General features: G+C 65.5%; 48 protein-coding genes and 1 other RNA gene (1 of these 49 running past the window's edge). 18 read left to right on the forward strand and 31 right to left on the reverse strand.

Annotation, left to right across the window (positions count from 1 at the left end):
- From ACIQ51_RS05045 to aspS, 4 genes are all read right to left on the reverse strand, one after another.
- The coding region (locus tag ACIQ51_RS05045; protein WP_396203923.1) for a hypothetical protein at positions 1–367 on the reverse strand (367 nt) is incomplete at its 3' end.
- Positions 364–771 carry an rRNA maturation RNase YbeY gene (ybeY, locus tag ACIQ51_RS05050; RefSeq protein ID WP_396203924.1) on the reverse strand — a complete coding sequence of 136 codons (408 nt, stop codon included), beginning with the start codon at positions 769–771 and terminating at the stop codon, positions 364–366. The genes ACIQ51_RS05045 and ybeY, both read right to left, overlap by 4 nt.
- A gap of 68 nt (positions 772–839) precedes the next feature.
- Positions 840–1817, reverse strand: coding sequence for a PhoH family protein (locus ACIQ51_RS05055; protein WP_396203925.1), 978 nt, complete (start codon positions 1815–1817; stop codon positions 840–842).
- A complete protein-coding gene (gene aspS / locus ACIQ51_RS05060; RefSeq protein WP_396203926.1) occupies positions 1814–3634 on the reverse strand; it encodes an aspartate--tRNA ligase in 1821 nt (606 codons plus the stop codon). The genes ACIQ51_RS05055 and aspS overlap by 4 nt, the downstream gene beginning before the upstream one ends.
- Positions 3635–3810: 176 nt before the next feature.
- Here aspS and ACIQ51_RS05065 point away from each other — a divergent pair, with 176 nt between their 5' ends.
- On the forward strand, positions 3811–4707 hold the full coding sequence (locus ACIQ51_RS05065) for a hypothetical protein (RefSeq protein ID WP_396203927.1): 897 nt from the start codon (positions 3811–3813) through the stop codon (positions 4705–4707).
- Positions 4704–5810: a 23S rRNA (adenine(2503)-C(2))-methyltransferase RlmN gene (gene rlmN / locus ACIQ51_RS05070; RefSeq protein ID WP_396203928.1), complete on the forward strand. Its 1107-nt coding sequence runs from the start codon at positions 4704–4706 to the stop codon at positions 5808–5810. The genes ACIQ51_RS05065 and rlmN overlap by 4 nt, the downstream gene beginning before the upstream one ends.
- On the opposite strand, the gene ACIQ51_RS05075 is transcribed toward rlmN, so the two are convergent.
- The 8 genes from ACIQ51_RS05075 to ACIQ51_RS05110 are packed head-to-tail and all read right to left on the reverse strand — an operon-like array spanning position 5739 to position 13481.
- Positions 5739–6230: a LytR C-terminal domain-containing protein gene (locus ACIQ51_RS05075; RefSeq protein WP_396203929.1), complete on the reverse strand. Its 492-nt coding sequence runs from the start codon at positions 6228–6230 to the stop codon at positions 5739–5741. The two genes, rlmN and ACIQ51_RS05075, sit on opposite strands and share 72 nt — an antisense overlap.
- A gap of 25 nt (positions 6231–6255) precedes the next feature.
- On the reverse strand, positions 6256–6795 hold the full coding sequence (locus ACIQ51_RS05080) for a hypothetical protein (RefSeq protein WP_396203930.1): 540 nt from the start codon (positions 6793–6795) through the stop codon (positions 6256–6258).
- A 17-nt stretch (positions 6796–6812) separates the two neighbouring features.
- Positions 6813–7586: a tryptophan synthase subunit alpha gene (gene trpA, locus ACIQ51_RS05085; protein ID WP_396203971.1), complete on the reverse strand. Its 774-nt coding sequence runs from the start codon at positions 7584–7586 to the stop codon at positions 6813–6815.
- 28 nt (positions 7587–7614) lie between these two features.
- Positions 7615–9087 (reverse strand): HD-GYP domain-containing protein, encoded by a 1473-nt coding sequence (locus ACIQ51_RS05090; protein ID WP_396203931.1) that lies wholly within the window; start codon positions 9085–9087, stop codon positions 7615–7617.
- Positions 9084–10778 carry a HEAT repeat domain-containing protein gene (locus tag ACIQ51_RS05095; RefSeq protein ID WP_396203932.1) on the reverse strand — a complete coding sequence of 565 codons (1695 nt, stop codon included), beginning with the start codon at positions 10776–10778 and terminating at the stop codon, positions 9084–9086. The genes ACIQ51_RS05090 and ACIQ51_RS05095 overlap by 4 nt, the downstream gene beginning before the upstream one ends.
- A complete protein-coding gene (gene trpB, locus ACIQ51_RS05100) occupies positions 10775–11977 on the reverse strand; it encodes a tryptophan synthase subunit beta (protein ID WP_396203933.1) in 1203 nt (400 codons plus the stop codon). The genes ACIQ51_RS05095 and trpB overlap by 4 nt, the downstream gene beginning before the upstream one ends.
- On the reverse strand, positions 11974–12645 hold the full coding sequence (locus ACIQ51_RS05105; RefSeq protein ID WP_396203934.1) for an N-(5'-phosphoribosyl)anthranilate isomerase: 672 nt from the start codon (positions 12643–12645) through the stop codon (positions 11974–11976). The genes trpB and ACIQ51_RS05105 overlap by 4 nt, the downstream gene beginning before the upstream one ends.
- A gap of 11 nt (positions 12646–12656) precedes the next feature.
- Entirely contained in the window at positions 12657–13481 is an 825-nt protein-coding gene (locus ACIQ51_RS05110) for an indole-3-glycerol phosphate synthase TrpC (protein WP_396203972.1), read from the reverse strand.
- Positions 13482–13623: 142 nt separating this feature from the next.
- Here ACIQ51_RS05110 and lexA point away from each other — a divergent pair, with 142 nt between their 5' ends.
- Positions 13624–14232, forward strand: a complete 609-nt coding sequence (lexA, locus tag ACIQ51_RS05115) for a transcriptional repressor LexA (protein WP_396203935.1) — start codon at positions 13624–13626, stop codon at positions 14230–14232.
- 51 nt (positions 14233–14283) lie between these two features.
- Here lexA and trpD read toward each other — a convergent pair whose 3' ends face one another.
- Positions 14284–15339 carry an anthranilate phosphoribosyltransferase gene (gene trpD, locus ACIQ51_RS05120; RefSeq protein WP_396203936.1) on the reverse strand — a complete coding sequence of 352 codons (1056 nt, stop codon included), beginning with the start codon at positions 15337–15339 and terminating at the stop codon, positions 14284–14286.
- Positions 15340–15814: 475 nt separating this feature from the next.
- Between trpD and truA the strand changes: the two genes are divergently transcribed.
- The 11 genes from truA to ppdK all read left to right on the forward strand — a co-directional run bounded on the left by truA (position 15815) and on the right by ppdK (position 28927).
- Entirely contained in the window at positions 15815–16597 is a 783-nt protein-coding gene (gene truA / locus ACIQ51_RS05125; protein WP_396203937.1) for a tRNA pseudouridine(38-40) synthase TruA, read from the forward strand.
- Positions 16598–16769: 172 nt separating this feature from the next.
- On the forward strand, positions 16770–18053 hold the full coding sequence (locus tag ACIQ51_RS05130; protein ID WP_396203938.1) for a trypsin-like peptidase domain-containing protein: 1284 nt from the start codon (positions 16770–16772) through the stop codon (positions 18051–18053).
- An 18-nt stretch (positions 18054–18071) separates the two neighbouring features.
- Positions 18072–19511, forward strand: a complete 1440-nt coding sequence (gene purB, locus ACIQ51_RS05135; RefSeq protein ID WP_396203939.1) for an adenylosuccinate lyase — start codon at positions 18072–18074, stop codon at positions 19509–19511.
- The gene (locus ACIQ51_RS05140) at positions 19508–20452 is read left to right on the forward strand and encodes a phosphoribosylaminoimidazolesuccinocarboxamide synthase (protein ID WP_396203940.1); all 945 of its coding nucleotides are present in this window, start codon (positions 19508–19510) and stop codon (positions 20450–20452) included. The genes purB and ACIQ51_RS05140 overlap by 4 nt, the downstream gene beginning before the upstream one ends.
- On the forward strand, positions 20449–20616 hold the full coding sequence (locus ACIQ51_RS05145; protein ID WP_396203941.1) for a hypothetical protein: 168 nt from the start codon (positions 20449–20451) through the stop codon (positions 20614–20616). Before ACIQ51_RS05140 ends, ACIQ51_RS05145 begins: the two co-directional genes overlap by 4 nt.
- 29 nt (positions 20617–20645) lie before the next feature.
- Positions 20646–21503, forward strand: a complete 858-nt coding sequence (pssA, locus tag ACIQ51_RS05150) for a CDP-diacylglycerol--serine O-phosphatidyltransferase (RefSeq protein WP_396203942.1) — start codon at positions 20646–20648, stop codon at positions 21501–21503.
- Positions 21500–21757: a phosphoribosylformylglycinamidine synthase subunit PurS gene (gene purS / locus ACIQ51_RS05155; RefSeq protein ID WP_396203943.1), complete on the forward strand. Its 258-nt coding sequence runs from the start codon at positions 21500–21502 to the stop codon at positions 21755–21757. Before pssA ends, purS begins: the two co-directional genes overlap by 4 nt.
- On the forward strand, positions 21754–22458 hold the full coding sequence (purQ, locus tag ACIQ51_RS05160) for a phosphoribosylformylglycinamidine synthase subunit PurQ (RefSeq protein ID WP_396203944.1): 705 nt from the start codon (positions 21754–21756) through the stop codon (positions 22456–22458). Before purS ends, purQ begins: the two co-directional genes overlap by 4 nt.
- Positions 22455–24788 carry a phosphoribosylformylglycinamidine synthase subunit PurL gene (gene purL, locus ACIQ51_RS05165; RefSeq protein WP_396203945.1) on the forward strand — a complete coding sequence of 778 codons (2334 nt, stop codon included), beginning with the start codon at positions 22455–22457 and terminating at the stop codon, positions 24786–24788. Before purQ ends, purL begins: the two co-directional genes overlap by 4 nt.
- A 14-nt stretch (positions 24789–24802) precedes the next feature.
- Positions 24803–26206, forward strand: a complete 1404-nt coding sequence (gene purF, locus ACIQ51_RS05170) for an amidophosphoribosyltransferase (protein WP_396203946.1) — start codon at positions 24803–24805, stop codon at positions 26204–26206.
- Positions 26207–26248: 42 nt separating this feature from the next.
- Positions 26249–28927, forward strand: coding sequence for a pyruvate, phosphate dikinase (ppdK, locus tag ACIQ51_RS05175; protein ID WP_396203947.1), 2679 nt, complete (start codon positions 26249–26251; stop codon positions 28925–28927).
- Between the two features lie 107 nt (positions 28928–29034).
- Here ppdK and ssrA read toward each other — a convergent pair.
- Positions 29035–29392, reverse strand: a transfer-messenger RNA (tmRNA) gene (gene ssrA, locus ACIQ51_RS05180).
- Positions 29393–29453: 61 nt separating this feature from the next.
- Positions 29454–30515, reverse strand: a complete 1062-nt coding sequence (gene dusB / locus ACIQ51_RS05185; RefSeq protein WP_396203948.1) for a tRNA dihydrouridine synthase DusB — start codon at positions 30513–30515, stop codon at positions 29454–29456.
- A gap of 81 nt (positions 30516–30596) precedes the next feature.
- On the opposite strand from dusB, the gene ACIQ51_RS05190 reads away from it, so the two are divergent.
- On the forward strand, positions 30597–31049 hold the full coding sequence (locus ACIQ51_RS05190) for a PTS sugar transporter subunit IIA (protein WP_396203949.1): 453 nt from the start codon (positions 30597–30599) through the stop codon (positions 31047–31049).
- Between the two features lie 116 nt (positions 31050–31165).
- On the opposite strand, the gene ACIQ51_RS05195 is transcribed toward ACIQ51_RS05190, so the two are convergent.
- From ACIQ51_RS05195 to ACIQ51_RS05260, 14 genes are all read right to left on the reverse strand, one after another.
- A complete protein-coding gene (locus ACIQ51_RS05195) occupies positions 31166–32518 on the reverse strand; it encodes an MATE family efflux transporter (protein WP_396203950.1) in 1353 nt (450 codons plus the stop codon).
- 27 nt (positions 32519–32545) lie between these two features.
- A complete protein-coding gene (guaA, locus tag ACIQ51_RS05200; RefSeq protein WP_396203951.1) occupies positions 32546–34096 on the reverse strand; it encodes a glutamine-hydrolyzing GMP synthase in 1551 nt (516 codons plus the stop codon).
- On the reverse strand, positions 34096–34608 hold the full coding sequence (locus ACIQ51_RS05205) for a metallophosphoesterase (RefSeq protein ID WP_396203952.1): 513 nt from the start codon (positions 34606–34608) through the stop codon (positions 34096–34098). Before ACIQ51_RS05205 ends, guaA begins: the two co-directional genes overlap by 1 nt.
- Positions 34608–35879: a diaminopimelate decarboxylase gene (lysA, locus tag ACIQ51_RS05210; RefSeq protein WP_396203953.1), complete on the reverse strand. Its 1272-nt coding sequence runs from the start codon at positions 35877–35879 to the stop codon at positions 34608–34610. Before lysA ends, ACIQ51_RS05205 begins: the two co-directional genes overlap by 1 nt.
- A 20-nt stretch (positions 35880–35899) precedes the next feature.
- On the reverse strand, positions 35900–37369 hold the full coding sequence (proS, locus tag ACIQ51_RS05215; protein WP_396203954.1) for a proline--tRNA ligase: 1470 nt from the start codon (positions 37367–37369) through the stop codon (positions 35900–35902).
- Complete coding sequence (hisS, locus tag ACIQ51_RS05220) at positions 37366–38670, reverse strand: histidine--tRNA ligase (RefSeq protein ID WP_396203955.1); 1305 nt, start codon at positions 38668–38670, stop codon at positions 37366–37368. Before hisS ends, proS begins: the two co-directional genes overlap by 4 nt.
- 9 nt (positions 38671–38679) lie before the next feature.
- Positions 38680–39927 carry a bifunctional folylpolyglutamate synthase/dihydrofolate synthase gene (locus tag ACIQ51_RS05225; protein ID WP_396203957.1) on the reverse strand — a complete coding sequence of 416 codons (1248 nt, stop codon included), beginning with the start codon at positions 39925–39927 and terminating at the stop codon, positions 38680–38682.
- Positions 39928–40037: 110 nt separating this feature from the next.
- Positions 40038–40907 carry an acetyl-CoA carboxylase, carboxyltransferase subunit beta gene (gene accD, locus ACIQ51_RS05230; protein WP_396203958.1) on the reverse strand — a complete coding sequence of 290 codons (870 nt, stop codon included), beginning with the start codon at positions 40905–40907 and terminating at the stop codon, positions 40038–40040.
- 120 nt (positions 40908–41027) lie between these two features.
- On the reverse strand, positions 41028–42293 hold the full coding sequence (gene rodA, locus ACIQ51_RS05235; RefSeq protein WP_396203959.1) for a rod shape-determining protein RodA: 1266 nt from the start codon (positions 42291–42293) through the stop codon (positions 41028–41030).
- 3 nt (positions 42294–42296) lie between these two features.
- Complete coding sequence (gene mrdA / locus ACIQ51_RS05240) at positions 42297–44057, reverse strand: penicillin-binding protein 2 (protein WP_396203960.1); 1761 nt, start codon at positions 44055–44057, stop codon at positions 42297–42299.
- Between the two features lie 28 nt (positions 44058–44085).
- On the reverse strand, positions 44086–44595 hold the full coding sequence (gene mreD, locus ACIQ51_RS05245) for a rod shape-determining protein MreD (RefSeq protein ID WP_396203961.1): 510 nt from the start codon (positions 44593–44595) through the stop codon (positions 44086–44088).
- Positions 44595–45716 (reverse strand): rod shape-determining protein MreC, encoded by a 1122-nt coding sequence (mreC, locus tag ACIQ51_RS05250; RefSeq protein WP_396203962.1) that lies wholly within the window; start codon positions 45714–45716, stop codon positions 44595–44597. Before mreC ends, mreD begins: the two co-directional genes overlap by 1 nt.
- 33 nt (positions 45717–45749) lie before the next feature.
- Positions 45750–46787: a rod shape-determining protein gene (locus ACIQ51_RS05255; protein ID WP_396203963.1), complete on the reverse strand. Its 1038-nt coding sequence runs from the start codon at positions 46785–46787 to the stop codon at positions 45750–45752.
- A 382-nt stretch (positions 46788–47169) separates the two neighbouring features.
- Positions 47170–47727, reverse strand: a complete 558-nt coding sequence (locus tag ACIQ51_RS05260) for a DUF4402 domain-containing protein (RefSeq protein ID WP_396203964.1) — start codon at positions 47725–47727, stop codon at positions 47170–47172.
- Positions 47728–48180: 453 nt separating this feature from the next.
- On the opposite strand from ACIQ51_RS05260, the gene ACIQ51_RS05265 reads away from it, so the two are divergent.
- From ACIQ51_RS05265 to ACIQ51_RS05275, 3 genes are all read left to right on the forward strand, one after another.
- The gene (locus tag ACIQ51_RS05265) at positions 48181–51582 is read left to right on the forward strand and encodes a hypothetical protein (RefSeq protein WP_396203965.1); all 3402 of its coding nucleotides are present in this window, start codon (positions 48181–48183) and stop codon (positions 51580–51582) included.
- 65 nt (positions 51583–51647) lie between these two features.
- Positions 51648–52544, forward strand: coding sequence for a hypothetical protein (locus ACIQ51_RS05270; RefSeq protein ID WP_396203966.1), 897 nt, complete (start codon positions 51648–51650; stop codon positions 52542–52544).
- A gap of 82 nt (positions 52545–52626) precedes the next feature.
- On the forward strand, positions 52627–56262 hold the full coding sequence (locus ACIQ51_RS05275) for a PKD domain-containing protein (protein WP_396203967.1): 3636 nt from the start codon (positions 52627–52629) through the stop codon (positions 56260–56262).
- Between the two features lie 163 nt (positions 56263–56425).
- On the opposite strand, the gene ald is transcribed toward ACIQ51_RS05275, so the two are convergent.
- Both ald and ACIQ51_RS05285 read right to left on the reverse strand, forming a co-directional pair.
- Positions 56426–57541 (reverse strand): alanine dehydrogenase, encoded by a 1116-nt coding sequence (gene ald / locus ACIQ51_RS05280; protein ID WP_396203973.1) that lies wholly within the window; start codon positions 57539–57541, stop codon positions 56426–56428.
- Positions 57542–57566: 25 nt separating this feature from the next.
- Positions 57567–57671: the end of a M16 family metallopeptidase gene (locus tag ACIQ51_RS05285; RefSeq protein WP_396203969.1), read on the reverse strand. Its footprint extends 1260 nt past the window's final position; only the last 105 of its 1365 coding nucleotides appear in the window; its start codon lies off the right edge, out of view; it ends in the stop codon at positions 57567–57569.

Here is a 57671-nt window from a genome sequence, read left to right on the forward strand (position 1 = left end):
CCGCAGCATGCTCCGCCAGGGTATCGCCGACTACTCGCGCCGCACTCTCGGCGACAAGGACGGTTGCGAGGCCGAGCAGGACCAGCAGCCCCACCATGGGGAGGGTGGCACGACTGGCGAGGTTCAGCGCGACCGCGAGCCCACACCCAGCCGCGAGGTGTCCGGCCACGCGCGCGAAGGCAAGCGCGCGATGGGTCCGTTCCCGTGCTGGAACGGCACGTGGCACAATGGGGGCCGGCACTCCAAATGCACCTCGATCCGGTGCGGCGGCAACGGGTGCTTCGGATAGCAGCGCGCCATCGGCGACAGCGGCCAGAGCCGCCACGGTCGCGCCGGCGACCGCGAGCCCCCAGGCGACTGCGCTCATGCGCGAGGGGTGGAAGTCGGCCAGAAGCGCTTGAGCAGCTGCTCCTGGCGTCGCCACATGGGCGACGTCGTGCGTGCATCATCTTCCGGATGCTCCCAGCCACACGCATGGAGCGTTCCATGCACGACGAGGCGCGCGATCTCTTCGCGCACGCCCACACCATGCGCGACGGCCTGCCGGCGCGCCACGTCCGGGCAGATGTAGACGTCGCCAATGATTCCGCCCGCCGGATCTGCACCGAGCGCGAAGGTAATCACATCCGTGGGGCCGCGGTGTCCCAAATGCTGTCGGTTGAGCGAGGCCATCACGCGCGGGGACACAAACGTGATGGAGAGCATGGCCCGCGGTACCCGGAGGGCACGCAACACTTGACGCGAGAGATCGGCAAGACGCGAGGAGGCCACCGGAACTCGCACGCCATCACACTCGACGGCAACCGCGCGCGGTTCCGGCCTGGGCAATCGGGGGAGGCTCATCCGCCACCTGCGGCGTCTTCGTTGTACGCGCGAATGATGTCGCGTACCAGTCGATGACGCACGACGTCGGCTTCGCTGAAGTAATGGAAGGCAATCCCCTCGATGCCGTGCAAAATGCGCTCGATCTGCATGAGTCCCGAATCTTCACGGCGCGGCAGGTCTACCTGCGTCTTGTCGCCGGTGATCACGATCTTGGAGTTCACGCCAAGGCGCGTAAGGAACATCTTCATCTGCGCGCCCGTGGCGTTCTGCGCCTCGTCCAGGATCACAAATGAATCGCCAAGGGTACGTCCGCGCATGAACGCAAGCGGCGCGACTTCAATGGTGCGCGTCTCGATGAGTTTCTGAATGCGCTCGAAGGGAATGAGATCGTCGAGGGCATCATACAGCGGGCGCAGATACGGATCGACCTTCGCCTGCATGTCACCCGGCAAGAACCCAAGGCTTTCGCCCGCCTCGACGGCGGGCCGAGCCAGAACGATGCGACGTACGCGCTTCCGCATGAGCGCATCGACCGCAGCCGCCACGGCCAGATATGTCTTGCCCGTACCTGCCGGACCAATGCCCACCACGATGTCGTGCTCGGCAATCTTCTTGAGGTATTCGCCTTGTCCCGGTGTTTTTGCCTGCACGCCGCGCCGCGCGCCGGGGAGCACGAGCGAACCGCTGGTGGCTCCCGGGGTATCGGACGGTCGTTCCGTCAGCGAGAGGCGAAGGACATCATCAGCCGATACCGTCTTCCCATCGCGGACCATGGTCACGACCGCCTGCGCCACGCTCTCAGCGCGGCTCACCGCGTCGGCGTCACCAGAGAGCGAGAGATGATCGCCACGTAACGCGACGCGCGCACCGGTAGCGCGCTCAATTTCCCTGAGGTTGCCATCATTGACGCCCGCCAGCATCTGCTGATCGGCCCCCTCGACCGTTACCCGTGCAATCACGCCGTCGCCACGCACGGTGCGGGGATCACTCACGAGGTGGCTCCATCCGCGACCGTGCCACGGACTGCGATGTGCAACTCCTCGAGGTCGTCGGCCGGGACCGCCACGGGCGCCCCCTCGTAGAGCGAGCGCGCCGCGGTCGTCTTGGGAAACGCGATGACATCCCGGAGCGACGGGGCGCCGGAGAGCAGCATGGCGATCCGGTCGAATCCGAACGCAATCCCACCGTGCGGCGGAGCGCCGGCCCGAAGCCCCTCCAGCAGGAAGCCAAAGCGGCGCTCCTGCTCCGCCTCATCGCCAATGCCCAAGAGCGAAAACATCCGCGACTGCATGGCCGGGTCACTCGTGCGGATGCTGCCGCCACCGAGTTCGGTGCCGTTAAGCACGGCATCGTATGCGAGGGCACGCCAGCGGGCGGGGTCGTTGGGAAACGCCGCCATGTCGTCCGGATGCGGTGCGGTAAACGGATGGTGGACGGCGGCGAGCGTACCTGTAACGGGATCCTGCTCGAACATGGGGAAATCCACGACCCACAAAAAGCGCTGGATCCGGTCATCCACGAGATCGAGGCGGCGCGCGCACTCCTGACGCACGCGATCGAGCGCGGGACTGCTGATGCGATCAGGGCCTGCAACCATCAAGGCAAGATCGCCGTCGTTCAACGCCATGGCCGCCGTGGCCTCGGCGCTGAGGAACTTGGCCACGGGGCCATCGTACACACCGTCGGCTCGGCGCAGACGTAGCAGTCCATTCGCACCGGCGCTCTTGGCCACCGCCTCGAGTTCATCGACGTGCTTGCGGCTCCACGCGGCGCCCCCGGGGACCACAAGGCCGCGCACGCGACCACCACCCGCCAGAGCATTGCTCGTCACCGCGAAATCCAGCCCAGCGAATACGCCACTGAAGTCACGCAGCTTGAGGTCGTACCGAAGATCGGGGCGATCGCAGCCGTAGAACTCCATGGCATCCGCGTAGCTCATCCGCTCGAAGTGCGCCGGCACATCCGGGCGTCCCGCTTCACGCCACATGGTGCCGATCAGCCCCTCCGCGAGGACCAGAATATCCTCCCGCTCAATGAACGAGGCCTCGATGTCGATCTGCGTGAACTCCGGCTGCCGATCCGCGCGAAGATCCTCGTCGCGGAAGCAGCGGGCGATCTGGAAATAGCGGTCAAAGCCGCAGCACATGAACAGCTGCTTGTAAATCTGCGGCGACTGCGGAAGCGCGTAGAACTCCCCCGGATGCACCCGGCTGGGCACGAGATAATCCCGTGCCCCCTCGGGAGTGGGCTTGGTGAGGATGGGCGTCTCGAGCTCGAGATACCCATGGTCGCTGAGGAACCGCCGTGACACCTGCAGGAGCCGATGGCGCAGCACCAGGTTGTCCTGGAGTTCGGGGCGCCGAAGATCGAGGTACCGGTGACGCAACCGGAGTTCCTCGGCCGGCATCTTGTCGCCACGTCCGCGAGCCACCGGCAACGCCGGCGTGACTGCCGGCCCGACGACCGTGAGCGCGGTCACCCGCACTTCCACCTCACCCGTGCCCATATCTGGGTTCACGCGGTCGGTCTCGCGCGCCACGACCTCACCTTCGCACAACACGACCGACTCCACCCCGACCGCCGCCGCCAGAGCCTGCACGTCGGGGGAACTCCACGCCGGCCCGAACGCGAGTTGCACCAATCCAGCGCGGTCTCGCAGATCGATGAAGACCAGTCCCCCGAGATCGCGGCTGCGGTGCACCCACCCGCCGAGGCGGACGACGCGCCCCACGTCACTGCGTCGCAGCAGGCCGCAGGTATCAGTGCGCAGGGTGGTGGACAGCACGGACTTGTCAGGGGAAGACGACATCAGGGCCAAAACTCCAGAAAGAAACGAGGCACGGCGGCGCATCCGTCGGTCGAACGGCGCCATGGCGGATCAGACAGCGCAAACGTTGAAAAGTAAATGCCTTACGAGTTCCGGGGTAGCGATTTCTCCCCTCGGTTTCGCTTGACCTCACGTCACGGCGACGTTTAGTCTCCCATATGCGCCGCATGCTCATTTGCGGGCTTGCCGCGTTGGGCTGGGCCTCCGAGCTCGGGGCGCAGCCGGTGCCCGCCCGCGATCTTCTGGAATTCCCGTTGGGGGCCATCTTTGAGCCCCCCGCGCTGGCGGGCGAGCCCGGTGCCGGTCTATGGAACCCCGCGACGCTCGCGCTCCCCACAGGCGAACGATACCGAATCGGTGTCGCCTCGCTCGCCGCGGGAACCTCGCAGGGGGCCGATGGCCAGTTGCTCTCTGGTGCGATGCGCCGCGCCAGTGGGACCACGGTCGGCCTGTCGGTGGCGAGAGCCGCCGTCGGTGGGCTCGTCCGCACGGATTCGGACCCGCAATCGGTGGGGACGATCCCGTACCACACCATGCTCGTCAGCCTCGGGGTCGCCCGCGAAGTCGTGCCGCATGTGACGGCGGGTACCGCGGTACGTTGGCGCTCCGGCCGGGCCGACCAGCGCACGGGCGATGCACTCGCCGCGGACTTCGGCGCGGTGCTGCATGACCTGCCCTGGCGGAATGCCCGGGTTGCCCTGTCGAGCTTTCTGTGGCGGCCAGGCCGCGAAATCGAGGATCGGCCAGCGGTCCTCGTCGCCGCCGACCTTCGGGTCGCCGGTAGCGATCGGACCCGTGAGGTGCGCGTCGGGTACACCGAGAGTGCCGTCAACCGCGGGGCCCGGGATCGTGGGCTCTTTGCGTCGGGACGCCTCGACCGCCTCGAGGCTCGTGCGGCGTTCGTTCGCGGCGCCGCCGGAAGCGGCACCGTGTCCCGGTTCCGTTCGGGGCTCGCGCTGCACTATGCACGCTACGTCGTCGGCATCGCCCGTGAGGAAGGCATCTCAGGACTCGGCCCCGTGTACCAGTTCACGCTCAGCTCGCTCATCAAGTGATCGCTTCCAACGCCACGACCCCAACGACGCTTCCCGATCTGCTCGACTACGAGCCCGACGCGGCGATTGCGGTGCTCCGTCAGTGGATGGCCGAGCGGGGCGAGCCGGCGTACCGTGCGACGCAGCTGTTCGCCCGATTGTGGCAGCGACCGGTGCGCAGCTTCGACGAGATCACCGAATTGCCCAAGGCACTCCGTGAGGCGCTGATGCAGTCTTTTCGCATTTCGTCTCTCGAGGTCGCCACCCGACAGCAGTCGTCCGACGGCACGCAGAAATTTCTCTTTCGTCTGCACGACGGCCAGTTCATTGAGACCGTCGCCATTCCCGACGGCGATCGGATGACGTTCTGCATTTCATCACAGGCCGGCTGTGCGCTCAAGTGCGCCTTCTGCGCCACGGGGGTGATGGGGTTCCAACGCAACCTGCAGCCGTCTGAGATCGCGGGACAGGTGCGTGAATTGCGCCTGCTCGATCCGCCGATCATCCCCACGAACATCGTGTTCATGGGGATGGGTGAGCCGCTGATGAACTGGAAGGCTGTCGGTCCGACGCTGACGTTGCTCAATGATCCGCGCGCATTGGGGATCGGTGCCCGACACATCACGATTTCCACGGTGGGTGTGCTGCCCGGAATCGTTGCGCTCAGCGAGCGGCCGGAGCAATTCCGGCTCGCCATCTCGATCCATGCGCCGACCGACACACTCCGCAAGACGCTGATGCCGGTGAACACCAAGTATCCACTCACGGATGTCATCGAGGCAGCGAAGGCATTCGATCGCCGCGTGACGTTCGAGTACGTGATGCTGGGTGGCGTAAACGACCAGCCGGAGCACGCCGCGCAGCTGGCCCAGTTGGCGCGCGATTGCCGCGCGTTTGTGAATCTCATTCCGCTCCATCCCGGTGGCGCCATGGGGTTCTCACCCACCCCGGGACCCGTGATCACCGCCTTTGCCAAGGCGCTGCGCGCACGTGGCGTGGAAACGGCCGTGCGGCGCAGTCGCGGACTGGATATCGCCGCGGCCTGCGGCCAGCTACGGACCGAGCGTCTCGGTCGGAACGCGCCAGTCGCGGCCGATGAACACGGTGAGGTCCACATAGCGTGAGCTGTCGGCGTCGGCACCGACAGTGCCGACGCCAAGTGCGCGCTGCAGGCGCTCGCCCCAGTCGCGATGCCCGGTGTGCACCACGATTCGGGTCGACGCTCCGCCGGCGCTGCTGGAGCTGAAGTCCACGACGTCGTATCCGAACTCACGCAGGTAGAGCGTGGCGCGCCGCGCGAGGCCGTTGACACCGGACGCGTTCACCACGCGTACCCGTACGCGCTGGTTCTGGGGTGGGCGTGCCGTCGTATCGGTGGTGGCCACCGCGCTGCGACCGGTGGGCGCATCGGTACCTCCACCACGGGTCCACCATGCCACCACCGAACCGCCGACCACGAGCAGGACCAGCGAGAGCGCAGCGATGGTGCGCCCGCTGCCACTCTTCCCGTCCTCGCTCGGCGGCGTGGGAAATCCTGTGTTCATCGCAGGTGAGAGTTGGTGATCCGCATCAGCGTACCGTGTTCCAGAGGCCTACCGTTTCATCCGCGAGGCCCTTGCCTTCACGGATGGCCCATTCGAGTCGCATGCGTACGACCTGACGAAAGACGGCATCGAACGCTTCGGGTACTCGATCGGCGAGAAAGGCGCGATCCGCCTGCATGAAGGTACGGCCGGGCTCGAGGAAATCCGCCATGTAGAGCGCGCGTCCGGTGCGGGTCCATGCCGCGTGACCCACCGTATGCCAGCGGACGGCGTCGAGCACGTCCTGGCGCTGCTCACCGTGCGCAGCTAAACGCGCGGCCGCCGCGGGGCCGTGCAACAGTCCGGCAGGCCGCTGCAGGTCGCCGGTCCATTGGCGCAGGTCCTCCTCGTCCGCATCCCGCAATGCGTCGTGCCACCACCCGGCATCTACCCAAGCTCGCCGCTCATCGTCAGGGAGAGCCATGGCGTTGGCCCACCCCAACAGAAGGCCGACCACCCGCTCGATGTGCGCGCGCCGCTTGTCCGACGCGATCGCCCAGGTGGGCAAGCCAGATCCCTGCGACATGGCGCGGCAGAGGCCGTTTAGCGGTCGTCGAGCGCCGCGCGGAGCGAAGCCGTGAAAGCAACCGCTTCCGCGATCGAACGACCAGCCGCACGCACGAGGGCACTACCAACGACCACGCCATCCCCGAGCGCTGCGGCCGCCTTCGCCTGCTCCGGCGTCGAGATTCCAAAGCCGATACACAGCGGCAACGCGGTGGACGCCCGGAGCCGCTCCACGGTTTCAGGCAGGTCGGCCGACAGAGTGGCGCGCTCCCCCGTGACGCCAAGACGGCTGATGAGATAAACGAAGCCGCCACCGTGCCGCCCGATCTCCGCCATGCGAGCGGCCGGCGTGGTGGGCGCCACCAAACGCACAAAATCAAGACCACTCGCGCCAAACCACTGCTCACGGGCGGGGTCGGCACCCACCGGCAAATCGGTGATGATCATGCCATCCACACCGGCGGCGCGTGCACGAGCCAAGACCTCGGTGCCGCCAGCGATCACCGGATTGAGATAGCTGAACAGGACAATTGGTACCTCTACCGCGGCCTCCTGCACGATCGCCAGGGTGCGGTCGAGATTCACCCCATGGCCGAGCGCGATCTGCGAACTCTGCTGGATGACCGGTCCGTCTGCCATCGGATCTGAGAAGGGCACGCCCACCTCGATCACGTCGGCGCCTGCGGCCGCAATGCCACGAATCAGAGCCACGCAGGCCACGGGATCAGGGTGACCCGCCGTGACGTAGCAGACCAGCGCCTTGCGGCCCTCATTCTTCAGGACAGCGAAACGCGCCGCCAACCGCGACATTGACGGTTGCGACGGCAGCGCGAGCGGGTCAGGCGAAGTAGTCACCGATATTGATGCCATAGCGTTGCGGGTCCTCGGTACGGATAATCGTCCGTGCAAACTGATTGGTCGGCGTGCGCACCGTAAGGTCCACCAACGTCGGATCGTTGGTGAGGTTACCACGATCGTCCATGACAATGCGGACCAACGGGCGCGAGAGCGCCGTGGCCTCGGGATTGGCCGCGATCACGATCGCCAGCTCGAACGTATCCAGCACGACGAGGGTGGAGACGGGATAGATGCCGGTCAGGTTGATGAAGGCCTTGACCACAACGGGATCAAGCCCAAGGCTTGGATTGTCCCGCATGCCGAGAAGCACGTCGGCCGGCGTCCAAGGCGCATCCTGATAGACGCGCGTGGTGGTGGCCGCGTCGAATCCGTCGGTTACGGCGATGATCTTGCTGTACAGCGAGAGGGTGCGCGGACGTGCGGGTTTGGGGTAGCCCGACAAGTCCGTGCGCATGTGATGCTCGTACGCAGCGGTCATCGAGCGCCACGGGCGGACGCCTCCGGTAGGCAAGGCAAACAGGGCGAGCACTCCCTGCCACGTGTGCGTTTGGAGCGAAAGACGATCGGCAGGATCGAGCGGCCCACGCTTGTTGAGCAGTTCGAGCGGCACCCGCGATTTGCCGATGTCGTGCAGCAGTGCCGCCAGGCCCAGATCGAGGAGCTGAATCTTGGTGAGGCCCAGTCTGCGCCCCAGTGCGACCGACAGGATGCAGACGTTCACGCTGTGTACGAAGGTATAGTCGTCGAACTCCCGGAGGGTGGTGAGACCGATCATCGACGCTGAGTCGGTGAGAATGGCGTCCACAATCCCCTGCACTGCGCGCTTTACGCGCTTGAGCCCAGGGCTTCGGCCAATGCGAGCGGAGGTGATCACCTCGCGGGTGACGTCCAGTGAACGCATGTACGTCTGACGCGCCCTTTCTCTCGCGTCGAGGTCCTCACCAGCCCCCTGGCTCTCATCCGACGCGGCGTAGAGCTCGAACTGCGGCACGTTGGCCGCGTCGAGGCGCGACACGAGCTGTGCCAGCCGCTCCTCCGCCGGGTATTCCAAGGGCGGCGACTGCAGGAACGACAGCAATACGACCCATGCCCGCGGCGGCGGCACCTCCAACACCTCCAATCCCCCGATACCGGCCTCACGGTACATCCCGAGCAGTGACGCCACCGCGGCATAATTGTCGAAAGCGAGGCGCAGGCGCGTGTCGTTCACAAACAGAAAATCGCCCACACGTCGCAGCGCACAGCTCCCGTCCACTTCACGCACCCGTTCCGCACTACTCCCGAGCTCAGCGATCGCTTTTTGCACCGCCGTATTCTCCACCGGGTAAAGGCGGATGGCACGGAGTGCCCCGTTCATCGCCACCACGAACGCCCTGGCGACCTTCTGCGCGCCCGGATCGTTGATGGCCCCCTCGGCGCGCGTGGTCCCGCCCGATCCCGACGGTGTGGTCACGTCCCGCCCCGCATTGCCCGCGCGACGGCGCTACGCACCACCACGTCCTTGGTATCCGCGGCTTTCTGGAGTGCCGCGGCCGCCGCCCGCGTCGCGACCAAACCAAGTGCACGCGCCGCGCTCGCACGCAGATCGGGTGGTGCTTTGGCTCCAAGCAACCCGCGGGAATTGAGGATGGTGTCGAGTTCGGTCACGCCGGCGTCGCCGCACAACCCGCCGAACGCCTCAAAGAGCGCCATTTTCTCACCAAGGTCGGCCACGCGCAGCTCCTTCCGACGGATCGCATCCAGCAGGCGAGGCAGCGCAGCGGAGTGTTGGCGCGACCGTATGGCACGGTAGGTGGCCACTCGCACGTCGCGGTCGATATCGTCGATGCCCCGCTCGAGGGCCTGCAGTGCCGACGGTGAGCCGATTTCGGCAAGCGCGGTCACGGCCTCGACACGGAGCTTCGCGTCCGTGCCGCGCAGAATGCGCGCCAGCCCCGGAACAGCCGCGGGGGTCGCCAGCTGCGCGGCGAGACGCAGGGCCCCTCGCACCACGGCCGGCTGCGGCTGCTCCAGGAGTTTCGCCAGTTCCCCGGTATTCGCGCCGGCGAGGCGCCAGGCAGCCCGTTCGATTGCCGCACGCGCCGGGGACGCCGAGGCGGCACCAAGCCACGCGACTAAGGGCCCGAGCGCGGTGGAGCGGAGCTCGCGGAAGAGCCCTTCCAGCAGCGTGGCCACGGGTGCACGCGCGCCCTCCTCGAGGGCATGCAGCAGCTCCGACACCGCCTGCGGTTCGCTAAGGCGCGCAGGCAGCTCACGGAGCCCCTGCGCAGCCCGCGGGTCGATACCCGGAAGCCGAGCAGTCGCCGCCGCCTCCCGTAGCGCATACGCCACGAGGTCGAATTCACCAAGGGTGAGGAACTCGAGGACCAGTTGATCGAGGATGCTGAGGGCCTCGAGCTGCACGTCCAGGATCGGCTGCAGTTCGATCATGTCGAACAGACTCGCAAGCACCAGCCGGCGTTGGTCCTCGGTGTACTCCCGCTTGAGTTCATCCCGGAGGTACAACGCTTCGCGCGGTTCCAGGAAGTACAACGTGGACTCGAAGTCGTCCAATCGAACCAAGCCCGGTGGGCGCTCTCCGGGGGGCTGCGCGTCGGCAGTCGGCACGGCCAGTGGGAGTTCGCCCGGGGTCGGCGCTGCCACAGCCGGGCGGTCCCCGGACGCGAGGACAAATACGCCGCCACCGGTACTCTCCACGAAGCGATACGCGACATGGGCGAGATCGGCAACCCAAAGCAGCGTCACGAGATCGTCATCCTCGTTGGATGCCACCCGCGCTTTGTGCACCAGGCCCAGCATGGCGGGTAGGTCCTCTCCCTCGAAGCCGGGGTGGAAGGAGAGCGAGCGCAGCCCGTCGCGGAAGAGGAGCCAGGGGAGAGACTCGGCGCCACGCTCCGTGTCGTGATACACGACCTGGCCATCGACCGTAAACGACGCCTCGTGAATCTCGAGCTCGAGCGTACCCATCAGCGGCCAGAGCCGCGCGAAGGCCAGTCGCGCCTGCTCGATGCCCTGCGCGCGCGTGGGACTGTTCGGGAGATACAACTGGACAGCACGAAGGGCCTTCGCAAATGCGCGCAGCGCATCTTCGATGGCGGCAATCGCTTGTGGCGATGTGTTGGCTTCGTGTGCCGTTACGGTCATACCTCAGGTAAGGCGTGCTGACTGATCGTGCCGACGTCCTTGTCGCCGCGGCCACTTACACACAGCAGGACGGGCTCGTTCTCGGACCACCGACCGGCCTCGCGCTCGATCCACGCCACGGCGTGCGCCGTCTCAAGCGCGGGGATGATTCCCTCCAATCGACTGAGCAGGGCTACCCCACGTAACGCTTCGGTGTCAGTGACCGCCACATACTCGGCGCGGCCACTGTCGTGGAGCCAGGCATGTTCGGGACCCACGCCCGGGTAGTCGAGACCAGCCGAGATGGAGTGCGCGGGATGCACCTGCCCGCTCGCATCCTGCAGCAGGTAGCTGAGGGAGCCGTGCAGGACGCCCGGGGAGCCTCTGGTGATGGAGGCGCTGTGCCGATCGGTCTCGAGTCCGTCGCCGGCCGCTTCCACTCCGACCAGCTCGACGGCGGCATCCTTTACGAATCCGGCAAAGATGCCCATGGCGTTGGATCCTCCCCCCACGCAGGCCACGACCGTCTTCGGCAGGATGCCGGTCTTGGCGAGCATCTGGGCACGCGCCTCGTTGCCGATCACTGACTGAAACTCACGAACCATGCGCGGATACGGCGCAGGGCCCACGACGGAGCCGATGATGTAGTGGCTGTCGTTGACGTTGGTGACCCAGTCGCGGATCGCCTCCGTTGTGGCGTCCTTCAGCGTACGCGTGCCGGCGGTGACGGGAACGACGGTGGCGCCCATGAGGCGCATCCGGAACACGTTGAGCGCCTGCCGTTGCATGTCCTCTTCGCCCATGTACACCACGCACTCGAGGCCGAAGCGGGCGCAGATGGTGGCCGTCGCGACTCCGTGCTGCCCGGCGCCGGTTTCGGCGATGATGCGCTGCTTGCCCATGCGAAGCGCCAGAAGGGCCTGCCCCACCGTGTTATTGATCTTGTGCGCGCCGGTGTGGTTGAGATCCTCGCGCTTCATCCACACAGGGGCACCGATGCGCGCGCTCATGCGCGGCGCAAACGTGAGCGCCGTGGGGCGCCCCACGTACTCCCGAAGCAAACCGTCGAGCTCCTGCTGAAACGCTGCATCGCGCCGCGCCTGCTCGAACGCGGCCTCGAGCGCATCGAGCGCCGGAATGAGCGTCTCAGGCACGTAGCGACCACCGAACGGGCCAAATCGGTCCGTCGCCGGCGTTTCCGTGGTATCGACCAATGTCATGGCTCCGACTCCGCGGCATCATGAGCCGCTGTAACGAACTGTCGCACGAGCGCCGGATCCTTCACACCGGGCGCGCATTCCACTCCGGAAGATACGTCCACGACATCCGGCGAAAGCAACCGCGTGGCACGGGCCACGTTGGACGGACGCAAGCCACCCGCGAGAACCAACCGCATGCCAGGAACGGCGTGACGTAGTGCGATCACATCCCGTGATAGTCCGGACCAATCGAGTGATACGCCGGTGCCACCGAGTTGGCCCACCACGTGGGCATCGAACACGAGCGTCCCAGCGGCAACGGCGAGGGCCGCGGCGTCGTCGGGCAATGTCGTACCGGCCACGCGTAGCACTGGCCACACTACGCGAGCGCTCCTGGCAGCAATCCGTGCGATCGCGTCGTCGGTGCGTGGGCCGTGAAGTTGAATCACATCGAGATCGAGCATTTCGGCGAGGGCGACCACCTCGGCCTCCGGCTGGTCGCCGAACACGGCCACGCGTTGGATACCGTGACGGCGCGCACCCAGTACGAGTCGAGCGCGCTCGGGGGTGAGGAGCCGCGGGCCACCGGCCAAAATCACGCCGAGGTAGGCGGCCCCCGCCTGCTCCGCCGAGGCCGCATCTTCCGCGCGAGTGAGGCCACAGATCTTGACTGCCGGTGCGGAGGCCATGTGCACGTTGCTCAGGGATGACCTGACGCTATTCCGGGTACGGCCCGTCGCGCCCGGTCCGCGTCGCGCGGCGCCATGCGGCGCGGCACCGCTGCCAATTGCCGGACCTCGCCCTCAGGGTTTGCAGCTGCGGAAATGGCGCTGCCAACCAGCACGGCATCCGCCCCCACCGAGGCGGCAGCGATCAGGTCGTCCGGCGTTCGCATCCCGCTCTCGGCCACGGCGATACACATCGCCGGAATGCAGGGGATAATCGCGGGTGCAGTGGCGGGATCGATGACCAGCGTTTCGAGGTTGCGGTTGTTAACCCCGATCACGGTGGCACCGGCCGCGAGCGCCCGATCGAGCTCGCCGAGGTCGCGTACCTCGACGAGGGTTGCCAGGCCAGCATCGGCGGCGGTGTGCATCAGGCGCACGAGGTCGTCGTCGGACAGGCTGCGTACAATGAGCAGCGCTGCGGAAGCGCCGGCCGCGCGCGCCTCCCACAGCTGCACCGGGTGTACGAGGAAGTCCTTGCGGATCACGGGCACGGCGACCGTACCGGCCACCGCCGCGAGATCGCCCAGGGTCCCGCCGAAGCGGGTGGGCTCCGTGAGTACCGAGATGGCGGCCGCCCCGCCGGCGACATACGCGCGCGCCTGTTCGGCGGCGTCGAGCCCGGGGGCGATCGCCCCCTTCGACGGCGAGGCGCGCTTGACCTCGGCGATCACCCGAAGTCGGTCGCCGCGCATGGTTGCGCCGAAGGGGCGCGACGGCGCCGCATCGGCGGCTCTGTCGCGAAGCTCGGCGAGGGTACCGGACACCGCCGCGGCACGTTCGTGCGCCTCACGAGTCAGGGCGCCGAGGGTACCCTCAGGGAACGTCCAGCGGCGCGCGGAAGAAAATACTTGCACTTCGGCCTGTCTTCGGTTAGCGTGGCGAGTGGTTGGATTCGGCCTGTTTTCGGGCGCGAGCCGTCCCCCTCATCGAGGAATCGTCATGCCACTCACCAAGCGCCAGCGGGAAATTCTGAGTTTCCTCTCGGAGTACAACGAAGCGAACGGGTATGCCCCGAGCTTCGAGGAGATCGCGTCCCAGTTCAACTATAACTCGTTGGCGACGGTGCATGAGCACCTCACCAATCTCGAACGCAAGGGCTACATCAAGCGTTCGTACAACGAGAGCCGGGCGATCGAAATCCTGCCCTCCGAGATGTATCAGCGCTCGGTGGAACTGCCACTGTTGGGTTCGGTCGCTGCCGGCGCGCCGCTCGAGGCGATGCATACGGGCGAGACGCTGTCGGTACCCGACGGCTTTTTGCGCAAGAATGGCAGCCATTACGTGTTGCGCGTGAAGGGCGACTCGATGATCGAGGAGCACATTCGCGACGGTGACTACGTGGTGATCAACGACAAGCAGGCAGCCGACAATGGGGAAATGGTGATTGCGCTGCTCGATGGCTCGGGGGCTACCGTCAAGCGCTATTACCGTGAGCGCGATGGACGCATCCGGCTGCAGCCGGCCAACGAAACGATGCAGCCCATGTTCGTCCACGAGGATGACGTGCGCATTCAGGGCATCGTCGTGGGCGTACTCCGCCGCTATTGATCACGGGGGTGGACCGCCGCGGTTGCGGCGGTCGTCCCCCGTGGCTCGGTCTTACTGCGTGCGCGGCCAGCGCGCGGTCGCCGTGCGAGACGCCGTCCGCAGCCGCTCGAGCGCGTGGTAGCCCTTACCTGTGGTGAGTGCGAGTTGGGCCTCTTCCACCGCCTCGCCGTAGTTCAGGTCATCGCGGCTCACGTAGAGCGCAGCCGCCGCGTTGAGAAGCACAGCCGCCACGGCGCCGCGCGGCCCCGTTCCTTGCAACACGGCTTCGATCACGCGTGCATTGTCGGCAGGGTCACCGCCCGCCAGGTCCGCCTCAGGCACAGCGCCAACGCCGTACTCAGCCGGGTCGATGGTCCAATCGCGGATGGCACCACGATGTACCTCGTGTACCGTTGTAATGCCAAGAGGGGAAATCTCATCCAGTCCCGGCTCCCCGTGCACCACCATGGCCCGCGTAGCTCCAAGGGTGAGGAGCGCGTCGGCGAGCAGCGGCAGCCGAGCTCGCTCGGCGACCCCCACCACTTGGCGCCCCGCCCGTGCGGGATTAGCCAGCGGCCCCACAATGTTCATCACCGTCGGGACGGCCAGTTCGCGACGAATCGGCCCCACGTGACGCAGTGCGGGGTGCATGAGGGGCGCGAACATGAATACAATCCCGGCGGTCTCGAGCGTATACGCCATCGCCTCGGGGGTGGTCTCCACGACCACGCCAAGCGCCTCGAGTACGTCGGCGCTACCGGAACGCGAGGTGAATGACCGGTTCCCGTGCTTCGCCACGCGAACGCCCATCCCCGAGGCGAGGAGCGCCGCAGCGGTCGAGATATTGAACGTCGTCAACGCACCGCCGCCAGTCCCGCAGGTATCCACGAGCGCTTCGGGGGCGTCGCTGGGGAGCACCACCATCGCGTCCCGCAGCGCCTGCACGACGCCAGCCACCTCGTCGGCGGTTTCCCCCTTCACGCGCAGCGCCATCAGCAGCCCCGCTACCTGCGCCGGTGTGCCCTCCCCCCGCATGATCTCGCCAAAAGCGCGGCGCAGAGCTTCCGCGTCGAGCGGAGCATGCAGCGCAAGGCGCTTGATGGCGTTTGTGAGTGCGTTACCTGACATCCAGCCGCTCCAGCCGTCGTTCGGATCGTCCGTTGAGGGAGACGGTCCGAGAATTGACCAGCCCTGGCAGGCGAACACGTTCCACATCATCCTCCGTGATTACCCCGCGCTGCACGCGGCTGGTGAGATCGAGGACGCCCGCCAGCTCCCCACGATATACGATCGGAACGCTGACGACGCTGCCGGTCGCGAAACACTGGTCGCGACACATCTCCAGGCGCGCATGGTAACGGGTCAGCACGATCGACGCCCCCGGTCGAGTTCCGCCATGGTCTCGCCATAGGAGATCAGGGCCATATCGAGAGCGGGGGCTGCAGCGAGTGCGTGGGCCAGCGAAGCGAGAGAGTGTGGCGGCCGGCTGGCCCGGGGGACAGGGAGAGAATCTCAACACAGGGCCGTCGGCAATGGCGGAATCGCCGGAGAAACGGGGAAGCGAGTTGAAGCCGACCCTCTGGGGCCCTAGCTTCCCAGCGCGATGGACCCGCGACCGATCCTCCTGGTAACCCAGTACGATGGGGGGCGCTTTGCCGGCTGGCAGCGCCAACCCGACGCCCGCACCGTGCAGGGCGAGATGGAGGCCGTCCTGGCCCGACTCTGTGCCGCCCCCGTCCCCGCCGTCGGTGCGGGACGGACGGATGCAGGTGTTCACGCCCATGGCCAAGGGGTGGGTGTGCGTGTGCCAGAGCGATGGACGCCCGAGCGGCTCCAACGTTCGATGAACGCCCTCCTGCCTGATGATATCTGGGTATCGTCTGCCCACCGGATGACCCCGGATTTCCATCCTCGGCGCAGCGCAATCGAGCGCCGATACGGTTATCTTGTCGGGACCGATGATTCGGCCCGGTCGCCATTCCGCCGGCGCTATGAGTGGGCGGTCCCCCGCCCCCTCGATGCGGCGGCGCTCCACGCCGAGGCCGAATGTCTGGTCGGAGAACACACGTTCCGGGCGTTTGCCATTGCCCACACGGCGCCGGTCGACGATCACCACCGCTGCATCATTTCTCGCGCAGCGTGGGTGCCTCGCGATGGCGGCTGGGTGTTCGAGGTCGCGGCAAATCGCTTTCTCCATCACATGGTGCGTTTCTTGGTCGGGACGATGATCGACGTGGCGCTGGGGCGCCGACCGCGTGGCACGATTGCGCGGTTGCTCGTCGCACCCGACAACGCCGAGACGTCGCCGCCCGCTCCGCCGCACGGACTGTCGCTGCGACAGGTCGTCTATCCCGGGGCCAGTTACTCGGTGGAGGCGGAACCATGACGCCGGCCGCATTTCACTTGTGGCCGTGATGTCGCGCCGTTCATCCCTCGTGTGTTGTCTTGCGATTGTCCTTGCCGGTTGCGAGGGGGTAAACCCCTCCCGTTCCGATGCCCAGTCGCGGACGCTGCCACCGGCGCCCACGCCGTCGGGCGGGACCGTTCCGGCGCAGAGCGTGTCGGCCTCCCGCCGCACCGCGCTGACCATTGCCGTAGAGCGCGTAGCACCCTCGGTGGTCACCGTGCAAACCGAGACCGTTGAACGGGTCCCCGTCGATTTCTTCGAATCGTTCATGGGCGGCCGCTCCGGTGAGCGCCGCAATGCCGGCATCGGTTCGGGGTTCGTGGTCCGCGCTGACGGGATCATCGTGACGAACGCCCACGTCATTGCCGGTGCGGCGAAGGTGTCGGTCGCCATGCGTGACGGGACCACCTACGATGCCACAGTTGTTGGAGCAGACGAGGCCAATGACCTTGCGGTGGTACGCATCAAGGCCAAGGACCTCCCCGTCGCGCCGCTCGGCCGATCAGCCGATCTCCTGGTCGGTGAGTGGTCCATCGCCATCGGGAATCCGTTCGGTTTTGTGCTCGGCAACAACGAGCCGAGTGTTTCCGTCGGGGTGGTGAGCGCGGTCGGCCGTAACTTGGCCGGTCGTGGCGAGGGAGGCGGTGCCTCCATCGACATGATTCAAACGGATGCCGCGATCAATCCCGGCAACTCCGGTGGGCCCCTCGTCAATGCCAGCGGCGAAGTGATCGGCGTGAACAGCTCGATTTACAGCCCCAGCGGCGGATCAGTTGGCCTCGGTTTCGCCATTCCCATCGATCGCACCAAGCGCATCGTGGAGGACCTCCTCGAGCACGGGGCCGTGCGCCAGCCATGGGTGGGCATCCGCCTCGAACAGCCACAGGCCCAGAGCGCCCGCGACGTAGCCAAGGCCGGTGCGATCGTCGCACGCGTCGTCCCGGGCTCACCGGCCGACTGGGCAGGCGTGCGCGTCGGTGATCAGGTCGTACGGGCCGGAACACGCCCTGTGCGCAACCCGTTTGACTGGGAAGCGCGGTTACTCGACCTCCGCGTTGGGGAAACGTGGCCCATCGCGGTGCGGCGTGGCGGTCGGGAGGTCGTCCTCTCGCTGCAGGTGGCGGATGCGCCGGAGGCCTCGGCGCAGAAGGTCACGGTGCTCCGGGAACTCCAGCTGGTGACGCTCACGGACGCCATTCGGCAGGAACGGGGGGTCGCCTCCAGCGCTGGCGCCCTGGTGTATCGCAGTTCCGATCGCATCCGCGACGAGATCGGCCTTCAGGAGGGCGACGTGATCGCACAGATCGGGCAGTCCCGCATTACCTCGGCCGAAGCGGCCTCCAGCGCGATCGATCGGTACGGCGCGCGCGGGCCCGTCTTCCTCGTGTTCGAGCGCAATCGCCAGTACTACCAGACGTCGTTCTACCTTCGCTGATCCCTTCTGCTTCGTGCCGTGACTGCTCCTGATAGATCGTCGTACCAGTCTCCGCTCGCCGACCGTTACGCGTCGCGTGCCATGCTCACCCTGTGGGGCCCGCAGATGCGCTACGGGCTCTGGCGCCAGCTGTGGCTTGCCCTTGCCGAATCGCAGCAGGCGCTCGGGATCGAGATTCCCGACGAGGCGCTCGCCGCCATGCGGGCGCATCTCGATGACATCGACTTCGACGCCGTGGCGACGTACGAAAAGAAGTTTCGCCACGATGTGATGGCCCACGTGCATGCGTTCGGTGACGTGGCTCCAGCGGCGCGCAAGTACATTCATCTCGGCGCCACCAGCTGCTACGTGACCGACAACGCCGAGCTGATTCTGATGCGGCGCGGGCTGGAGCTGCTGCGGGAGAAGCTGCTCGATACGCTGGATGCCCTCGGCGGTTTCGCCCGCGAGTGGAAGGACGTGCCGGCGCTCGGGTACACCCATTTGCAACCGGCGCAACTTACGACGGTCGGTAAGCGTGCCACGCTCTGGATGCAGGACATCCTCCTCGATCTCGAGGATCTCGAGTATCGCATCCGCACCCTGCCCTTCCGCGGGGTCAAGGGAACCACGGGCACGCAGGCCAGCTTCCTGACCCTGTTCGACGGCGATCACGAGAAGGTCCGGGCACTCGATCGCATGGTGTGCGCCAAGATGGAGTTCGCGGCCAGCATCCCGGTGAGCGGGCAGACGTACTCGCGCAAGGTCGATGCCCAGGTGCTTGGTCTGGTGGCAGGCATCGCCGCGACAGCCTCGAAGTTCTCCGGCGACATCCGCATGCTGCAGGCCTTCGGTGAGATCGAGGAACCGTTCGAGAAGAACCAAATCGGCTCGTCGGCCATGGCGTACAAGCGCAATCCCATGCGTTCGGAGCGCATCGCTGCGTTGGCGCGCTTCGTGCTCTCGCTCGAACCGAATGCGAACCAGACGCACGCCGTGCAGTACTTCGAGCGCACGCTTGACGACTCGGCCAATCGCCGTTTGGCGATCCCCGAGTCCTTTCTCGCGACCGACGCGATCCTCGTGCTCATGCAAAACGTCGTCCGAGGCCTCGAGGTACATCCGGCGCGCATCCGCCGTCGCGTGGAAGACGAATTGCCGTTCATGGCCACCGAAGAGTTGATCGTGCGGTTCGTGCGCGCGGGTGGCGATCGTCAGGAAGCGCACGAGATCATTCGTGGTCACAGCATTGCGGCCGCCCGCGCGGTGAAGGATGGCGCGCCCAGCAACGACATGCTGGAACGTCTCGCCGCGGACCCGGCCTTCGGTCTTCCGCTCGAGGATTTGCGGGCCATCGCCGATCCGTCCCGCTTCGTGGGGCGCTCGCCGCAGCAGGTGGTCGAATTCCTCGCGGAACACGTCGCGCCGTGGATTTCGCGTGAGCGCGCCGGTGCGGAAGTCGAGGAGGTCCGCGTATGACGGCGACGGCGCTGGTGGAAACTCATCTGCCGTTGCCGCTGCTTCGCCGTGGCAAGGTGCGCGATGTCTATGAGGTCGATGCGGAGCGTCTCCTGCTCGTCACGACCGATCGCATCAGCGCCTTCGACGTGGTGATGAACGAGGCGATTCCCTACAAGGGGGCCGTCCTCACGCAGCTGACCGCGTGGTGGTTGGCGCAACTGACGGAAACGATCGCGCATCACCTCATCACCGCAGACACCGACGCGATCATCCGGGAGGTGCCGGAACTGGCCCCTTACCGTGAGGCGCTTGCGGGACGTTCGATGCTGACGCTTCGCGCCGACGTGGTACCCATTGAGTGCGTGATTCGCGGGTACATCACTGGGTCGGCGTGGAAGGAGTACCAGACGAGCGGCACCCTCGCCGGTGAGGCGCTGGCGCCTGGCCTGCGCGAGAGCGACCGCCTGCTGCCGCCAATCTTCAGCCCCGCCACCAAGGCCGAAACGGGACACGACGAGAACATTACCATTGCCACGGTGATCGAACGCGTGGGCGCGGAGACAGCGGCCACGCTCGAGCGACTGGCGCGCACCATCTACGAGTTCGGTCGTGACGTGGCCGCGCCGCGCGGGATCATCGTCGCCGATACCAAGTTCGAGTTTGGCTGGCGGGATGGATCGTTATTGCTGATCGACGAGGTGCTTACCCCCGACAGCTCGCGCTTCTGGCCGGCCGACGGGTACGCGCCCGGCCGCGGGCAACCCAGCTTCGACAAGCAGCCCTTGCGCGATTGGCTCGATGCGGAGCGCCGGGCCGGCCGCTGGAACGGTGACGCACCGGCGCCCACGTTGCCGCCGGAGGTGATCCGTGCCACGAGCCTGCGCTATCGCGATGCGTTTGCCCGGCTCACGGGTGCGCCCCTCGACCTCGTCGCGCTCGGCCTGGCCGCCGATTCGTGACCCTCACGGCAATGGACACCAGCGACGCGCCAATCATGGTGGGGACCACGTTGACCGCGGTCGTGCTGTTTCTGCTGGCGCTCCGTCGACGCTCATGGACCCTATGGCTCGCCGGTTATCTGGCGTCGATTGCGGCGCTGATCGTGGCGTGGAGGCTTCGATGAGTCAACCGGAAGAGGGAGAGCGTCGTCGCATGCGGCCCCGTCAGGCCGCGGCGATCGCACTCCCCAATGGGTTTACGCTCGCCAACCTGTTTTTCGGCATCTTCGGCATCGTGGCCGCCTCCCGTGGCGACTTCGATGCCGCCGCCCGTTTCATTGTTTTCGGCGGAGTGGCGGACACCCTAGACGGACGAATCGCACGCGCGACCAAGTCCGGCTCGCGTTTTGGCGAAGAACTCGACTCCCTCGTCGACGCAATCTCCTTCGGGACGGCGCCGGCGCTCATCATGTACTTCGCGGTGTTCCAAAGCAGTCGGTGGGAGTGGATCTTCTGCTTCTTCTTCACTGCCTGCGCCGTAATGCGGCTGGCCCGCTTCAACGTGGAACAGGCGGGGCGCAAGACCACGCATTTCACGGGGTTGCCCAGCCCGGCAGCCGGCGGCATTCTGGCGACCTACTATTGGTTCAGCCAGACCTCGCTGTACACCGAAACGATCGTCGCCGACCTCCCCTGGCATCAGATGCTCCGCTTCCTGATTCTGGGCCTCGGCATGCTCATGATCAGTAACGTGCAGTACGCCAAGGTCCCTGTCGTGAACTTCCGCTCGGTTCAGGGGATCATCGGCTTCCTGCTCGTCATCGGCACGCTCATCGGCGTGATCTTCCTGCCGAAACAGTTCTTCTTCCCGGCCGGCATGGCGTACGTCCTGTACGGTATCGGCCGCACGGTGTTCCTTGGTCTTCTCGACCGTCTCCCGGGGCGTGACCCGTCCGGTGATGACGAGGACGAGGAATCGGAGAACGCCCCTCCCCGTCGCCGTCGCCGGCGCCGCCGTTCCAATCGAACCCCATCCGGTCCTGAGGCCGGTCGCGAGGAGTCTTCCGCATGACCCGTTTCCGTTGCGCCATTCACATCGTCCCCCGGCGCGGGATCCTCGATCCTCAGGGCAAGGCCGTGGCCGACGCACTGCACTCGCTGGGCTTCCCCGCGGTCGGTGAGGTGCGGGTGGGTCGCTACGTGGTCGTCGATAGCGACGCCGCATCGGCCGACGCCGCCCGCGCGGCGGTGAAGGCGATGTGCGAAAAGTTGCTAGCCAATCCGGTCACCGAGGACTTCGAGATCGCCAGCGTGGAGCCCGCGTGAAGGCCGGTATCGTTCGCTTCCCCGGGTCGAACTGCGACGAAGACGCCTTCCACGCGGTGGCAGACCTTCTCGGTCAGGAGGCGGTCTACCTCTGGCACAAGGACCGCGACCTCCAGGGCGTGGATCTTGTGATTCTCCCCGGGGGCTTCAGCTACGGTGATTACTTGCGGGCCGGTGCGATCGCCCGATTCAGCCCGATCATGCAAGAAGTCGTGCAGCATGCCAAGCGCGGTGGACTCGTGCTGGGGATTTGCAACGGCTTCCAGATCGCCTGCGAAGCCGGTCTGCTCCCGGGCGCCCTCCTGCGCAACAATTCGCTCCGTTTCGTGAGCGCGCCGGTGTCGCTGCGCGTGGAAAGCATCGCCACGCGCTTCACCTCGCAGTATCACCTGGGCCAGGTCATCTCGGTGCCGGTGGCCCATGGCGATGGCCGCTACACTGCCGATGGGGACACACTCGCCCGCCTCGAAGGCGAGGGCCACGTGGTGTTCCGCTATGTGACGCCGGAAGGTGAGGTCAGTGACTCCGCCAACCCCAATGGCTCGCTGCGCAATATCGCCGGCATCATCAGCGCCGGCGGTAACGTACTCGGCATGATGCCGCACCCGGAGCGCGCCATGGAGACGGCGCTCGGGTCGACCGACGGGTTGCCACTTTTTCAGTCCATTCTCGAAAACATGCTCGGAGGTATTCAGGCATGAGCACGACCGCTTCGACCGGTCCGTCACGCGTGGAGTCCCGTCCAGGCGATCCGGCGATCACGCCCGCACTTGTGGCCGAGCATGGCATCACGGAGTTCGAATACGAGCGACTGGTGAATATGCTGGGCCGCACGCCCACCTTCACCGAGATCGGCGTCGTGAGCGCGCTGTGGAGCGAACACTGCTCGTACAAGCATTCGCGCCCGATGCTGAAGACGCTGCCCACGAAGGCGCCCTGGGTGCTGCAGGGCCCCGGAGAGAACGCCGGGGTGATTTCCGTCGGCGATGGCTGGGCGGTCGCCTTTAAGATCGAATCGCACAACCATCCGTCTGCCGTGGAACCGTACCAGGGTGCGGCGACGGGTGTGGGTGGCATTCTGCGTGACGTGTTTACCATGGGCGCTCGGCCGATCGCGCTGCTGAACTCGCTGCGTTTCGGCCCGCTCTCCTCACCGCGAGTGCGCTGGCTGTTTGCCGGCTGCGTGAAGGGGATCGGCGACTACGGCAACTGTGTGGGCGTCCCGACCGTAGGCGGCGAAGTGGTCTTCGATCCCTCGTATGAGGGCAACCCGCTCGTCAACGCGATGTGCGTGGGGCTCATGCGCGAGGATGAACTCATGCGGGCCGTGGCGTCGGGGGTGGGCAACCCGATCATGGCCGTTGGAGCACGCACGGGTCGCGACGGTATTCATGGCGCGTCCTTCGCGTCCGAGGACCTCTCGGAGGCCAGCGACGCGAAGCGTCCCATGGTGCAGGTCGGAGATCCGTTCACCGAAAAGCTGCTGCTCGAGGCCTCACTGGAACTCATCCGCAGTGGTCACATCGTGGCCATTCAGGACATGGGGGCCGCCGGGCTCACGTCATCCTCAGCGGAGATGGCCGAGCGCGGCGACGTGGGCGTGACGATCGACGTCACCAAGGTACCGGTACGCGAGCAGGGAATGACGCCGTACGAGATTCTCCTCTCTGAGTCGCAGGAGCGCATGCTCGTGGTGGCGAAGCAGGGGCACGAGGACCACGTGCGCGCCATCCTCGCCAAGTGGGATCTGGAGGCGGCCGTGATCGGCGAAGTGATCGCCGAACCGGTGTACCGAGTGACCGAGGGGGAGCGCATCGTCGCCGAGTTCCCGGGCTCACGCCTGGTCACGGAGTGCCCGCAGTACGTACTAGAGCCGAAGGAGAGCGAGACACTCAAGGCAGCACGCGCACTGGATCCACATGCCGTCGCGCCGCGTGAGGAGGAGCGCGACCCCGCGTGGACGCTGGAGCGACTGCTCGCGTCCCCAACGATCGCCAGCAAGCGATGGGTGTGGCAGCAATATGATTCGACGGTCCGCACCAGTACGGTGCGTGGTCCCGGCAGCGATGCAGCGGTCGTGCGCTTGCGCGGTACCGATAAGGCCATCGCGCTGTGCATTGACGGGAACGGCCGCCATGTCGCCCTCTCGCCGCGCAACGGAGGTCGTGCTGCCGTCTGCGAGGCCGCGCGGAATGTGGCGTGCAGTGGCGCGCGCCCGAAAGCCATTACCAACAACCTCAACTTCGGCAATCCGAAGAAGCCGGAAGTGTACTTCCAGCTGAGCGAGGCGATTGCCGGCATGGGCGAGGCATGCACCATCCTCGAGACGCCCGTGACGGGGGGCAATGTTTCGCTGTACAACGAGAACCCGCAGGGCGCGATTCACCCGACCCCCACGATCGGGATGGTCGGCCTCATCGAATCCATGGCGCATGTGACGCCGTCGGCTTTTCAGCAGGTGGGCGATGAGATCGTCCTGTTCGGCGAGTGCACCGATGAACTCGGGGCGAGCGAATATCTGCTCGCTATCCACGGTCTCACCATCGGCGCACCACCCGAGTGCGATCCCACGCGGGAACGTGCGTTGATCGACGCTCTGCTCGACGCCATCACGAGCGGCGTGGTGCGGTCGGCGCACGACTGCAGCGATGGTGGGCTTGCGGTGGCGCTCGCGGAGTGTGCGATGATGGAGCGCGAGCAGCAGTTCGGCTTCGCCGTTGATCTGTCTCCGTGGGCTGCGCTGCCGCATCGCGCGCTGCTTTTCGGAGAGGCGCACGGCCGTGTGGTGGTCTCCACGCCGGACAGCGCCGCCGTGTTGGCGATCGCCGAGCGTCGTGGGGTGCCGGCGCGCGTGATTGGCAAGGTTGTGGGTGCCGACGCTGGCGCCAGCTTCACCATTTCTGATGACACGTTCACGGCACCCGTGACGTGGCTGGCGAAGGCGTTCCACGAGGCGATCCAGCAGGCCATGGACGGCGAAACGCCGGCTGAGCATGCGGTCACCGCGTTGCACGCTCCTACCAACGACTGACGGGGAGTTCTCCCATGTGTGGCATTTTCGGCGTGTACGGTCACAGGGATGCGGCCGCACTTACCCAGCTCGGCCTCTACTCGCTCCAGCATCGCGGGCAGGAGTCGGCGGGGATCGTGGCGGTTGATGAAACCGGGATGGCGCGGGTGAGTCGCGCCATGGGCCTCGTATCCGAAGGATTCGCCGACGAGGAGATGTCCGTCCTCACCGGTCCGATCGCGATTGGCCATACCCGTTACAGTACGGCCGGATCGTCGGCGATCGAGAATGCGCAACCGGTGCTGGCCCGGGTGCGCCGGGGGCACATTGCACTGGCGCACAACGGCAACCTCACCAACGCCGTTGAACTGCGGCGTGCGCTCGAGGACGAGGGGGCGATCTTCTCCAGCACGATGGACTCCGAAGTCATTGTGCACCGCATCGCGCGCGCGACGGGAGCGACGCCGGAAGCACGGGTGGCGGCGGCGTTGCAGGGCGTCGAGGGGGCGTATTGCCTGCTGGTGGTGCTCGATGACACGGTCATCGCGGCGCGCGATCCGCACGGCTGGCGGCCGCTCGTGCTGGGGCGCCTGGCCGACGGATACGTGTTCGCGTCGGAGACCTGCGCACTCGATATCGTCGGGGCGGTCGTCGAGCGGGAGATCCAACCGGGTGAGATCGTAGCGGTCGACCGTCACGGACTGCGGTCGATGGCGGCGCTGCCCTCCGCCCCACTCAACCGGTGCGTGTTCGAGCACGTGTACTTTGCCCGCCCGGACAGCAAGGTGTTCGGCGGGTCAGTCGACCGTTCCCGCCGGGCCCTCGGTCGACAATTGGCCCGCGAATGCCCTACCCCCGGTGCCGATGTCGTCTTCGCCGTGCCCGACTCCTCGAACTCGGCGGCACTCGGGTTCGCAGAGGCATCGGGTATCCCGTACGAACTGGCGCTCATCCGCAACCACTACGTGGGGCGCACCTTCATCCAGCCCACCCAGTCGGGCCGGGACGCCAAGGTGAAGGTGAAGTACAACCCGGTGCGTGAGATCATCGACGGCAAGAAGGTGGTCATGGTCGACGACTCCATTGTCCGTGGCACGACCACCCGCGGCCTCGTTTCGCTTGTGCGCGCCGCTGGGGCGCGAGAAGTGCACATGCGGGTATCCAGTGCGCCGATCATCAGCCCGTGCTACTACGGCATCGACACCCCCCGTCGCGAGGAGCTCATCGCCGCCCAGATGACGCATGAGGAACTCGTACGCCATCTCGGCGTTGACTCGCTGGGGTATTTGTCGATCGACGGGATGCTCTCAGCCATGCCCGAAGGGCCAGGCGGGTATTGCCACGCCTGCTTCTCGGGTCGGTACCCCACAGCTACGCCCGCAGAGCCGGAATTGCTTCGGGCCGGCAGCCTGGCCGGCGTCCCGGCCGGAGCGGCCTGACCCGGTACCCGTTCGCTTTATTCCACCGCAGGGGGAGCCCTCGTGACGCAGTCGGTCTATTTCTTCGGGAACGGCAAGGCTGACGGCACACGAGACATGAAATCGGTCTTGGGAGGCAAAGGGGCCAACCTCGCGGAGATGACCAATCTCGGCGTCCCGGTGCCTCCCGGCTTCACCATCGCGGCAGACCAGTGCGTCTCGTATCTCGAGCACGGCGGCATCACCGATGCGCTGCGCGGGGAGATCCGGGACGCGCTGTCGCGTTTAGAGCTGGTGAGCGGCAAGCGCTTTGGTGATCCGGCCAATCCGCTTCTGGTGTCCGTGCGGTCGGGCGCCGCCGTGAGCATGCCGGGGATGATGGAGACCATCCTCAACCTCGGGTTGAATGATTCGACAGTGGAGGGCTTGGCGGGGGCCAGCGGGAATCCGCGCTTTGCCTACGACTCGTATCGCCGCTTCCTCCAGATGTACGCGGATGTGGTGCTTGGGGTGTCGATCCACCGCTTCGAACAGCTGCTTGCCGCCAAGCGACTGACCACGGGTGCTGCGAATGACAGCGATCTCTCGACCGACGCCCTGAAGGCGTTGGTGCAGGAGTATCAGCAGCTCGTGCGCGCCCTGACGGGGGCCGACTTTCCGATGGATCCCCACGTGCAGCTCTGGGGCGCCATTGAGGCCGTCTGGAAGTCGTGGACGCTCAAGAAGGCGGTGGATTATCGCAAGGTGAACGGGATCGCGCATACGCTCGGGACCGGCGTGAACGTGGTATCGATGGTCTTCGGCAACATGGGGGATGACTCGGGCACCGGCGTCGCGTTTACGCGCGATCCGAGCACCGGGGACCGCCGGTTCTACGGCGAGTTTCTCGTGAATGCGCAGGGCGAAGACGTCGTTGCCGGTATCCGGACGCCGTTGCACATCGACGAAATGGCGCGACGGCTACCCGGGGCGTACGAGCAGCTCCTCGTTACCCAGGCCCGTCTCGAGCAGCATTTCCGCGATATGCAGGACATCGAGTTCACCGTCGAACGCGGCACCCTCTACCTCCTGCAGACACGGACGGGCAAACGCACGACGGCAGCCGCCCTGCAAATCGCGCTGGACATGGTGGATGAGGGCTTGATCACCCAACGTGATGCCGTGCAGCGGCTGCAGCCGGGCCAGCTCGACCAACTGCTTCATCGCGTCATCGCGACGAGCTCCCACTCCACTCCCCTCGCTGTGGGTCTTCCAGCGAGCCCGGGGGCGGCGAGTGGCGTCGTCGTCTTCGATCCCGATGTCGCGGAACGTCGAAACCAGCAGGGCGAGCAGGTCATTCTCGTGCGTGAAGAGACGACCCCGGAGGACTTTCACGGGATCGTGGCCGCACGTGCGGTGTTGACGGCGCGGGGCGGCATGACCAGCCACGCCGCCGTCGTGGCCCGCGGCATGGGGAAATGTGCAATTGTGGGGTGCACGGCACTCGAGATCTCGCATGAGCAGCGTCAAATGCGTATCGGCGAGGTCATGATTGCTGAGGGCGACTGGCTCACGCTGGACGGTGGGACCGGTCGCGTGTTCGCTGGAGATCTACCCACGCAACCGTCAGAAGTCATGCGGGTGATCAGCGGACAGCAGCCAGCCAGCGAGGCCCCCATTTATCAGGGATTTGCGACCCTGATGGGATGGTCCGACGGGTACCGTCGCCTCAAGGTTCGCGCCAATGCTGATACGCCACGCGATGCCCGCGTGGCGCGAAACTTTGGCGCCGAGGGCATTGGTCTCTGTCGAACCGAGCACATGTTCTTCGAGGGCGACCGGATCACCGCCATGCGCGAGATGATCGTGGCGCGCGACGAAGGGGGCCGGCGCCGCGCCCTCGAGAAATTGCTACCGATGCAGCGGGCGGATTTTGAGGGGATCTTTCAGGCGATGGACGGGTGCCCGGTTACCATCCGGCTCCTTGATCCTCCACTCCATGAGTTTCTCCCGCATGGGGGCGAGGAGTCGTCGCTGCTCGCCGCCTCCCTCAACCTCTCTCGACAGGAGCTCGCGCGCGTGGTGAGTGCGCTGCGCGAAACGAATCCCATGTTGGGCCATCGCGGTTGCCGATTGGGTATCGTCTATCCGGAGATCACGGAGATGCAGGCCCGGGCGATCTTCGAGGCTGCGGTGCGTGCACAACGGCGCGGCATTGAGGTGAGACCCGAGATCATGGTCCCGCTCGTGTCCGACGTGACTGAACTCCGGCATCAGCGCGCGATCATCGAACGTGCGGCCGATCAGGTTATGGGCGTCATGGGCGACACGATCCCCTACCTGATCGGCACCATGATCGAGCTGCCCCGCGCGGCCCTGACAGCCGACGAACTGGCCACGGAAGCCGATTTCTTTTCATTCGGCACCAATGACCTCACGCAGACCACGTTCGGGTTGAGCCGAGACGACGCTGGGCGGTTCCTGCCACAATACGTAGACGGCGGCATCTACGAGGACGACCCCTTTCAGGTACTCGACCGAAAGGGCGTGGGGAAGCTGGTGAAGTGGGCGGTGCGTGACGGACGCGACGTGAAGCCCGGGCTCAAGGTAGGAATCTGCGGGGAGCATGGCGGCGAGCCACGAAGCGTGGCCTTCTGTCACGAGGCGGGCCTCGACTATGTGTCGTGCTCTCCCTTCCGAGTGCCCGTCGCGCGCTTGGCGGCTGCCCATGCGGCGCTCGCAGAGTCGGCGGGCGACAGGTAAGCCGCCGGCGAGCGACCCGTGTGCGCGCTCGTCACCGCCGCGGCTTGCGCACAGGAGATACAAAACGCCGGACCACGAGCAACGTGGTCCGGCGTTTTGTGTCTGATCAGTGGAGGTGAGGGGAATCGAACCCCTGTCCGAGACTAGATCGACCCCAGCTTCTACGTGCGTATTCCATTGATTGAGGTCTCCCTTGGCTGGCCAATGGAAAGCCCACCGCGGGACAAGCCCTCTAGAGATTCGCCCGGCGCCGGAAGGCGCACCGCCGGACTAGCCCAGATTTTCGATACTCACGTGCCGCCCCGGGCGGGCTGCCGCGTGAGCACTGCTACGTAACCCGAAGGTTAGGCAGCGAGCGCGAGGTTGTTGTTCGCGATTGGAATTTTCCCGAGTGTTTTACCAGGTGCTCGAGGACCTGGGCACGCTACCAGAGCTTCACCAACCCCGTCGAAGCCAGTCACCCCCGGTTTCGAACGGTCCTGCCCTACCCCTCTACACTACACGCGTCGGAGGGGTTCCGGCAACCTCAAGCGGCCTCGCAGCCGAGATCCGAGACATCCGGATCATCGGCCTTCAGCCCCCGCGCCACGTAGTCGTCGTAGAATCGGAGATAGGTCTCGAAGATCGTCTGCACCTCGGCAAAGTCGCGCACCTGATGGAGCTTGGCGCGGAGATCGGCCGAGTTGGGAAGCCCCTTCACGTACCATCCCAGGTGCTTGCGGAACTCGATGGCTGCGCCGATCGGATCGGCTTCATAGGCCTGTACCAGACCGGCATGCTCCAAGGCGATCGCGAAGCGCTCATGCACACCGGGCGTGGCGGGCATCTCCTCACCGTTGATCAGGGCCCGCGTCTGCCGGAAGATCCATGGCTGCCCGTACGACCCACGCCCGATCATGATGCCATCCGCCTTGGTGTGATCGAGCATCCGCTTGGCGTCCTCGGGGGTTTTGATATCACCATTGCCAAGCACGGGGATGTCGAGCGCCTCCACGACCCGCGCAATCTCGTCCCAGTTTGCCTTGCCGGTATACATCTGCGTGCGAGTGCGCGCATGGAGCGTGAAGACCTTGGCGCCTGCGTCCTGCATGCGCAGCGCGATGCCGACGGGGTCACGCATCTCCTCGTTCCACCCGCTGCGTGTCTTTACTGTGACCGGCACGTGGGTGGCCTTGACGACGGCGCGGATGATCTCCTGCACCAGATCGAGATCACGCAGGCATCCGGAGCCACCGTTGCGACGGACCACCTTCTTGACCGGACAGCCGAAGTTGATGTCGACGAAGTCCGGCATGAACAGCTCCGTCACCATCGCCGCGGCCTCCGCCATGGCCGCCGGTTCAGCCCCGAAGATCTGCACGCCAATGGGGCGTTCTCCGGGGGAAAAGCGCAGCTTGCTCACCGTCGCCTCATTCTCCCGCCGGATCCCCTCAGCCGACAGGAACTCCGTCACCACCACGTCGGCCCCATGATCATGGCACAATCGACGGAACGGCGATTCCGAAACGCCGGCCATCGGCGCCAGATACAGCGGCACCGGATTGGGGGTCTGAAACGGAAACGTCTTACGTGGCAAGGAGTTGGACATGCTTGGAAAGGTAGTCACGGCAGTTATCCCGGGCAACGCGGCGGTTTGACTCCGGGCCGTCGCAGGTTAGGATACACGGCTATGGAACTGCGAGAGTTTTTTTCTGAAGACGCCGTCCAGCTGGAACTGCAAGGCACCAGCAAGGACGAGATCCTGAAGGAACTGATCGGGCTGCTCAAGCTCGACGAAAAGTCCGAGGGGATGCTGTTCAAGATGCTGAAGCGGCGAGAGAATCTCGGATCGACCGGGATTGGCCGTGGCATCGCGATCCCGCATTGCCGCTCGCTCGTCGTCAACCGCCTGCGCGTGGCCTTCGGTCGCAAGAAAGAGGGCGTCGACTTCAGAGCCATTGACGACAAACCCGTCAATTTCTTCTTCCTGATCGTTGCTCCGCCGCTCGAGGTATCCAACCAGTACCTCCCGGTCCTCGGCAAGATCGCGCAGTTCAGTAAGGAGAATGATGTACCGGGTCGCCTGCTCGAGATTGCCGAGCCGGCGCAGTTCATGGCATTGCTCGAAGAGAAGCGAGTCTAATGCATGACCGTCGTCGGGCTGCGACGACGGTCTTCGGCGGTTCGGGCGACCGCACTGGCGGTACCCTGCACGCCCCACAGCCTCGCTGCAGCGTGTGCGATCCCCGCCCTTCCCGCTCAGTGATCCACGCGAAGCCGTACTAGCGGTCGGCGGAGCCGGTGAATCACCCGGGCCGATTGGAGCAGGGCCGCCGCGGCAAGGCCGGTCACCAGGCCAATCCAGAGGCCCCGCTCCCGCCATGGGGTGTAGAAACCCAGGTAGTAGCCTGTAGGCACCCCAACGCCCCAGAAGGCGAGCAAATGCAGCAATGCGGGAACCCGCGTATCGCCTGTTCCCCGCAAGACCCCGCTGGTCACCGCCTGTAATCCATCGAATACTTGGAACCAGCCGGCCAGCGGGATAAGCGCGACGGCAATGGCAGCCGTGGCCGCTTCATTTGTGTACCGTGCAGTCAGCCAGTGCGGTGCCATGATGAACACCGAGGCGGTCAGCATCATGAACCCGGTGCCGCACACGATCGCGGCCAACGCATCGCGACGTGCGCCGCTGGTATCTCCACGGCCGATCGCGCGCCCCACCACAGCCGCTGCGGCGCCAGAGATACCAAGGGGGACCATGAAGGTAAGCGCCGCCATATTGAGCGCGATCTCATGCCCCGCGAGCGAGGCGGTCCCCATCCATCCCATGAAGAGGGCCGTGAGCCCAAACGCAAAGCTCTCAAAGAACCACTGCACGCCTATCGGCACGCCAATCCGGAGCATGCGAAGCAAGGGCGACCAGGAGAGCGTCTCTGGACGCCACGGAGTGAGCGCCGTGCGCATGAGCGGCCACGAAAACCACCCGAGCGCAACCATCATGATCCATGTCGCGAGCGCCGTGGCGAACCCGGATCCTTCGACGCCCAGCGCAGGAAATCCGCCGTTGCCGAAGACCAAGGCCCAGTTGGCGGCGGCATTGACGATGTTCCCGACGAGCACCGCCCAGATTACCGGCCGAACCGGCCCCATAGCCTGCAGTGACTGGCGAAAGACGTTGAAAAGAAAGAATGGCAGCACTCCCAGCATCCGCCGCTGAGCATAACGCGCAGTTTCTCTCACGACGTCGGCAGGCTGATCAACCGCTGTCAGCAGCCATTCCCCTGGCAAGAGTGCGAGCATAACCAAGACGGAGACAGCCAACGCGAGCACAATGCCACGCTGCACGCCACGGGCGACGCCCTCCCGATCGCCCCCACCGACCGCTTGCGACACCACCGGATCGATCGCAAAGAGCAGCCCAACGCCGAAGACACTGGCATTGAAGAAATAGAAATTGCCGAGGGCCACCGCGGCAATTGCCGCGCCCCCGAGCCTGCCGACCATGAGCGTATCCACTACGCCCATGGCCTGCACACCCAGATTGATCAGGACGATCGGCGCCGCGACCCGCGCCATATCACGCAGGTCCTCGCTCCACGCTGCGATCGCCATGTCAGTGCATCGCGCGCGGGTGCGCGATCACTCCCACTCGATTGTGGCCGGTGGCTTGGAGCTAATGTCATAGACGACGCGATTTACGCCATCCACTTCGTTGATGATGCGATTGGAAATGCGGCCAAGCACCTCGTGCGGGAAGGCAAACCAATCCGCCGTCATCCCGTCGGTGCTTGTCACCGCCCGCAAGGCAATCACGTGCTCGTAGGTCCGGCCATCACCCATCACACCGACCGACCGGACCGGTAGGAAAACCGCGAAGGCCTGCCAGATCTCGGGGTACAAGCCTGCGGCACGGATCTCCTCGAGGTAGATCGCGTCCGCACGGCGCAGCATGTCGAGCGCCGCGGGCGATACTTCACCGAGCACCCGGATGGCCAATCCCGGCCCCGGGAATGGGTGCCGGCCCACCATCTCCTCCGGAAGGCCGAGCTCGCGCCCCACATTGCGCACCTCGTCCTTGAAGAGCTCACGGAGTGGTTCGATGAGCTGGAACTTCATGTCCTTCGGTAGGCCACCCACGTTGTGATGCGTCTTGATCGTGGCACTTGGCCCGCCCTTGGCGCTGACCGACTCGATGACGTCGGGATAAAGCGTGCCCTGTACCAGGAAGGCGGCGTCCTTGCCCGCATCGGCCGACGCCGTTTCGAAGACTCGAATGAAATGCTCTCCGATGATCTTGCGCTTCCGCTCCGGCTCACCCACGCCGGCCAGCGCCGTAAGGAATCGGTCCTCGGCACGTACGGTAATGAGACGAATGCCCAGATGCTCGCCCATCGTGCGCTCGACCTGCTCGCGCTCATGCAACCGCAGCAGGCCGGTGTCGACGAAGATACACGTGAGTTGATCGCCGATCGCCTTGTGGACCAGCGCCGCAGCCACGCTCGAGTCCACACCGCCCGAAAGCCCGCAGATCACCTGTCGATCACCGACGAGCTCGCGGATCCTCGCAACTTCCATATCGACGAAATGCCCCGGGGTCCAATCAGGGGTGCAATGACAGACGCCGAACAGGAAATTCTGGATGATCTCCGCTCCACGGACCGTGTGGTGTACCTCGGAATGGAACTGTATCGCGAAGATCGGCTTGCTCTCGTGGCGAAACCCGGCGCAGGTGCTGCCGCTGTGCGCTGTCGCCACGTATCCGGGGGGAACCTGCTCCACGTGATCACCATGGCTCATCCACACCGTGGTCCGCTCACCAGCGTCGAACCCCTTGAACAACCCGGCCGCTTCGTCCACCGTCACTTCGGCGCGCCCATATTCGCGCCGCCCGCCACCGATCACCGCGCCGCCTTCGAGGTGGGCGATCAGCTGCATGCCGTAGCACACGCCAAGCACCGGTGCAATGTCGAGCAGCTCCCGCGAGACCGTGGGTGCCCCGTCATCGGTAACCGAGCTGGGTCCGCCCGAAAGGATGATACCCGTGGGGTTCCACTCACGGATCCACTCGAGTGACCGCGTGGGGGGATGAATCTCCGAGTACACGCGGGCTTCGCGAACACGCCGCGCGATCAACTGCGTGAACTGGGATCCGCAGTCGAGAATGAGAATGCGACTCGAGGTGTTCTGCATCAGACCTTCCACTCCGGACCCGTGAGCTTGAGGAACTCGATCGACTTGGTGTCGAGGTCGAGAATGGCACCTGTGGGGGCGCCGTGCAGCCAGCCGCACCCCTCACCGGGATTGACCAGCAACGAGTCACCGCGTGTCTTCATCTCCGGCACATGGGTGAATCCGTGCACGATGACTTCGTGACCATCGATGGAGCGCTGATGCACGTCAGCCAGATCGTGAATGAGCAGCACCGACTTGCCGCCAAGATCGAAGCTGTGAGGCGACTCATACAACTCAGCCGCGCCGAAGCCAGTCTTGGCCGCGGCCAGCAGCGCATCGCGGTCGCCGTCATTGCGCCCGAACACCCCGAGCAGCGGAAGCGATAGATCGTGGAACGGTTGCAGCGAGAAGGGCGAGCAGTAATCGCCAGCGTGCATCACCAGCGACACACCGCCCGCCACCATCTGCTCCAGCAATGCGCGGATGGCAGGCACGCGATCATGGGTATCCGACAACAGGCCGATTCGCATCAGGCGGTTCTCCACTGAAGGGATGCACGCTCGAGGCGTACGAGATCGTCAAACGTTTCGCGTGTGCCGATGACGGCGAAACGATTACCGTCCACCAGCACTTCGGCGGGACGGGCGCGTGAGTTGTAGTTGGATGCCATGGTGAAGCCGTAGGCCCCAGCGGTCCGCACCGCGAGGAGCGCTCCCGCCTGTACGTTCGGCAGCGAGCGGTCCTTGGCGAAGAAGTCCCCCGATTCGCAGATCGGTCCCACCACATCGGCCGTGAGCTCCCCATCGGTCACGACGACCGGCTCAATGGCGTGGTATGCCTGGTACAACGCGGGACGAATGAGATCGTTCATTCCGGCGTCGGTCACCACGAAGTCCTTCCCAGCCGCGTGCTTCCGGTACAGCACCTCGGTGAGCAGGACCCCACTCTCGGCAACCAAGTATCGGCCAGGCTCGAGGAGCAACGTCAAGCCGGTGTCGCGGGCAGCGGCGCGTACGATCCGCGCATAATCGTCGATATCGGCCGGCACCTCATGGGCTTCGTATGGGACCGAGAGCCCGCCGCCCACATCGAGGAACGATACCGGGTGCCCAGCCGCTCGCGCGAACGCCACCGCGGCCAGAAGACGCGGCAAAGCATCCCGCAATGGATCGGCATTGCCGATCTGGGAGCCAAGATGCATTCCGAGGCCGCGGAGTTCGACGTGACGCAACTCGCCGATGAACGTGACAAGGCGGGCAACATCGTCGCGCGGAATACCGAACTTCTGCCCCTTCTCACCGGTCTTGATATATGCGTGGGGCGTCTCGACCGTCACCTCAGGATTCACGCGGATGGCAATCGGCGCGGTCACGCCCATTCGCCCTGCCACGTGGTCGATGACCACGAGCTCTGCTTCCGACTCCACGTTGATCAGGCGTACCCCGGCGCCGAGAGCCTGCTCGATCTCGGCGACGGTCTTGCCGACCCCGCTGAACACCACATCGTCACCACGGAACCCCGCCTGCAGGGCGCGATACAGCTCGCCACCCGAGACGATATCTACCCCACCACCAAGCTCGCGGAGCACGCCGAGCACCGAGAGGTTGGAGTTCGCCTTCACGGCGAAGTGGATGTGGTGGGGAATGCCCTCGAACGCGTGCGCGAGCCGGCGAAATCGCGCCCTGATGATGTTGGCACAATACACGTAGGCCGGAGTGCCCACCGCCGACGCGATCGTCGGCAGTGACACCTCCTCGGCAAACATGGTGCCCTGCCGGTACTCGAATCCGGTGCGAGACACGGTGCGTGCGCCAGGGGACGTCAATACGACCGTGCCCACACGACCTCGTACTTCGCGGGCTCACCGGTGACCATGCAGGTGGTCGGCGCCTCCGGCGAACGGAACTCGGCGTCGGGGATCACGCGAATCGTGGCCTTCGTCTCCTCCTTCACACGGGCCTCGATTGCCGGGTCACCATTCCATCCGGCATAGACGAAGGCCCCCGGCCCTTCCATCACCTCTTTGAAACGATCGTAACTGATACGCTCGCGGATGGTGTTGGCCTCGAGCCGGGCACGGGCGGCCGCGAGCATATCAGCCTGTATGGTATCAAGCACGACCGGCAGCTCGGTGCGCAGCGCGTCGAAGGCAATGGGACGCTTCTCGCGCGTGTCGCGGCGGACCAGCATCCCCGACGCCGATGCGAGGTCGCGCGGGCCGATTTCCATGCGCAACGGGATACCGCGCAGCTCCCAGTGGTAGTACTTGGCGCCAGGCTTGATTCCCACACGATCGTCCACATGCACGCGGATGCGCTCGTGGTCGGGCCGCTTGAAGCTTCCCAAATCCTCAGCGATGCGCTTGGCCGCCTCAATGGTCGCCGAGCGCTCTTCGTCGGTCTTCCAGATCGGCACAATCACCATCTGGATGGGCGTGAGCTTGGGCGGTAAACGCAAACCGTTGTCGTCGCCGTGGGTCATGACGAGCCCGCCGATCATGCGCGTGGAGACGCCCCAGCTGGTATTCCACGCATGATCCTGCTGCCCCTGTTCGTTCTGGAACGTGAGGTCGAACGCTTTGGCAAAGTTCTGTCCGAGATTGTGCGAGGTGCCCGCCTGCAGTGCCTTGTTATCCTGCATCATCGCCTCGCAGGCATACGTGCGCAGTGCGCCGGCGAACTTCTCGCTATCGGTCTTCTGGCCAGTGATTACCGGCATCGCCATCCACCCTTCCATGAACTCGCGGTAGACGCCGAGCATGCGCCGCGTCTCGGCCTCCGCCTCGTCGTGGGTGGCGTGTGCGGTGTGGCCCTCCTGCCAGAGGAACTCCATCGTGCGCAGGAAGAGTCGCGTGCGCATCTCCCAGCGCACCACGTTGGCCCACTGGTTGTAGAGCAACGGCAGGTCGCGATAGCTCTGTACCCACTTGGCGAACATCGAGTAGATGATCGTTTCGGACGTGGGACGAACCACCAGCCGCTCCTCGAGCTGCTTGCCGCCGCCCAGCGTGACCACCGCACACTCGGGAGCGAAGCCTTCCACGTGCTCGGCCTCCTTCGAGAGGAAGCTCTCCGGGATGAACAGGGGGAAATAGGCGTTCACATGCCCGGTGGCCTTGAACATGTCGTCGAGCGCGCGCTGCATCCGCTCCCAGACCCCGTAGCCGTGCGGGCGGATCACCATACAGCCGCGCACCGGCGAGTAGTCGGCCAGCTCGGCACGAAGCACGAGCTCGTTGTACCAGTCGCTGAAGTTCTCGGCGCGGGTGGTCAGCTTCTTGTCGTCACTCATGACACGGATCCATTCGTCGAGGAGGCCCAGGCGCAGAGCGCCTCGAGCGAGGTGAAGGTCTGATCGTCGTGGCCGGACCGCCGCACGCGCCAGGGCGCGTCGCTACTCATCGGATCCACCACCACGAACGTATGCACGCCCGCCTTGCGGCCGGCTTCGAGTTGCTTGTCGAGCTTCTGCGCTTTGAGCGCATATTCCACCACCCACCCGGACTGACGGAGCGCGGCAGCCGTCTGCAGCGCCTCGCGGGGGGCTGAGGGGCTATCAGGGGCTTGCGCCACCCAGAAACCCGGCGCCACATCGCGCGACTGCATGAGGCCCCGTGCGCGGAGCAGTTCTCCGATCACCACGTCGCCCATGCCGAAACCGAGTGCAGGCAGATCGGCGCCGCCGAGGGACTTGAGCAGATTGTCGTAGCGTCCGCCCCCGCAGATCGCTCGAAACTCGCCCACGTTGTCGAAAAGTTCGAACACGATGCCCGTGTAATAGGCGAGGCCGCGGACAATGGTGAGATCGAAACGCACCCACGTGGCCACCCCGAGCGCATCGAGCGCCTCGAGGTAGGCGGCGAAGCGATCGAGGTGTGGCCGCACCACCGCGGACCCTCCGAATCGCGCCTGTACCGCGGCGAAATCAAGATCACCGAAGCCGAGGATCACCTCGGCTGTGGCCTCATCGAGACCCGCTTGCGCGAGCTTCTCGGCCGATACCTCGCGGGGTTGGCGCTCGAGTTTGTCGAGCACCGCGTACACACCAGTCCACACCGGCTCGGCGATCCCAAGATCCTCAAGCAGTGCATTGAGCAGCCGCCGATCGCTTACGCGCGCCCGCACGTCGGTGTCGCTCAGGCCGAATGCGCGCATGATCTCGACGGCGATCGACAGCAACTCCGCATCGGCGAGCACATCCGACTCGCCGACAATGTCCACGTTGAGCTGAAAATGCTCACGCAACCGCCCCTTCTGAGTCCGCTCGTACCGGAAGAGCTGCGGTAGCGAGAACCAGCGGACCGGCTTGCGCAGCGTCTGGGCTTTGGCTCCAACCATCCGGGCGAACGTCGGCGTCATCTCAGGGCGCATGGCCACTGGCCGGTCACCCTTGTCCACGAAGTTGTACAACTGCGTGACGATCTCGTCGCCGCTCTTCTGGGTGTACAGCTCCAGCGGCTCGAGCGGTGGCCCATCATACTCCAGAAACGCATAACGCCGCACGACGCGGCGCCAGGTTTCGAAGATGTGGGCTCGCTCGGCGAATTGCTCTGGGTAGAAGTCGCGGAATCCAGGAAGCGGCTTTTGTGACATCCCGGAAAGCTACCGAGCCACCGGATGCACCTGCAACCGTTCCATGGCATCTCCCACGGTGTGAAATGACCCCGTCACCAGCACCGTGGCCGCCTCGGCCCGCGCCTGCGCGAGTGCACTGGAGAAGTCATCGATTCGCTGTACCGGCAGTCCCTCGCTCGCGGCCCACGCGTCGACCTCCTGCAGGTCCCACATCCGGCTCGCCGGCACCGTGGGCGCCATGGTGACCACGATCCGCTCAGCCGCCCTCGCGACCGCAAGGAGGATTCCACGCCAGTCCTTGTCGCGCAGTACACAGACCACGGCCGTCAGTGGCTGAGGCATGCCCACGGCAAGGAGGTTGGCGACCACAGTCGCCGCCCCATCCGCATTGTGGGCGACGTCGAACAGCCACGGCTCAGCCCGATGAAAACGGCCAGCCAGCCAGACCCCCTTCAGGAGGGTTTCGGCGCGCGCCTCGACCTCGGCCCAGCGCCCCCCCGCTCCTCTCAGCATCGCCAAGGCCACCGCCGCATTGTGCGCCTGGAACTGCCCCACCAGTGGCGTCGTCAATCGCCGGGAGGTACCGCCCACCGTAAGCGAAAAGCTGGTACCGGCGGCGTCCACGACGATGTCGTGGACCTCCCAATCGCGACCCGTCACGAGGATCGGATGGGCGCCACTCGCTTCCGCACGCGCACGTAACAGCTCACGGATGGATGGATCGGTATCGCCCACCACCGCCGCCGTGCCGGACTTGTAGATGCCGGCTTTCTCCCCAGCGATCTCACTCAGGGTGCCGCCGAGGTACTCCATGTGGTCGAAGCCGATCTGGGTCACGCCGGCCGCGACGGGAGACACGATGTTCGTGGCGTCGAGGCGACCGCCGAGGCCCACCTCCACGACGGCCACATCGACCCCTTCATCAGCGAAGTGCCAGAGTGCCATTGCCGTGGTGGCCTCGAAGAAGGTGGCCCCCAGCTCCGTGAGGAGCGGCTCCCACTCCGTCAGCCATGCCGCAATCTGATCATGGGACATCGGCACGCCGTTCACCACGATCCGCTCGGCAAAGTTCACGAGATGCGGCGAGGTATAGCGCCCGACCCGGAGGCCGGCGCCACGGAGCATCGCGTCCAGCGTGGCGACCGTGCTGCCCTTGCCGTTCGTTCCGGCTACGTGAAAGACCGGATAGGCCCGCTGCGGCGCTCCGATGGCAGCGAGCAGCGCGGACACACGCTCGAGCCCGAGGCGCCAGACGCCGCCCGTTCGAGCGAACAAGCGGCGGAGCGCCGCGTGGTACGCCGACTCGGCATCGTCGAGATGCGAAGTGTGAAGGTCGAGCGCCGTGGCGGTACGTGGGGCTAGGGGATCCAGCAGTCGTCCCGTGTTCAGCTTTCGAGCTGATCGTGCCCGGCGGCCGCCGGCCGGCCTGTCATGTGACGGAGCAACCGCGCGATAGTGGCCTTCATGTCCTTCCGGTGCACCACCCGATCCACCATCCCCTTCTCGAGCAGGAACTCGGCGGTCTGGAAGCCCTCCGGGAGGTCCTGACCAAGCGTCTGCTTGATCACGCGCGGGCCGGCAAAGCCAATCACCGCCCCCGGCTCGGCGAGAATCGCATCCCCGAGCATCGCATAGCTGGCGCTCACGCCACCAGTGGTGGGATTGGTCAGCACCGAGATGTACGGAATGCGGCGCTCGGCCAGCTGGGAGAGCACGGCGGAGGCCTTCGCCATCTGCATGAGGGAGAGAATGCCCTCCTGCATGCGAGCGCCCCCGGACTGCGATACGATCACGAGCGGGTGCTTCTTCTCAAGGGAGCGTTGGCCAAGACGGGCGATCTTCTCGCCAACCACCGAGCCCATCGACCCTCCCATGAAGGAGAAGTCCATGACCCCGATGCCGATCGGCATGCCCTCCACCAGACCCGTCACGGTGAGAATGGCGTCGGTGTCGCCCGCGTTGGCGAGCGCACGCTTCAGGCGCGTGGGGTAATCAGGAAACCCAAGCGGGTCGACGGACCGCAGTTCGCCGCCCACTTCCACGAGGGAGCCCTCGTCGAGCACGGCCGTCGCAAAATCCCACGCGCGCATCCGGCGGTGAAAATCGCAGGCCGGGCAGACGTTGAGATTGCGGAGGAACTTGTCGCGGATGTCCGTGTGCCCACAGGCCTCGCACTTCTCCCATGTCTCACGGGGAATCTCGAGGCGCTCGCGTCTCGGCTGACGGGGCTTCTTATCCTTTCGGAACCATGCCATAGACGGGGAAAGATCGGAACTTGTGACGCGGAAGGCTAGGCCTTGCGCATGCCGTGGGGCGCCACACCGAAGATCCGATTGACACCTGCCAGCGCGGCCCAGGGGGGATCCGTGGACGGATCAGAGACCAATGGCGTCCGGCTGCCCACGCCCCTCGGACGAGATCCGAAGGAGGACCGCCACCGCCAGCCAGCTCACCAGCAAGAACGATCCGCCGTAGCTGAAAAAGGGAAGCGGAATACCAGTTACTGGCATCAGATTCAACGTCATGCCGATGTTGACGATGACGTGAACGAGCCACGCCGACATCAGCCCAAACGCCACAAGGCTCGGGAAGGCGTCGGCAGCACGTGCCGCGACCCGCGTACTGCGCAGGAACAGCGCCAGGAAGAGCGCCAACGCCACCACGACTCCGAGGAACCCCAGCTCCTCGCCGACGATCGCAAAGATGAAGTCGGTCTGGCGCTCGGGCAAAAAGCTGCCCCGCTTTTGGGTCCCCAAGGTGAACCCCTTGCCGAAGAGTCCACCCGACCCGATCGCGACCTTGCTTTGGATGACGTTGTAGCCCGCTCCCTGGGCGTCGTAGGCTGGATCGATAAAGACCAGAAACCGTCGCTGTTGATAGGGTTTGAGCTTATCCCAGAGAATCGGTGCGGCCACGCCCATGACCAGATTCACCACGATCAACACGGCCCCCTCCGCGAGATACGGGCGGTACCAAAGGACGAGGGCTACGAGGATCAGGAACCACGCTCCCCACACGCCGGTGCTGAAGGCGAGAATCAGGCTGATCCCCGGGCTGGCCAGCATGAGCAGCAGCTGCCACGGGACGCCTGCCCAGAAGAGCATGGCGAAACAGATGCCAATAAACACCATGCCGGTCCCAAGGTCGGGCTGCAACATGACCAGCACCCACGGCACACCAACCACTGCCAGCGGCTTCCAGAGGTCCAGCAGCGAACGGATGCTGTCGCGTTGACCGGCGAGCACGCGGGCCAGCATGAGCGTGGTCGCGAGCTTGGCCAATTCCGAGGGCTGCCCAATGCGACGCCCGGCGACCGTGAGCCAGCCACTCATACTACGTGCCGTGCCGCCGCCCGACCCGAACACGAGCACGGCCAGAAGCAACACGATGCTCAGCAAATACAGGGGCCAGGCGCTCCATTCGATCAACCGGACCGATGCCCGGCTGACCACCCACCCCGCGCTCATGGCGACGCCCAGCAAGAGGAACTGTCGTCGCCAGAGCATTTCGAGGCCAGGGTCCGGCGAATCATTTTGCCCGGCAGAAAACACCATGGCCAGCCCAAACAGCGACAGCAGGAGCGCGGTGAGCAAGAGGGGCACATCGATGCTCTGACGGCGAAGCATTCCGGTAGTGGCCATGCGTCAGTCGTTGGTGACCACGTTGAGGGTGAGCTTCGCCTTGAGGAATTTCTCCATCAGCTTGGTCGCGACCTTTGCAGCGGTCGATCCGTGGAGCCCTTCCTCGATAATGATGGCGACGACGATCTTGGGGTCGTCCGCAGGGGCATACCCTACGAACCAGGCGTTGTCCTCCTGCCCGTTCACTTGGGCCGTGCCCGTCTTTCCGGCAATGGTGAGCCCCTGGATCTGGGCACCGGCGGCCGTGCCGCGGGTGAGCACGTCAGAGAGCGCGAGCTTGATGCCCGCCAGCTGCTCTGGAGTCACGTTGAGAATGCGCGTGCGCTCGGCCGGGCGGTCGACGACGTGCGGCGTGGCAGCGTAGCCATCGGTGGCAAGCGCCGTGTAGAACTTGGCCATGCTGATCGGTGTCTGCGCGTTGTCAGCCTGGCCGATCGACAAGCTGAGTACGACGGACTTGTTCCAGCCACGGGCGCCGTACTTCCGATCGAAATACTTGGTGTCGGCAAACCATACCGGGGTCCCCTCGAAGGGGAGATCCACACCGGTCTTCCTGTTAAAGCCAAGCTTCACGCCACCAGCGAGCAGGTTGGTGAGGCCGATGCGCAGGCCCAGTTGGTAGAAATACACGTCACAGGACTTCGCGATCGCCTGCGCCAACGTGATGTCACCGTGTCCCTTCTTGTCCCAACATTTGAAGACGCGCCCGTAGTAGTAGCCGCCCGTACACGGAGTGGGCATCCGCGTGTCCATCGTCACCAGTCCGCGCTCCAGCCCAAGCACCGCGGTCGCCAGCTTCCACGTGGACGCCGGCGCGTAGGTACCCGCAAGCGCGCGGTTCACGAGGGGGCGATGAGGATCCGTTCGCAGCGCCTCGTAGAAGGAGAACGGGGCGCCCCCGATGAACTTGTTGATGTCGTAGCTCGGGGCGCTATACAGCGCGAGGACGCCACCGGTCTTTGGGTCGAGCGCCACCACGGCGCCGCGCAACGAATCGCCGAAGTACTCGTGCGCGAAGCGCTGTAGCTCGAGGTCGATATTGGTGCGCAATGGCTGCGGGGCCTGCGGAGGCACCTCCGGGCGTACCCCATTGTCGCGAACCACGCGATTGCGGGCGTCGACCTCTACGAAACGCTGGCCTTCCCGTGCCCGCAGCCGCTCCTCATACTGCAGCTCCAGGCCGCCCTTGCCCACCTGCTGCCCCGCCTTGTACCCCTCGTAGCGAGGCTGCGCCAGCTGGGCCTCGGAGATTTCTCCTGTGTACCCGACCAGCGCCGCCACGGCCGGACCATCGGGATAGTAGCGCTTGGGCGTGCTCTGGATGATCAACCCCGGGAACTCCGCGCGACGCTCCTCAAGCACCGACACCACCTGAAAGCTGGCGTCATTGAAGATCACGGCGGGGCGTGTAGGCGCGGCGCGATAGCGCCGAAGCGCAAGCGCCTGCTGCGCTGAATCCACTGCAATGATCTTGGAGAGGGACTGCAGCGCCGACTTCAGTGAATCGGCGGTGGGGGATAGGATCGAGACCGAATACCCTGGCAGATTCTCGGCAATAATCTGACCGTTCCGGTCGTAGATGATGCCGCGCGCTCCCGGCAGCGGAACCTCACGTAACCGGTTGGTTTCCGACACCAGCACGAACTCCGCGTTCTGCAGCACCTGCGTGCGAAAGAACGCTCCCCCGAGCGCGCCGAAGGCGAGGAGGAGAAACACACGCGCCACGCGTGCGCGCTTGAGTACGGAATGCGGATGGTAACTCACCGCACCGCTGAATCGAACGCCGTGACGCTCACGACAACTGCGGTCGGTACAATGGCCGGAACAGCACGAGCAAGAGGACCGCAACCAACGCGGTGAGTGCCGAGGACAGCGGCGACCAGACGAGCAGCGTCACCAGCAGTGACCCACCAGCGCCGGGTCCGGTGAGGAGCATGAGCGCAACGTCGCTCCCCCACTTGGCGAGCGACACAAAAAGCCCCGTGAGCGCCACGTGGTCGGCGAAAAAGACCGCCTTGAGCCACGAAGCGCCAAACGATACGCAGGTGAATACGAGTGCCGTAGCGCCGAAGCCCGCAGGAGCGAGCGAGTCAAGTGCCAGACCGGTGATGAATCCGGTAAGCGCGGCGACTCCCGGACGCAAACGCACCGCGGAAAAGAGTACGGCGACGATGGCAAAGTCGACCGATGCGCGGCCCGGGATGAGCGGGCGAACCGCAAAGTGCGCCGTCATGAGCAGCGCAAAGCCAAGCCACGCTCGAAGGACGCTGGCTGCGCCGGACGTCTGCTGTGGACCGCGCATCACCGCCGACCTCCGGGGGCACGTGTCGGGCGTGCCGGAGACCGTGGTGCCGGCGGCTTCGCGCCAGAGCGACGGGCACCCATCGAGCCGGCGGGTCGTGCCGACTCACCGGCCGCCGCCGGCGCGGGACGTCGCGCGAGCCCACCACCGATCGTATCGGCAAGGACGCTGCTGTCCGCGGCGAGCGAATCGAATGCCGCGCGCCGTGCGGCGAGCTCATCCAACGCAGCATTGCGCGCCAGAGAATCCCCGGCCGCCGCCACTGCCCGCGCGGCGCTGTCTGCCGCCGCTACGCTGGTCCATACACCATTCACGCCGCGCTGCGCACGTGCCGGCAGCAACACGAAGACGGGCCCGATATTCTCGGGCAGCACCGCGGGCTTGATCAGATACGTGCGCGCCCATTTCTCGGGCGTGGAGAGTTCGCCGATGACCGTTCCCACGGGAATACCGCGCGGATAGGTCGCGCCGAGGCCGGAGCTGACGATGAGGGTACCCGTGTCGAGCTTTGCGCGGAATGGCACGCCGCGCATCTCGAGCAACCATCGTTCGGCGCCGCTCGCGAGGTGGGGCTGAATGATCCCGAACGCGCTCTGGTCAACGCTCATGGCACTCACCCGAAAATCGGGGTGCGCCCAGGCGATCGCTGAACTCATCCCGGGATCCACGCTCTCGACCATTCCCACAAGCCCATCCGCGGTGACGACCGGCAGAAAAGGCTGGATACCGGCGTCACTTCCGGCGGTGAGGGTAATGCTGAACTCCTCAACGCCGCGGGCCGGCAGAACGTCGGCCGGCACGAATCCATCCCGCAGCCGCGCCGATAATCCGAGCAGGGCCCGCATCGTCGCGTTTTCGTCACTGATCGCCCGAAGGCTCAGCGTGTCAGTCAGCGCACGGCCGCCCGCGACCAGCAGCCCCGGCCTCGCGTCGATCGCCGCGCGCATGGCTGACGCACGCGCTTCAAGACGGATCAGCGGAGACAACACGGTGCTGCGCAGCACCCCAGAAATGCCTTCGCGCGTACGCTGCGGCGAGAACAACGCCAGCACAGACAACGTCAGACACACCAGCACGAGGCCGGTGTCGAGACGCCCTTCACCGCGAACGTTTCGAGCCACGCGCGATCAGGGAAAGAGAGTGTGGTGAACGACTCAGGTGGTCAGGACGGACCAGTACTTCTCTTCATCATCGAGGATCTTGCCCGTGCCTCGCACCACGCAGGTGAGCGGATCTTCGTCCACGTGAATGGGCAACCCGGTCTCCTGGCTGAGTAGCACGTCGAGGCCGCGAATCAGCGCGCCGCCACCCGTCATCACGATGCCGCGATCCACGATGTCGGAGGCGAGTTCCGGGGGCGTGATCTCGAGGGCGCGACGGACGGCATCGACGATCTGCTGGATCGGCTCCTGCACCGCCTCTCGGATTTCGCTGCTGTGCACGCGCACCGTCTTCGGGATACCCGATACGAGGTCGCGCCCCTTTACTTCCATCTCGCGCTCCTCGCCAACGGGATACGCGGACCCGATCTGGATCTTGATCTGTTCCGCCGTGGGCTCGCCAATCAGCAGGTTGTAGTTCTTGCGCATGAACTGCACAATGCTGATATCGAGCTCGTCACCACCGGTGCGGATGGACGTATCGCTCACGATCCCGGACAACGCGATCACCGCGATCTCCGTGGTACCGCCGCCGATGTCGATGACCATGTTGCCCGTGGGCGATTCGACCGGCAGCCCCACACCGATCGCCGCCGCCATTGGCTCCGTGACCATGAACACCTCCTTGGCACCAGCGCCAAGCGCGGAGTCGCGGACCGCGCGCTTCTCCACTTCGGTGATCCCGGACGGCACGCAGACGATCACGCGCGGCTTCACCTTGAACACGTGCTTGTCGATGACGAGCGTGAGGAAATACCGGAGCATCTTTTCCGTCACGTCGAAGTCCGCAATCACGCCGTCCTTCATGGGCCGCACCGCCATGATGCCGTCGGGGGTGCGCCCGAGCATCCGCTTTGCCTCAAGGCCAACGCCCTTGATCTTCTTGGTTTCGCGGTCAAGCGCCACGACCGAGGGCTCGTTCAATACGATCCCCTCGCCCTTCACATAGATCAATGTGTTGGCGGTACCAAGGTCGACGGCGATGGCATTCGCCGGGAAGAACGTATTCGTCTTGCTAAAGGGCCAGAACATCCGAAGGCTCGGGGCGGCGCGAACCCGTCCGGACGGGCGGCCAGGTGAAAACGCACGGCGCCGACCGAAAGCCGACGCCGCTACCCTTGAAAAGCTATCGGACGACCAAGGCACGGACAAGCTATTCCTGTACCATGCCCTACGAGACGCCACCGCAGGGCCCCCACCGCGCCCCGCCACGGTGACCCGCCACGGCGGAAGACCTCATAGAGGCCGAATCCGCCGCAGCTGCCAACGGGGGCCCTCGACGCCCCCGCACAGCCCGTTGGCAGGAAACCGTGCGCTGCCCCTCCCCCCTGCCGAGCCGGCAGCGGGCAGCCAGCACGCCACCGTGACCGCACCCGCTCTACGACTGATCAGGACGACCGCGACCCAACGGACGTCAGCTGCCGGTGTAATTGACCGCCACGCTGATCGTGCCGGTATATGTACCGGAAGCCTGACTCGCCCCGGGCGTGGCGGTCGCTCGCAGGCGCAAGAAGTAACTCTGGGAGCTCATGGCGGCACCGCCCATAGTGACCGTCAGCGCGTTCGAGCCGCCCGTGTTGAGCGCCACGGTCGTCCCGCTCGCATCCGCGTCGGTGGTGCCATGACGAAGTTCCACGGCGCTCAATGGAATCTCATGGACACCCGCGGCGATGCTCGCAGGTACCGTGATGCTCAGCGCGAGTTCTGCCCCGCCTTCACCAGTGATGGTGAATCGAGCGCGGCCGCTGCTCGCGGCATTGTCGGTCCAGGCAATGGTTTTCGCAGAAAATGGCGAGAACAGGTTTCCGAACCGCAGCGCCTCATTGCTGGTAATGGCGAGCGGCGTAAACACGCGGGCGCTTACCTGTGTGGAGGCCGTCTGCGTCGGGCTGGATTGGGCTATCGCACCCGAGTGAACGGACATCAGCAGGGCCAGCGCGCAGATCATGGTGCGCTTGTCGGGAAGGATCATTGTCAGTCCTCGCGCAATGTTGAGTTGTGAGCAGGAACGAATGTCCCCGGCGCTGCAACGGCTAAAGAGGCGGCAGAATGCCGAGTCCACAGACCACGCGATCGAACACGCCGTTCTCAAGTATCGCGCACACGAACTGGAACTTTAGCGGTCGCGCACCCCTCACCCATTCGCCGATCCGACAACGTGATGGCCTCCCGCACAACCCGGATTCAAGTCGGCGAAGCGACATGACGATACGGACACCATGTGGGGACGGCATGTGGCCAGCCTCCGCCCGCCATCGCCCTCATGCCGACTACTCCACCAGCCAGCCCGTCGCTCATCATGAAGAGCCCCGCGCGTCCGAGACTGTCGGCGTGCCTCGCTCGGGCACTGGTGCTGTCGTCCGTGTTTGGGGTGTCGCCACGCCACTCGGCCTACGCTCAAGCGGCAAGCGTCTCGCCCCATGCCGTGCTCCTATCGGACGTACGTCCGAGTGGCGCGCTGACCGTGCTCAACCCCAACGATGCGCCGATTAACGTCGCGCTGAGCACGCGCTATGGCTGGGTCGCCACGGAGCACGGGACCGGACGCACCGTCGTTCGCTTCGCTGACGATTCGGTGGCGCCACCCAACTCCGCGGCACGTCTCGTTCGCTTCGCTCCCGCACGCTTCCAACTGGCGCCTGGGTCCTCGCAGGTGGTCCGCTTCATCGCCGTGGCCCCGTCCACGCTCGAAGACGGAGAATACTGGGCCCGTGTGACAGTCGCGGCGAGCGCGGCGAATGACGACGCGAGCGACTCGACCGTGCGCGTCCACGGCAGCGTGAACATCGAGGTTCAGACCGTTGTGCCCCTCTTTCTCCGCAAGGGACGGCTGGCGACAGCGCTGACAGGCACGCTTCCGCGCGTCACGCGCCATCACGATACGCTGCGTGTGCACCCGAAGTTCGAGCGCATGGGGAGGGCGGCAGCGATCGGCATGCTGCAGATCGAGATTCTCGACCGCGACAACACGGTCCTGACGACGGTGTTGCGCCAGTTGGCGGTCTATGATCACCTCGAACCCCGCTACGATCTGGCGCTGCCGGCAGCGGTGCTCCAGCGTGCCCGACGGGTGCGGCTCACGGTGAAAGCCAATCGCCCCGACCTGCCGGAAGGGCTCCCACTGCCGTTCCCTCCGCTCATCCTCTCGGCGGACGTGGACTCCGCCACTCCGACCGAGGCCTGGCCACCCGACGATGCACGAGGGAGCCGAGGCAGTGCGCCCCCGACAGCCGCCGTCGAGACGGCAGGTGGCAGCTGCCTGGTAGCGTCCTCATCTACTGGACTGTCATCACCAATGTGGGAGACACCAGAGCCGCGCCCGGACGGAGCGGTGGCGAGTCCGCCAGTCCATGCACCCGAGCTCGCCTGCTACGGACCGGGGGGGGAGATAGAGGTGCATCCCCCGGCGGACCATCCGAGCGACACCGCCACCGTCATCCGTGCCCCACCCCGCCCCATCCCGGTGCCCGTGGCCGACGATGCCCTGGCCATTCTTTCGGTGGTCTACGGCGACGAGGAACTCGGGACCATTCTCACTCAGGACAGCGGGACGCCGAATCGTCCGCTGCTGCCGCTGCTTCGCTTCGGGATGTTGGTCGGCGCGCAAGTCCACTTGACGCGAAGTGACTCAGCGATTCGTGTCCACATGCCATCGGTGCTTCCCACAGAGGGCGTTGTCGATCTCTCCACGGGCCGTGCCTCCCGGCACACGGTTGGAGCGCGGAGCGAGGTGCGGACCTTCGGCCCCAGGAGCGCGCGGCGCGTGGACGATGACTGGTTTGTGGACGCCGACGTATTGGAATGGCTGACGGGCATTGGTCTCCGGATTGATGTGCCGACTGCGACCCTGTTGCTCGAGGCTCGACGCGAGCGCATTCCGCGCTTCTCAATGATGCTGGCACGTCGGGATCGACGACTCACGACCAATGACCCGATGCTCACGGTGCCGCTCCGACCGTTGGAACGGGTGCACTGGAGCGGCCTCTCGCCGCAGTCCCTATCGGCGACCTATCTCCATAGTATCGACAACCAGACCGGCGACTTCTCGAGTGCCATCACCATTGGCACGACCGTGCTGGGGGGCGGGCTGGCCGTCGACGTCCGGTCCAATCGGTTCGACAAGCGAACCCGCAGCACTGCGGACGTGACGTGGATGGGAGGCAGCCCTACCAATCGTTTTCTGCGTCAATGGCGGCTGGGTTCTGGCAGTAGCACCGGGCCTGTGTCGACCACGGGGCGAGGCGTTTCCCTCTCGAACTCGCCCTTTCTCCGTTCGCGGCAGCTCGGTGCCGTCGTGCGCTCGGGTAAGGCACCGCCGGGGGCCGAAATAGAACTCACCAGAAACGGTCAGGTCATTGGCGTCACCTTGGCGGATAGCAGTGGCCAGTGGGCCTTGGCCATGCCCGTCGATTTCGGACAGAACACCATTGAAATCGCGGTCTACACCGCCGCGGGCGTGACGCGGCAGGCGACCTTGCTGAGTCTTGAACAGGACCTTATCCCCGCACGTACCATCGAGTACGGTGTGACCGTTCAGGACAACGACACGCCTGACGGTGAATGCCGTCGCCGCCGCTCCCCGTGCGGCTATCTGTCGAATGCCGACCTGCGCGTCGGCCTGGCCACACGGTACACGGCACGTCTCGGCGCCTATGCCCTGCGCCCGCACGATGGTGGCGCGCGGCAGCACGTGCCGTATGCGGCACTCGTGGCGTCACCGGTAGACTGGATGCAACTCCGCGGCGAGGGAACAGCATCGGGTTGGTGGCGTGCGCGTGCGGTGCTGCAACCCAACTTGCATCTCCGGCTCGAGCTAGGCGAGGAGACGATGCAGCCGGGTCACGTTCCATTCTGGCTCCAGCAGCAGGCGCAGTTTCGTACCCGGGAGCGAACCACTGCGGTGACGGTCCGCCCGTTACGCGATCTTGGGCGCGCGTGGCTCTCCTCCCAGTGGCACACGGCGGAGGGTGTACACGGCCGCATAGACATGATGACCGGCACGGCGGGGGTACGAATCTGGCGGACGCTCGTGCAAGCCACCTTCGACCACGTCAGCAGCTACGACTCACTCGGTGGACGCTTCACCACGGCCACACGTGGGGCCTCGCTTACGTTCCCCCAGATTCCCCGAGGACCGCAGTGGCTCCGTCGCAGCTTTGTCATGGTAGGTGGCGCGGTGGATGCACAATGGCAGCCGAGGGGGCTGTCGAGCCAGCTGAGTATGAGCCTGTTCCGTCGTCTCTACATGCAGGGGAGCGTAGACTGGGTCCGCGGCAACCGTACCCCATCGTTCCGCATGCAACTGCAGCATCAGGGGACGCTCGCCATGCTGTTTCAGGACATTGCCTCCGGGGTTGGCGGCCGCATGCAGAGTTCGACCACGATGATGGGCACGGCCGCCATGTCGGCACACCGGCAAGGCGTGTTGCTCAGCAGCGACTTTGTGGCACTCCGGTCCAGCGTGAGCGGCATCGCCTACGAGGACCGTAACGGGAACGGTCGGTTCGATCCAACCGAGCCACGGCTCCCCGATGTGGCCATCCGGGTGGCGGGTCAGGTGGTACGCACCGACGAACAGGGGCGCTACCTGGTGCGTGGGCTTCCCGTCATGGATGCCATTCCGGTTGCGCCATCGAGTGAGACGGTACTCGTCATGGATGGGCGTACGCTGCTGCCGGCCATGGCACGCGAGTGGGCGATGCTGGTACCCTATGGAGAAACACGCATCGATGTGCCGTTCGCAGAAGCGACCGTCTCGCCGAACCAGCCGACTGACTCGTCAGGCGCTGGTTCCCCGCCGCGAGCGCCTGAATCACGGAGGCCGTGATGGTGCGCGCGCCTGGTCATGGGGCCACCGGCGTATCGATGAGGGGCGTGCTCGCGCCCCTTGGAATGATCGGGATACTCCAGATGGTTCCGATCGCGCCCGGTGGCGCACAGACCCTTCGTCTTGTCCCGGTGCAGCCTCTCAGCTTCGGGCAGCTCGCGCCGCGCCAAGCGAGAGTCATCGCGCCCATCAGCGTGAGCGCTGCTGTCTTTTCGATCCAGGGCCCTGCCAATGCCACGGTGATCGTGACCACAACACTGCCCACGCTCCTCGCCAATCCCACCGGCGGATCGCTGCAGATCGGCTCGTGGGCCGCAACGGTGGCCACTGGTGCGAGCGGAACGCCAACCAACGCAACGCCGGTAAACAACGGAGATCTGGCAATCACGCTTGATGCTGGCGGGATCGGCCTGCTGCGAATCGGCGCCAGTGTGCAACCGACCTTGGCGACGCCCAGCGGTACCTTCACCGCATCGATCGGGCTGATGGCCCGAGAGCCAGTCAGCGGGCGCTTGAGTCTGACGGCTCAGGCGCCGGTGATGGCCTCCGTGCTGCAGCCCATCACGATCTCGGCGATTCCGATGTATTTCCCGGCGGTCTACACCGGGACGCCAGCCACCATTGCCCCCGACGACGTGCGAGCACTGCGGCTGGTGCTCGATGGCGCCGCCGCCTCGTCGGTCGACGTGACCTTCGAGTCGCTCCCGGCTGCGTTGTCGAACGAAGCCGGATCCGCATCCTTGTCGATTGGCACCTGGCGTCAGCGGACCGGTGCCGATTGCAGCGGTGCAGCCACCGCTCCACTAACGGGGACCACGGTAAGCCTTCCCCTCGCGCAGGCCATAGGGGCCGGCGCACGTACCGCCATTTGTCTCGGTGCCACCGTCACGCCAACAGCCGTGCAGCCTGGAGGGCTGTACACCGGTACCGTGACAATCTCCGTCCGCTATACGGGTTCGTAACCCACTACGACGCTCAGGCAGGATCCCCATGTCTCTTGCGATCACGCGTTCGGCATACGCATGTCGTCGTGCTCTTGCCACGGTGCTTGCTTTTGCGGGCTGCCAGCGGGACCGGGTTCTACCCACGGTGCCACTGGACCAACTCGGCGATCAGCGCACCACGACGGTGAATGTGGCGCCCATGGCACTATTCACCGTATCGCCGCGCTGGCCCCGGCCCGGCGATACGGTCACGGTGGATGCGTCATTCTCGATCGACCGGGACGGGAGCGTCGTAGCCTACGAGTGGAGCCTGGGTAATGGCACCACGCAGATCACCGGCGCTCGTGCCCGCACCGTGTTTGCCCGCGCCGGAAGCTACCCGTTGAGCGTGACGGTGGTGGACGACAGCGGCAGCCGGAGTACGCGCACTCTCAACCTCACCATCGCCGCCAGCGGCCCTCCTGCCACTGCGGTCGACAGTACCCAATCGCTGGTCGTCGCGGCGAGCACCTCCTGGCTTGCCGCGGCCACCACGCTGGTCACCGTGACCGCACGCACGGTGCAAGGACTGCCGGTACCCGATGTACCAGTGTGGCTGAGTGGAACCGGACGCGACTGGCGCGCCGTGCAGCCCAGCGCGCTCACCACTGCCGCAGGCGTCGCCACCGGCACCGTCAGCAGCCCGATCACGCAGAGCGCGCAGCTGCTTGCAATTGCCGACTATACCCTGCTCCGCTCTGTGCCTGTCACGATCGGCGCCACCAACCTCAGTCTCAGCGGGAGTACGCTCCGCCTCACGGACCCCACCGTGACCTCAGCCGCCGACAGTACCCTTGTCGAGGTGACGGCGCGCGACACCGTCGGCAATCCACTGATCGGTGCACTGGTCACGGTCAGCGTGGCGGGCGGCACCGCTACCGTGCGTAACGAAGGCCCCACCGACGGCAACGGCCGACGCGTGGTGACCGTGGTGCCCACCGCGTGCGGCGGCGTGCCGCTTTCGGTTACGGCCAGTGTGAACGGCACCGTACTACCCACCACCGCCACCTTTACGGCGAGCGCCCCCGCTGCGTACAGCGTGTGTGGTGCGGCGCTCTGGTTCGATGCCGACGCCCCCGGTACGATCATCCAGAGTGGGGACGTCCTGACGGCATGGCATGATCTGAGCGGGGCAGCCCGCCATAGTACGACAACAGCTGGACCGCTCGTGGTCACGGCCGGTTTCAATGGCCGCACCGCGCTTCGATTCAACGGCAGCAGCCACTTCGTGCCGATGGCCGATGTGGCCAGCGGCGCGCCGTACACGGCGTTCGTGATCGAACGCCGGCGATCGTCCCGCTCATCGAACTTCGTGCTGGGTGGCACTACGACAAGCTCCCGCAATAACCTGCTGCTTGGTTACAGCACCACTGACGCGCTGCGGCTCTCACACTATGAGGCGAACCTCGATGCCAGCGTGGCGGCATTCACAACCCTCGCGGCCGAGCCGGGGCGCGTACTGGGGGCGCGCTGGACGAGCGGGGCTCGATCGCTGCAAGTGAATAATGCAACCGTTGCCACGGACGCCACGACAGGGAGCGTGCTCTCGTGGAGCGGCGCTGCCGTGGGCCGGCTCAATCTCGCTGGCACCATGGTGTTCTACGATGGCGACGTGGGAGAAGTCCTGCTCTTCCGGCGCGCCCTGAGCGACGCAGAACGTACGACGGTGAATCGCGCCCTCATGGCCAAGTGGTCGCTCGGGACCCTCACCGCGGTCGCTGGTGACGGCCAGACGGGGACGGTCGGGGGAACCCTGCCGGTGGCGCCACGCGTGCGCGTTACCGATGACAACAGCACGCCTCTCACAGGCGCGACCGTCAGCTGGCAAATCCTCACCGGAGCAGGCACACTCAGCACCCTGATCACCACCACGGACGCCAACGGGGACGCGTTCGTCACTTGGACCCTTGGCGCAAGCGGCACCAATTCGATCCGCGCGCAATTCGGTGCACGGAGTGTGGACTTCACCGCAACAGCGGGCGGCACGTGCATTGGCAGCACCTCAGTCTGTGATGCCGCCCTCTGGGTAGACGCATCGGATGCCAGCACAATCACGACCAGCAGCGGACTGGTCACGGAGTGGCGTGATAAGTCAGGGTGGTCCCGTCACCTCACAGCAACGGCGACCTCCGCCCCACGTGTGGAGCCCAACCCGCTGGTACTGAGGAACATGCTGCGGTTTGATGGGACCGACTTTCTGACGCTGACCAATCGGGCGTTAAACGGTACCGGTGCCTACACGATCCTCGTGGTCGAACGCCGTCGCTCGGTTGATCCCGGGGCGATCCTCGGGCGCGGTGCGGCAAGTGGCGCCCCCACCCCCATCCTCGGCTATGCGTCGTCCTCGACCGCATTCGTCTCACACGGGAGTAGTCCGCTTGTTGGTACCGTCTCGGCCTTCACGACGGCGACGGCGCATCCCACCCGCGTATGGGCGATGCGGTACATGAACGGCACACGCTCCTTGAGCATCAACAATGCGGTAATCGCCACCGATAACGCCGTCGGGAACATCACGATGAACAGCGGCGCGACCATTGGCCGCCACGAGGCCAGCTGGTACAACGGTGACCTCGGCGAGATTGTCCTGCTCCCGCGTGCTGCCACCAATGCCGAACTGGAAGCGCTGACCCTGTTCCTGATGGGAAAGTGGGGAGCGGGCACGCTGGCGATCGACGCGGGGAACGCCCAGAGTGCCAACGCCGGTACGAGCCCGTCCGTGGCCCCGCGCGTGCGCCTGACCGACGGAAACGGGAACGGCATTCCCAACGTGATCGTGGCATGGCAGGTCACAGGTGGTGGCGGTCGCGTGTACGGGCTCAGTTCCTATAATGCGATGACGAGCGCGTCAGGCCACGCGAGCATTCCGAGCGGAAACTGGATACTCGACAATGGCGCGAACGAGCTCACCGTCTGGCAGTCGGCATCAATTGGTCAGGGTCCCAGCTTGACGATGACCGGTAACGGCCTGTTGCCTGGCACACCCACCCTGCACCTCGATGCACAGCACGGGGCGTCGTTCACGCTGAATGGATCGGCGATCACGACGTGGCGTGATCGCGCCGGATCGAGCAGAACGGTCGAGCAATCGATGTCCAGCCTACGCCCCACGTATTCGGCCAGCGGCATCAACGGTCGACCTGCGGTCGTGTTCGATGGTGCGAATGACGTGCTCGTGGGTAACAGCGTGAGCTATGGGATCAGCGGCGCCCGTAGCCTCTTCGTTGTCCTCCGCACGACGGGGAGCGTCGTCAGCGGGACCTGTACCGACGGGGCTGGCCAGTACCTGGTCGACCGCAATACCGCCAACCTGGGCGGTAATCCGCTCACCAGCGTGAAGGCCGTCGGTGGCCGCTGGGTCGTGCAGTCTCGAACAGACAACGGGAACAGTCTTGGCTGTGCACCAATTTTGGGCGGCATCACGATCACGACGAATGCGACCACCCTCGTTGGGGCGGTGCAAACGACGAGTACACTCACTGTCTACGGCAACGGCCTCTGGACCGGAACCCTCCCGATCTCGGGCACCAATACGATGCAGCCCATCGCTCTTGGACGTCATGGCGATCAGTCAGCCAGTCCCACGCTACCCGGGGCGATTGGGGAAGTGCTGGTCTTCCCATCGGCCCTTTCAACAACCGACCGACTGATCGTCGAGCGCTATCTCGGTTGGAAATGGGGGGTGACTGTTCCTTGAGGTGAGTGTAGCGCCGGCGCCGGTCGTGGGCATGTTCATGGAGTGAACCGACCTATTGCCGAAGCACAATCGCATTGTGGTGGCGACCATTCGTATGACGGCAAAGCGGCACGGTGCAAGGAGCACCGTGCCGCCGCGTGTGACCAGTACCTGCGTAATCCGCTCAGCTCAGGAACATTTCCGGAGCGGCGAGGTCCATGCCGAAAGCATCCGCCACCCCCTTGTAGGTGACCTTCCCCGCCGACATGTTGAGTCCCTTGAGGAGCGCGCCATTGTCCTTGAGCGCGGCCTTCCACCCCTTACTGGCTAGCTGCAGCGTGTAGGGGAGCGTGGCATTCGTGAGTGCCAGCGTGCTCGTGCGCGGTACAGCCCCCGGCATGTTGGCGACGCCGTAGTGAATGATGCCGTCCACGGTGTACGTGGGATTCTCGTGGGTCGTCGGCTTGATCGTTTCCACGCAGCCACCCTGGTCCACGGCCACGTCCACGATCACGGCGCCCGGACGCATGCGCGCAAGATCCTCGCGGCGGACGAGCTTCGGGGCCTTCGCGCCCGGGATGAGCACCCCGCCGATCACGAGGTCGCAAGTGCTGATCTGCTCGAGGATGTTGTGGCGGTTGCTGTGGACGAGCTGCACGTTGGCGGGCATCACGTCGGAGAGGTAACGCAGGCGCTCGAGCGAGAGATCGAGCACCACCACCTTCGCGCCCAGTCCGGCCGCCATCTTGGCGGCGTTCACCCCCACAATGCCGCCGCCAAGAATGACAACCTTGGCGGGCGCCACGCCCGGTACGCCGCCGAGAAGCACACCGCGGCCACCGTACAACTTCTCGAGGTACTTGGCCCCTTCCTGCACCGCCATGCGCCCTGCCACCTCGGACATCGGGATCAACAAAGGCAGATCGCGGTTGGGAAGTTCAACCGTTTCGTAGGCAATGCACGTGGCGCCGCTGGCCAGGTGCGCCTTGGTGAGCTGCTCGTCGGCAGCGAAATGGAAATACGTGAACAGCGTGAGATCGCTGCGGAGATACTGCCACTCCACGGCAATCGGCTCCTTCACCTTGAGCAACAGCTCCGCTCTGGCCCACGCAGTGGCTGCATCCGGCACGATCGTCGCGCCGACCGCCGTATACGCGCTGTCCTCGAAACCGCTACCAATGCCTGCGCCAGTCTCGATGTAAACCTCGTGACCGCTGGCAACGAGGGCCTCCGCGCCCGCCGGGACCAGCGCCACGCGGTTCTCATTCGTCTTGATCTCCTTGGGTACGCCAATACGCATCATCGTTCTGGATAAGGGGAGTTCGTCAGCGCACGGCCCGAGGACCAAGGCTCACGAGAATGTGTCGATCCGGATCGAAAAAGTCCTGCGCGACCTCGCGCACCTGCTCCTCGTCGATGGCATCTACGAG

The sequence above is a fragment of the Gemmatimonas sp. genome, from assembly GCF_044344655.1.
Lineage (GTDB): Bacteria > Gemmatimonadota > Gemmatimonadetes > Gemmatimonadales > Gemmatimonadaceae > Gemmatimonas.

Coding starts and splice junctions, on each gene's coding strand:
- ACIQ51_RS05260 (WP_396203964.1), bottom strand. CDS start 47,727: ATGATCCTTCCCGACAAGCGCACCATGATCTGCGCGCTGGCCCTGCTG.
- truA (WP_396203937.1), top strand. CDS start 15,815: ATGGACCCGCGACCGATCCTCCTGGTAACCCAGTACGATGGGGGGCGC.
- rodA (WP_396203959.1), bottom strand. CDS start 42,293: ATGGCCACTACCGGAATGCTTCGCCGTCAGAGCATCGATGTGCCCCTC.
- lexA (WP_396203935.1), top strand. CDS start 13,624: ATGCCACTCACCAAGCGCCAGCGGGAAATTCTGAGTTTCCTCTCGGAG.
- dusB (WP_396203948.1), bottom strand. CDS start 30,515: ATGTCCAACTCCTTGCCACGTAAGACGTTTCCGTTTCAGACCCCCAAT.
- ACIQ51_RS05255 (WP_396203963.1), bottom strand. CDS start 46,787: ATGTTCTGGCCCTTTAGCAAGACGAATACGTTCTTCCCGGCGAATGCC.
- ACIQ51_RS05140 (WP_396203940.1), top strand. CDS start 19,508: ATGACGGCGACGGCGCTGGTGGAAACTCATCTGCCGTTGCCGCTGCTT.
- purS (WP_396203943.1), top strand. CDS start 21,500: ATGACCCGTTTCCGTTGCGCCATTCACATCGTCCCCCGGCGCGGGATC.
- ald (WP_396203973.1), bottom strand. CDS start 57,541: ATGCGTATTGGCGTACCCAAGGAGATCAAGACGAATGAGAACCGCGTG.
- ACIQ51_RS05270 (WP_396203966.1), top strand. CDS start 51,648: ATGATCGGGATACTCCAGATGGTTCCGATCGCGCCCGGTGGCGCACAG.
- guaA (WP_396203951.1), bottom strand. CDS start 34,096: ATGCAGAACACCTCGAGTCGCATTCTCATTCTCGACTGCGGATCCCAG.
- ACIQ51_RS05190 (WP_396203949.1), top strand. CDS start 30,597: ATGGAACTGCGAGAGTTTTTTTCTGAAGACGCCGTCCAGCTGGAACTG.
- purL (WP_396203945.1), top strand. CDS start 22,455: ATGAGCACGACCGCTTCGACCGGTCCGTCACGCGTGGAGTCCCGTCCA.
- hisS (WP_396203955.1), bottom strand. CDS start 38,670: ATGTCACAAAAGCCGCTTCCTGGATTCCGCGACTTCTACCCAGAGCAA.
- trpA (WP_396203971.1), bottom strand. CDS start 7,586: ATGTCGCGGTTGGCGGCGCGTTTCGCTGTCCTGAAGAATGAGGGCCGC.
- proS (WP_396203954.1), bottom strand. CDS start 37,369: ATGAGTGACGACAAGAAGCTGACCACCCGCGCCGAGAACTTCAGCGAC.
- purF (WP_396203946.1), top strand. CDS start 24,803: ATGTGTGGCATTTTCGGCGTGTACGGTCACAGGGATGCGGCCGCACTT.
- ACIQ51_RS05080 (WP_396203930.1), bottom strand. CDS start 6,795: ATGTCGCAGGGATCTGGCTTGCCCACCTGGGCGATCGCGTCGGACAAG.
- mreD (WP_396203961.1), bottom strand. CDS start 44,595: ATGCGCGGTCCACAGCAGACGTCCGGCGCAGCCAGCGTCCTTCGAGCG.
- accD (WP_396203958.1), bottom strand. CDS start 40,907: ATGGCATGGTTCCGAAAGGATAAGAAGCCCCGTCAGCCGAGACGCGAG.
- trpD (WP_396203936.1), bottom strand. CDS start 15,339: ATGTCAGGTAACGCACTCACAAACGCCATCAAGCGCCTTGCGCTGCAT.
- ACIQ51_RS05205 (WP_396203952.1), bottom strand. CDS start 34,608: ATGCGAATCGGCCTGTTGTCGGATACCCATGATCGCGTGCCTGCCATC.
- aspS (WP_396203926.1), bottom strand. CDS start 3,634: ATGTCGTCTTCCCCTGACAAGTCCGTGCTGTCCACCACCCTGCGCACT.
- trpB (WP_396203933.1), bottom strand. CDS start 11,977: ATGACATTGGTCGATACCACGGAAACGCCGGCGACGGACCGATTTGGC.
- ACIQ51_RS05195 (WP_396203950.1), bottom strand. CDS start 32,518: ATGGCGATCGCAGCGTGGAGCGAGGACCTGCGTGATATGGCGCGGGTC.
- ACIQ51_RS05105 (WP_396203934.1), bottom strand. CDS start 12,645: ATGGCCTCCGCACCGGCAGTCAAGATCTGTGGCCTCACTCGCGCGGAA.
- ACIQ51_RS05065 (WP_396203927.1), top strand. CDS start 3,811: ATGCGCCGCATGCTCATTTGCGGGCTTGCCGCGTTGGGCTGGGCCTCC.
- ACIQ51_RS05075 (WP_396203929.1), bottom strand. CDS start 6,230: ATGAACACAGGATTTCCCACGCCGCCGAGCGAGGACGGGAAGAGTGGC.
- ACIQ51_RS05095 (WP_396203932.1), bottom strand. CDS start 10,778: ATGACCGTAACGGCACACGAAGCCAACACATCGCCACAAGCGATTGCC.
- pssA (WP_396203942.1), top strand. CDS start 20,646: ATGCGGCCCCGTCAGGCCGCGGCGATCGCACTCCCCAATGGGTTTACG.